At 66.0% G+C, this 54,972-nt stretch carries 56 protein-coding genes, 1 tRNA gene and 3 pseudogenes (2 of these 60 running past the window's edge); 40 read left to right on the top strand and 20 right to left on the bottom strand.

From position 1 onward, the window contains the following. From lptC to EL249_RS00775, 3 genes are all read right to left on the bottom strand, one after another. On the bottom strand, positions 1 to 393 hold the 5' portion of the coding sequence (gene lptC / locus EL249_RS00785) for an LPS export ABC transporter periplasmic protein LptC (protein ID WP_005674978.1). The gene continues 216 nt to the left of window position 1, outside the view; only the first 393 of its 609 coding nucleotides appear in the window; its start codon is at positions 391 to 393; the stop codon falls past the left edge of the window. 94 nt (positions 394 to 487) lie between these two features. Beyond that, complete coding sequence (locus EL249_RS00780) at positions 488 to 1,036, bottom strand: KdsC family phosphatase (RefSeq protein WP_005674979.1); 549 nt, start codon at positions 1,034 to 1,036, stop codon at positions 488 to 490. 27 nt (positions 1,037 to 1,063) lie between these two features. After that, on the bottom strand, positions 1,064 to 2,062 hold the full coding sequence (locus tag EL249_RS00775; RefSeq protein ID WP_005674980.1) for a KpsF/GutQ family sugar-phosphate isomerase: 999 nt from the start codon (positions 2,060 to 2,062) through the stop codon (positions 1,064 to 1,066). A 477-nt stretch (positions 2,063 to 2,539) separates the two neighbouring features. Between EL249_RS00775 and EL249_RS00770 the strand changes: the two genes are divergently transcribed. The 23 genes and pseudogenes from EL249_RS00770 (at position 2,540) to tatC (ending at position 20,510) form a co-directional block, all read left to right on the top strand. Then, positions 2,540 to 3,346 (top strand): ABC transporter ATP-binding protein, encoded by an 807-nt coding sequence (locus EL249_RS00770; RefSeq protein ID WP_040532148.1) that lies wholly within the window; start codon positions 2,540 to 2,542, stop codon positions 3,344 to 3,346. After that, positions 3,343 to 4,125, top strand: coding sequence for a lipid asymmetry maintenance ABC transporter permease subunit MlaE (mlaE, locus tag EL249_RS00765; RefSeq protein WP_005674983.1), 783 nt, complete (start codon positions 3,343 to 3,345; stop codon positions 4,123 to 4,125). The genes EL249_RS00770 and mlaE overlap by 4 nt, the downstream gene beginning before the upstream one ends. Before the next feature lie 25 nt (positions 4,126 to 4,150). Beyond that, a complete protein-coding gene (gene mlaD, locus EL249_RS00760; RefSeq protein ID WP_040530234.1) occupies positions 4,151 to 4,636 on the top strand; it encodes an outer membrane lipid asymmetry maintenance protein MlaD in 486 nt (161 codons plus the stop codon). Further along, entirely contained in the window at positions 4,633 to 5,796 is a 1,164-nt protein-coding gene (locus EL249_RS00755) for an MlaA family lipoprotein (RefSeq protein WP_005674985.1), read from the top strand. The genes mlaD and EL249_RS00755 overlap by 4 nt, the downstream gene beginning before the upstream one ends. Before the next feature lie 162 nt (positions 5,797 to 5,958). Further along, positions 5,959 to 6,573 carry an MlaC/ttg2D family ABC transporter substrate-binding protein gene (locus tag EL249_RS00750; protein ID WP_005674986.1) on the top strand — a complete coding sequence of 205 codons (615 nt, stop codon included), beginning with the start codon at positions 5,959 to 5,961 and terminating at the stop codon, positions 6,571 to 6,573. Positions 6,574 to 6,580: 7 nt separating this feature from the next. Continuing rightward, on the top strand, positions 6,581 to 6,979 hold the full coding sequence (locus EL249_RS00745) for an STAS domain-containing protein (protein WP_005674987.1): 399 nt from the start codon (positions 6,581 to 6,583) through the stop codon (positions 6,977 to 6,979). 83 nt (positions 6,980 to 7,062) lie between these two features. Further along, entirely contained in the window at positions 7,063 to 7,965 is a 903-nt protein-coding gene (locus EL249_RS00740; protein ID WP_040530236.1) for an ABC transporter ATP-binding protein, read from the top strand. Beyond that, positions 7,965 to 8,720: an ABC transporter permease gene (locus tag EL249_RS00735; protein ID WP_005674991.1), complete on the top strand. Its 756-nt coding sequence runs from the start codon at positions 7,965 to 7,967 to the stop codon at positions 8,718 to 8,720. Before EL249_RS00740 ends, EL249_RS00735 begins: the two co-directional genes overlap by 1 nt. A gap of 222 nt (positions 8,721 to 8,942) precedes the next feature. Continuing rightward, positions 8,943 to 9,188 (top strand): BolA family protein, encoded by a 246-nt coding sequence (locus EL249_RS00730; RefSeq protein ID WP_005674993.1) that lies wholly within the window; start codon positions 8,943 to 8,945, stop codon positions 9,186 to 9,188. Positions 9,189 to 9,201: 13 nt separating this feature from the next. Beyond that, positions 9,202 to 10,470: a UDP-N-acetylglucosamine 1-carboxyvinyltransferase gene (gene murA, locus EL249_RS00725; protein ID WP_005674994.1), complete on the top strand. Its 1,269-nt coding sequence runs from the start codon at positions 9,202 to 9,204 to the stop codon at positions 10,468 to 10,470. Between the two features lie 166 nt (positions 10,471 to 10,636). Beyond that, complete coding sequence (gene hisG / locus EL249_RS00720; protein WP_005674995.1) at positions 10,637 to 11,293, top strand: ATP phosphoribosyltransferase; 657 nt, start codon at positions 10,637 to 10,639, stop codon at positions 11,291 to 11,293. After that, positions 11,290 to 12,600: pseudogene (hisD, locus tag EL249_RS13430) on the top strand (histidinol dehydrogenase); the annotation flags it as partial. The gene hisG and the pseudogene hisD, both read left to right, overlap by 4 nt. 9 nt (positions 12,601 to 12,609) lie before the next feature. Continuing rightward, positions 12,610 to 13,941 (top strand): histidinol-phosphate transaminase, encoded by a 1,332-nt coding sequence (gene hisC / locus EL249_RS13425; protein ID WP_269471751.1) that lies wholly within the window; start codon positions 12,610 to 12,612, stop codon positions 13,939 to 13,941. Continuing rightward, entirely contained in the window at positions 13,938 to 14,567 is a 630-nt protein-coding gene (gene hisB, locus EL249_RS00710; RefSeq protein ID WP_005674997.1) for an imidazoleglycerol-phosphate dehydratase HisB, read from the top strand. The genes hisC and hisB overlap by 4 nt, the downstream gene beginning before the upstream one ends. Next, positions 14,567 to 15,235, top strand: a complete 669-nt coding sequence (gene hisH / locus EL249_RS00705; protein ID WP_005674998.1) for an imidazole glycerol phosphate synthase subunit HisH — start codon at positions 14,567 to 14,569, stop codon at positions 15,233 to 15,235. Before hisB ends, hisH begins: the two co-directional genes overlap by 1 nt. Before the next feature lie 20 nt (positions 15,236 to 15,255). Beyond that, positions 15,256 to 15,990: a 1-(5-phosphoribosyl)-5-[(5-phosphoribosylamino)methylideneamino]imidazole-4-carboxamide isomerase gene (gene hisA / locus EL249_RS00700; protein WP_005674999.1), complete on the top strand. Its 735-nt coding sequence runs from the start codon at positions 15,256 to 15,258 to the stop codon at positions 15,988 to 15,990. Next, positions 15,980 to 16,780 (top strand): imidazole glycerol phosphate synthase subunit HisF, encoded by an 801-nt coding sequence (gene hisF, locus EL249_RS00695; protein WP_005675000.1) that lies wholly within the window; start codon positions 15,980 to 15,982, stop codon positions 16,778 to 16,780. The genes hisA and hisF overlap by 11 nt, the downstream gene beginning before the upstream one ends. A 3-nt stretch (positions 16,781 to 16,783) precedes the next feature. Beyond that, a complete protein-coding gene (gene hisI, locus EL249_RS00690) occupies positions 16,784 to 17,353 on the top strand; it encodes a phosphoribosyl-AMP cyclohydrolase (protein WP_005675001.1) in 570 nt (189 codons plus the stop codon). A 255-nt stretch (positions 17,354 to 17,608) separates the two neighbouring features. After that, entirely contained in the window at positions 17,609 to 17,965 is a 357-nt protein-coding gene (locus EL249_RS00685) for a phosphoribosyl-ATP diphosphatase (protein WP_005675003.1), read from the top strand. A gap of 273 nt (positions 17,966 to 18,238) precedes the next feature. Further along, positions 18,239 to 18,592, top strand: coding sequence for a histidine triad nucleotide-binding protein (locus EL249_RS00680; RefSeq protein WP_050781988.1), 354 nt, complete (start codon positions 18,239 to 18,241; stop codon positions 18,590 to 18,592). Positions 18,593 to 18,727: 135 nt separating this feature from the next. Further along, the gene (gene tatA / locus EL249_RS00675) at positions 18,728 to 18,982 is read left to right on the top strand and encodes a Sec-independent protein translocase subunit TatA (protein ID WP_005675006.1); all 255 of its coding nucleotides are present in this window, start codon (positions 18,728 to 18,730) and stop codon (positions 18,980 to 18,982) included. Positions 18,983 to 19,056: 74 nt separating this feature from the next. After that, on the top strand, positions 19,057 to 19,656 hold the full coding sequence (tatB, locus tag EL249_RS00670) for a Sec-independent protein translocase protein TatB (protein ID WP_005675007.1): 600 nt from the start codon (positions 19,057 to 19,059) through the stop codon (positions 19,654 to 19,656). After that, entirely contained in the window at positions 19,656 to 20,510 is an 855-nt protein-coding gene (tatC, locus tag EL249_RS00665; RefSeq protein ID WP_005675008.1) for a twin-arginine translocase subunit TatC, read from the top strand. The genes tatB and tatC overlap by 1 nt, the downstream gene beginning before the upstream one ends. 179 nt (positions 20,511 to 20,689) lie before the next feature. Here tatC and EL249_RS00660 read toward each other — a convergent pair. Further along, positions 20,690 to 21,798: pseudogene (locus EL249_RS00660) on the bottom strand (S1C family serine protease); the annotation flags it as partial. A gap of 539 nt (positions 21,799 to 22,337) precedes the next feature. On the opposite strand from EL249_RS00660, the gene EL249_RS00650 reads away from it, so the two are divergent. Next, positions 22,338 to 23,123: a Nif3-like dinuclear metal center hexameric protein gene (locus tag EL249_RS00650; RefSeq protein WP_005675011.1), complete on the top strand. Its 786-nt coding sequence runs from the start codon at positions 22,338 to 22,340 to the stop codon at positions 23,121 to 23,123. A gap of 263 nt (positions 23,124 to 23,386) precedes the next feature. Here EL249_RS00650 and mscL read toward each other — a convergent pair whose 3' ends face one another. Continuing rightward, positions 23,387 to 23,827, bottom strand: coding sequence for a large conductance mechanosensitive channel protein MscL (mscL, locus tag EL249_RS00645; RefSeq protein WP_005675012.1), 441 nt, complete (start codon positions 23,825 to 23,827; stop codon positions 23,387 to 23,389). Between the two features lie 490 nt (positions 23,828 to 24,317). Here mscL and petA point away from each other — a divergent pair, with 490 nt between their 5' ends. From petA to EL249_RS00605, 8 genes and pseudogenes are all read left to right on the top strand, one after another. Then, complete coding sequence (gene petA, locus EL249_RS00640; protein WP_197721593.1) at positions 24,318 to 24,932, top strand: ubiquinol-cytochrome c reductase iron-sulfur subunit; 615 nt, start codon at positions 24,318 to 24,320, stop codon at positions 24,930 to 24,932. 104 nt (positions 24,933 to 25,036) lie between these two features. Next, positions 25,037 to 26,425, top strand: a complete 1,389-nt coding sequence (locus EL249_RS00635; protein ID WP_005675015.1) for a cytochrome b — start codon at positions 25,037 to 25,039, stop codon at positions 26,423 to 26,425. A gap of 22 nt (positions 26,426 to 26,447) precedes the next feature. Then, positions 26,448 to 27,329 carry a cytochrome c1 gene (locus EL249_RS00630; RefSeq protein WP_005675016.1) on the top strand — a complete coding sequence of 294 codons (882 nt, stop codon included), beginning with the start codon at positions 26,448 to 26,450 and terminating at the stop codon, positions 27,327 to 27,329. Between the two features lie 140 nt (positions 27,330 to 27,469). Next, positions 27,470 to 28,084 carry a glutathione S-transferase N-terminal domain-containing protein gene (locus EL249_RS00625; RefSeq protein ID WP_005675017.1) on the top strand — a complete coding sequence of 205 codons (615 nt, stop codon included), beginning with the start codon at positions 27,470 to 27,472 and terminating at the stop codon, positions 28,082 to 28,084. A gap of 75 nt (positions 28,085 to 28,159) precedes the next feature. Then, positions 28,160 to 28,702, top strand: a pseudogene (locus EL249_RS13820) (ClpXP protease specificity-enhancing factor); the annotation flags it as partial. A 734-nt stretch (positions 28,703 to 29,436) separates the two neighbouring features. Beyond that, positions 29,437 to 29,512 (top strand) — tRNA-Thr (locus tag EL249_RS00615). Between the two features lie 124 nt (positions 29,513 to 29,636). Continuing rightward, entirely contained in the window at positions 29,637 to 31,157 is a 1,521-nt protein-coding gene (locus tag EL249_RS00610) for an amino acid permease (RefSeq protein ID WP_005675019.1), read from the top strand. Between the two features lie 252 nt (positions 31,158 to 31,409). Beyond that, on the top strand, positions 31,410 to 32,201 hold the full coding sequence (locus tag EL249_RS00605) for a CAP domain-containing protein (RefSeq protein ID WP_005675020.1): 792 nt from the start codon (positions 31,410 to 31,412) through the stop codon (positions 32,199 to 32,201). 38 nt (positions 32,202 to 32,239) lie between these two features. On the opposite strand, the gene EL249_RS00600 is transcribed toward EL249_RS00605, so the two are convergent. From EL249_RS00600 to EL249_RS00585, 4 genes are all read right to left on the bottom strand, one after another. Then, the gene (locus tag EL249_RS00600) at positions 32,240 to 32,596 is read right to left on the bottom strand and encodes a phage holin family protein (RefSeq protein ID WP_005675021.1); all 357 of its coding nucleotides are present in this window, start codon (positions 32,594 to 32,596) and stop codon (positions 32,240 to 32,242) included. Positions 32,597 to 32,801: 205 nt separating this feature from the next. Continuing rightward, complete coding sequence (locus EL249_RS00595) at positions 32,802 to 33,428, bottom strand: opacity family porin (protein WP_005675022.1); 627 nt, start codon at positions 33,426 to 33,428, stop codon at positions 32,802 to 32,804. 507 nt (positions 33,429 to 33,935) lie between these two features. Beyond that, entirely contained in the window at positions 33,936 to 34,178 is a 243-nt protein-coding gene (locus tag EL249_RS00590) for a hypothetical protein (protein ID WP_005675023.1), read from the bottom strand. A 78-nt stretch (positions 34,179 to 34,256) separates the two neighbouring features. After that, positions 34,257 to 34,862, bottom strand: a complete 606-nt coding sequence (locus EL249_RS00585) for a UbiX family flavin prenyltransferase (protein WP_005675024.1) — start codon at positions 34,860 to 34,862, stop codon at positions 34,257 to 34,259. Between the two features lie 352 nt (positions 34,863 to 35,214). On the opposite strand from EL249_RS00585, the gene argC reads away from it, so the two are divergent. Then, entirely contained in the window at positions 35,215 to 36,255 is a 1,041-nt protein-coding gene (gene argC, locus EL249_RS00580; RefSeq protein WP_005675025.1) for an N-acetyl-gamma-glutamyl-phosphate reductase, read from the top strand. Positions 36,256 to 36,503: 248 nt separating this feature from the next. Here argC and grxD read toward each other — a convergent pair whose 3' ends face one another. Next, on the bottom strand, positions 36,504 to 36,827 hold the full coding sequence (grxD, locus tag EL249_RS00575) for a Grx4 family monothiol glutaredoxin (protein ID WP_005675026.1): 324 nt from the start codon (positions 36,825 to 36,827) through the stop codon (positions 36,504 to 36,506). A gap of 173 nt (positions 36,828 to 37,000) precedes the next feature. Between grxD and brnQ the strand changes: the two genes are divergently transcribed. After that, positions 37,001 to 38,383, top strand: a complete 1,383-nt coding sequence (brnQ, locus tag EL249_RS00570; RefSeq protein WP_005675027.1) for a branched-chain amino acid transport system II carrier protein — start codon at positions 37,001 to 37,003, stop codon at positions 38,381 to 38,383. Positions 38,384 to 38,424: 41 nt separating this feature from the next. Next, complete coding sequence (locus tag EL249_RS00565; protein ID WP_005675028.1) at positions 38,425 to 38,625, top strand: type II toxin -antitoxin system TacA 1-like antitoxin; 201 nt, start codon at positions 38,425 to 38,427, stop codon at positions 38,623 to 38,625. Between the two features lie 66 nt (positions 38,626 to 38,691). Here EL249_RS00565 and EL249_RS00560 read toward each other — a convergent pair whose 3' ends face one another. The 9 genes from EL249_RS00560 to ilvA form a co-directional block, all read right to left on the bottom strand. Beyond that, complete coding sequence (locus tag EL249_RS00560; RefSeq protein WP_005675029.1) at positions 38,692 to 39,063, bottom strand: DUF6463 family protein; 372 nt, start codon at positions 39,061 to 39,063, stop codon at positions 38,692 to 38,694. 114 nt (positions 39,064 to 39,177) lie between these two features. Then, on the bottom strand, positions 39,178 to 40,245 hold the full coding sequence (locus EL249_RS00555) for a Fic family protein (RefSeq protein WP_005675031.1): 1,068 nt from the start codon (positions 40,243 to 40,245) through the stop codon (positions 39,178 to 39,180). A gap of 424 nt (positions 40,246 to 40,669) precedes the next feature. Beyond that, positions 40,670 to 41,563: a peptide chain release factor N(5)-glutamine methyltransferase gene (gene prmC, locus EL249_RS00550; RefSeq protein ID WP_005675032.1), complete on the bottom strand. Its 894-nt coding sequence runs from the start codon at positions 41,561 to 41,563 to the stop codon at positions 40,670 to 40,672. 134 nt (positions 41,564 to 41,697) lie between these two features. Beyond that, a complete protein-coding gene (gene prfA / locus EL249_RS00545) occupies positions 41,698 to 42,777 on the bottom strand; it encodes a peptide chain release factor 1 (RefSeq protein WP_005675033.1) in 1,080 nt (359 codons plus the stop codon). A 61-nt stretch (positions 42,778 to 42,838) separates the two neighbouring features. Next, positions 42,839 to 44,113 (bottom strand): glutamyl-tRNA reductase, encoded by a 1,275-nt coding sequence (gene hemA, locus EL249_RS00540; RefSeq protein ID WP_005675035.1) that lies wholly within the window; start codon positions 44,111 to 44,113, stop codon positions 42,839 to 42,841. 11 nt (positions 44,114 to 44,124) lie between these two features. Beyond that, positions 44,125 to 46,485 carry a CHASE2 domain-containing protein gene (locus EL249_RS00535; protein ID WP_005675036.1) on the bottom strand — a complete coding sequence of 787 codons (2,361 nt, stop codon included), beginning with the start codon at positions 46,483 to 46,485 and terminating at the stop codon, positions 44,125 to 44,127. Positions 46,486 to 46,494: 9 nt separating this feature from the next. Further along, positions 46,495 to 48,036 (bottom strand): FecR family protein, encoded by a 1,542-nt coding sequence (locus tag EL249_RS00530; RefSeq protein ID WP_040530240.1) that lies wholly within the window; start codon positions 48,034 to 48,036, stop codon positions 46,495 to 46,497. A 35-nt stretch (positions 48,037 to 48,071) separates the two neighbouring features. Next, positions 48,072 to 48,806 (bottom strand): response regulator transcription factor, encoded by a 735-nt coding sequence (locus EL249_RS00525; protein ID WP_005675038.1) that lies wholly within the window; start codon positions 48,804 to 48,806, stop codon positions 48,072 to 48,074. Positions 48,807 to 48,849: 43 nt separating this feature from the next. Further along, positions 48,850 to 50,430, bottom strand: coding sequence for a threonine ammonia-lyase, biosynthetic (ilvA, locus tag EL249_RS00520; protein ID WP_005675039.1), 1,581 nt, complete (start codon positions 50,428 to 50,430; stop codon positions 48,850 to 48,852). A gap of 122 nt (positions 50,431 to 50,552) precedes the next feature. On the opposite strand from ilvA, the gene EL249_RS00515 reads away from it, so the two are divergent. The 4 genes from EL249_RS00515 to EL249_RS00500 all read left to right on the top strand — a co-directional run bounded on the left by EL249_RS00515 (position 50,553) and on the right by EL249_RS00500 (position 53,896). Next, positions 50,553 to 51,041, top strand: a complete 489-nt coding sequence (locus EL249_RS00515) for a YqaA family protein (protein ID WP_040530241.1) — start codon at positions 50,553 to 50,555, stop codon at positions 51,039 to 51,041. A gap of 367 nt (positions 51,042 to 51,408) precedes the next feature. Further along, the gene (locus EL249_RS00510) at positions 51,409 to 51,738 is read left to right on the top strand and encodes a hypothetical protein (protein ID WP_126348022.1); all 330 of its coding nucleotides are present in this window, start codon (positions 51,409 to 51,411) and stop codon (positions 51,736 to 51,738) included. A 340-nt stretch (positions 51,739 to 52,078) separates the two neighbouring features. Continuing rightward, the gene (locus EL249_RS00505; RefSeq protein ID WP_005675043.1) at positions 52,079 to 53,413 is read left to right on the top strand and encodes a WD40 repeat domain-containing protein; all 1,335 of its coding nucleotides are present in this window, start codon (positions 52,079 to 52,081) and stop codon (positions 53,411 to 53,413) included. A gap of 21 nt (positions 53,414 to 53,434) precedes the next feature. Beyond that, complete coding sequence (locus EL249_RS00500) at positions 53,435 to 53,896, top strand: HIT family protein (RefSeq protein ID WP_005675044.1); 462 nt, start codon at positions 53,435 to 53,437, stop codon at positions 53,894 to 53,896. A gap of 43 nt (positions 53,897 to 53,939) precedes the next feature. On the opposite strand, the gene EL249_RS00495 is transcribed toward EL249_RS00500, so the two are convergent. After that, a complete protein-coding gene (locus EL249_RS00495) occupies positions 53,940 to 54,485 on the bottom strand; it encodes an MliC family protein (protein WP_005675045.1) in 546 nt (181 codons plus the stop codon). Between the two features lie 259 nt (positions 54,486 to 54,744). Between EL249_RS00495 and EL249_RS00490 the strand changes: the two genes are divergently transcribed. Beyond that, positions 54,745 to 54,972 carry the 5' portion of a gamma-butyrobetaine hydroxylase family protein gene (locus EL249_RS00490; protein ID WP_005675046.1) on the top strand. The gene runs 225 nt beyond the window's last position, so only the first 228 of its 453 coding nucleotides appear in the window; its start codon is at positions 54,745 to 54,747; its stop codon lies off the right edge, out of view.

Below are 54,972 nucleotides of genomic sequence, written 5' to 3'. Positions count from 1 at the left end.
ATCGGCCGTGGCCGTGCGCAGCACCCGCACGTCCTCCTGCAGGTCGGCGTAGTCGCCGCTGTCCGGGGCCGACCCCTTGCGGGAGGTGATGGTGGTGAGCGGCTGGGTCTCATCCAGCGAGATGATGCGGGGCCGGGTGAAGGCCATCCGCTGGTCCAGCGGGTAGTGCAGCATGTGGTCGGCCTCGACCCGCACCGAGGGGTTGCCGTTGGCGTCGGCGCGCATCAGCGTCATCTGCTCGACGAAGAAGTCGGGGTCGGGCCGTCCTTCGACGGCGGGGGCGCCATGGTTCTGCTCGGCCTTCTTGGCGAAGTAGTAGCTGACCATGCCCAGGCCGATGAGGATCAGCACCGAAGCGGCGGCGGCCAGGCGGTCGAAGAGGCGTGGGCTCATGAAGCGGGCAGTACAGGCGGGACGGTGGATTCATGGGGACGGCCCGGCGGGCCGTCAGGACAGGCGATGCGGCAGGTTCAGGGAAGGAGAAGGATCATGCCGTCGCATCGGGCCGGGCGGGGGCCAGCCGGTAGCGGGCCAGAAGTCCGTCGCGCTCGCCACGGCTGGCCAGCAGGAAATCGGCCAGCTCGCGCAGGGCGCCGTTGCCGGCACGGGACGGGGCCACCCAGCGGGCAACGGCCAGCACCTCGGGCACGGCGTCGGCGGGCGCCGCCGGCAGCACACAGGCCTGCATGGCGGCCAGGTCGGGCCAGTCGTCGCCGATGAAGGCCATTTCCTGCAGGCCGATGCCCAGCCGGGCGCCCAGTTCCTTCAGCACGACCAGCTTGTCGGGCACGTCCTGGAAGACGTGCTGGATACCCAGTTCCTCGGCGCGTCGGGCCACGATCTCGGAGCGGCGGCCGGTGATGATGGCCAGCTCGATGCCGGCCTTCTGCAGCAGCTTGATGCCGAAGCCGTCACGCACCGAGAAGCGCTTGGCGCATTCACCCTGCGGACCGATCCAGATGCTGCCGTCGGTGAGGGTGCCGTCGATGTCCATGGCCAGCAGGCGTACCTGCCGGGCAGCGGCGAGTAGGTCCATAGCGCTCTCCTTCAGAGGGGGATGGGCTCACACCACCTTGGCGGCCAGCAGATCGTGGAAATGCAGCGCGCCCACCAGGTGGCGCTGCCGGTCGGTGACCAGGATCTGGGTGATGCGACGTGATTCCATGATGCGCACGGCCTCCACGGCCAGCGCCTCGGCCCCGATGGTGATCGGGTTGGCGGTCATGACCTCGCCGATGGTGAGGCGGGTCAGGTCAGGCTGGCTGCCGCTGAACACCCGGCGCAGATCGCCGTCGGTGAAGATGCCGGCCACACGGTTCTCGTCATCCAGCACCGCAACCATCCCCATGCGCTTGTGGCTGATCTCCAGCAGCGCGTCGGTGAACAGTGTCTGCGGCCGGCAGGTGGGCAGCTCATCGCCCTGACGCATGATGTCCGAGACGTGGGTGAGCAGCCGGCGGCCCAGCGCGCCACCGGGGTGCGAGCGGGCAAAGTCCTCGCTGCCGAAGCCGCGTGCCTCCAGCAGGGCCACGGCCAGCGCATCGCCCAGGGCCAGGGCGGCGGTGGTGCTGGCGGTGGGGGCCAGGTTCAGCGGACAGGCTTCCTTCTGCGCGCCGGCATACAGGTGGATGTCGGCGTACTGGGCCAGCGGCGATTCGGCATCACCTGTCAGGGCGATGAGGGCTGCCCCCACGCGCTTGACCTGCGGCACGATGGTCATCAGCTCGTCGGTGCGACCGGAATTGGACAGTGCGATGAACACGTCCTGTGCCGTGACCATGCCCAGATCGCCGTGGCTGGCCTCGGCCGGGTGCACGAAGAAGGCCGGTGTGCCGGTGGAGGCCAGCGTGGCGGCGATCTTGCGGGCGATGTGCCCTGACTTGCCCATGCCGCTGACGATGACGCGCCCCTGGCAGGCCAGCACCTGGCGACAGGCACGGCAGAAACCCTCGTCCAGCGTATCGCGCAGGTGCTGCACCGCATCGGCCTCGATGGCCAGCACCTGGCGGGCGCGGTCGAGCAGGGCGTTGTCGTCGATCTGGGCGGGATGCAGGGAAGTCATGCGCGGACAGGGAAATGAAACGGGTGATGGAGCTACCGACAGTTGGCTTTCAGTATAGAGCGAGTGGTGACGTTTGGGGTCTGGCGGCGGCGGTGCGATTCCATGTGCGGCATATGGCAACGTGCAGCGTCAGGGGCGGGCCGCCGATGCTGTGTGGGGCATGTGCCGTCAAGAGCGCCCCGTGCGGCCGCACCGCCGTGACGTTCTTGCGGAGTGTGTGGCAGGAACGGGGGGCTGGAAGGTGGGGAAGGGTGTCGCAGGATGGGGCATCTGGGTTATACTGACCCGCCGTTCATTAAGAGCGACGCAGATGCAGGGGGCGGCCCTGTTGCAGGCGGCGCAAATGAGCGCGGGGCGCTCCCCGACAGAGGGGCGATTCAGCATCAATGAATGGCGAATCGGGCGCCCGAATGTGTGTTTTTGCGGTTGGCGGGGTTTTTTCGTGTTAGCTTGCCAGCTGCCTCTTCCCCTGACAGGATTGACTTGGATAAAGATACCCTTCTGTCCATCGAATCGCTGAGCTTTGGCTATACACGCGATCGACTGATCCTGAACGACATCTCGATGTCGTTCAAGCGCGGGTCGGTGGTGGCCCTGATGGGTGGCTCGGGGTCTGGCAAGACCACGGTGCTGCGCCTCATTGGCGCCCAGGAACGCCCGCAGAAAGGCCGCGTCCTGCTCAATGGCGTGGATGTCCACAGCCTGTCCAAGCGGGAGCTCTACCGGATGCGTCGCAACATGGGCATGCTGTTCCAGTTCGGCGCGCTGTTCACCGATCTCAGCATCTTCGACAACGTGGCCTTCCCGCTGCGCGAGCAGACCGATCTGCCCGAATCGATGATCCGCGACCTGGTGCTGATGAAGCTGCACGCCGTGGGTCTGCGTGGTGCGGCGCACCTGATGCCTTCGGAGATTTCTGGCGGCATGGCGCGCCGGGTGGCGCTGGCCCGCTCGGTGGCGCTGGATCCGCCGCTGCTGATGTATGACGAGCCGTTTGCCGGGCTGGATCCGATCTCGCTGGGCACCATTGCCCACCTGATCCGCACGCTGAACGAGGCGCTCAACGCCACCAGCATCCTGGTCACGCACGACGTGCAGGAAACCTTCGAGATCGTCGACTACGCCTATGTGATGAGCCGCGGCCGGATCATTGCCCAGGGCACGCCCGACGAGCTGCGTGCTTCCACCGATCCGCAGGTGGTGCAGTTCCTGAATGGTCGCCGGGACGGCCCCGTGGCCTTCCACTATCCGGCCGGCCCCATCGAGAAGGAGCTCGGACTATGATCGGCATGCTGGCTCGACTGGGGCGCTGGGCACGCCACGTCATCAACGACCTGGGCTTTGCCGGGCGTTTCCTCATGCAGCTGCTGTGGGCATCGCTGCTCTCGCTCAAGCGGCCCCGCCTCATCAGCGAGCAGGTCTACTTCGTGGGCAACCGCTCGCTGTCCATCATCCTCATCTCGGGCCTGTTCGTGGGCTTCGTGCTGGGGCTGCAGGGCTACTACAACCTGGAGCGCTACGGCGCCGAGTCCTCGCTGGGCCTGCTGGTGGCGCTGTCGCTGCTGCGCGAGCTGGGACCGGTGGTATCGGCGCTGCTGTTTGCCGGCCGCGCCTGCACGTCCATCACGGCGGGTATCGGCCTCATGAAGAGCGGCGAGCAGCTCATCGCCATGGAGATGATGGGCGTGGACCCGATGAAACGGGTGCTGGCGCCGCGCTTCATGGCCGTGATGATCGCGCTGCCGCTGCTGGCGCTGCTCTTTTCGGCCGTGGGCATTGTGGGTGCCTGGGTCGTCGGGGTGCAGATGATCGGGGTTGATCCCGGCTCGTTCTGGTCCCAGATGCAGGGCGGTGTCAGTTTCCGGGCGGATGTGCTGAACGGCGTGATCAAGAGCTTCGTGTTCGCGCTGCTCTGCGGTTTCATTGCGCTGGTTGTCGGCCATGAATCCGACGCGACGCCCGAAGGTGTGGCCCGCGCCACCACCACCACCGTGGTGATTTCCTCGCTGGCCGTGCTGGCCAGTGACGTGCTGATGACCGCGCTGATGTTCGGCGGTCTGTGATCCAAGACAGGTTACTTCGATGGCAATGCAACGCAAATCAATGGACGCGCTGGTGGGCTGCTTCGTGCTGGCGGGCATCCTGGCGCTGGTCTTCCTGGCCGTGCGCGCTTCCGATCCCAACTCCACCAACATCCGCGGTGGCTATGAGCTGGAAGCCAACTTCGACAACATCGGTGGTCTGAAGGCCAAGGCGGCCGTGCGCAGCGCCGGCGTGGTGGTCGGCCGCGTGACCGACATCACACTGGATCCGCAGACCTACCAGGCCAAGGTGATCCTGCGCATGGACCCGCGCTATCACTTCCCCAAGGATTCCTCGCTGAAGATCATGACGGCCGGCCTGCTGGGTGAGCAGTACCTGGGCATGGAACCGGGCGCCGACACCGAGGAGCTGGAAGACGGCGGCAAGATCGAGATGACCCAGTCGGCCATCGTGCTGGAGAACCTGATCAGCCAGTTCCTGTATGGCCAGGCCGGCAAGGGCCAGGAGAAAGGGGAAGGGGGTGCGCAATGACGGGTGAGACGCGGCCGGACGGCATGATGGCACCCGTGCATCTGCGGCTGGCCGGCGTGGCGCTGGCGCTGAGCCAGGCAGGCTGCGCATCGGTCTCGGGTACGAACGGTGGCGATGCCGCCGGTACGGGTGCTGCGGCCGGCAAGGACGCGGCGTCTTCGGCTGCCTCGGCATCTGCAGCCACCTCCGCTGCCACCGACGCGGCCACGTCCGCTGCCGGCGATGCGCTGAAGGCGGCGGGTGTGCCGACCGATCTGTCGGTGGACAACGTGACGGGCGGCGTGAAGCTTTCGCACCTGACCACCTATGATCCGAAGGATCCGCTGCAGGCCTACAACCGGGTGATGTTTGCCTTCAACGAGCGGGCCGACCAGTACGCGCTCAAGCCGGTGGCCAAGGCGTACCGCTTCATCACGCCCAAGCCGGTGCAGTTCGTCGTGGGCAACTTCTTCTCGAACCTGGGCGACCTGTGGACGGGCTTCAACAACCTGTTGCAGGGCAAGGGCAAGGCAGCCGCATCCGATACGGCGCGCTTCTTCGTCAACTCCACGCTGGGCTTCCTGGGCTTTGCGGACGTGGCCACCGAGATGGGGCTGGAGAAGCACAACGAGGACTTCGGCCAGACGCTGGGCTGGTGGGGTGTGCCCTCGGGACCGTATTTCGTGATCCCGCTGCTGGGGCCGTCCACCATTCGTGACGCCGCCAGCCGCCCGGTGGATACCTACGGGCAGCCCTACATGTGGCAGGACGGTCACGATGCATTGAAGTGGTCGCTGTGGACGGTGGACAAGGTCCACACCCGCGCCAGCCTGCTGGATGCCGAGGGAGCGCTCAACGATGCGGCGCTGGACAAGTACACGCTGATGCGTGATGGCTGGCTGGCCCGCCGTCGCAACCAGGTGTATGACGGCGATCCGCCGGATGAGGACGATGCGGCCGATCCCTACGGTGATGACCCGTATGCGGACGACCCCTATGCCGACGATCCGACGCAGGATGAATCGGACAGCGGCGCCGCCGATGACGCATCCGCCCAGAGCGCGGCCGACAAGGCGTCTGATGCGGCTTCCGATGTTTCGGACAAGGCGTCTGATGTGGTCGACAAGGTGAAGGAAGTCACGAAGAAGAAGGCTGGCAAGGCAGCCGGCAGCGGCTCCTGAGTGCACCCGGCAAGGCCGGTGACCGTTGATGGACACTGGCTCCGCTCCGACCGGACGGCCCCTTGCCCGTGAGGCGGGCAGGCCGTCGGGGCCGGGGTTTCGATGAACATTGATTGGCGGGGCCATGCAGGTGCCCCCGATCTTTCCAAGAAAGGATTTCTCATGAAACTGAAACTGATTTCGCTGGTCTCGGGCCTGTTCCTGGCGGGTGCGGTCTGGGCGCAGACGGTGCCGAACGACTTCGTGGAGAAACTCTCCAACGAGGTGCTGACCGAGGTGCGCAATGACGCGCAGATGAAGCAGGGTGACATCGGCCGCATTTCGCAGCTGGTGGACCAGAAGCTGATGCCGCACGTCAACTTCGAGCGCATGACGGCACTGACCGTGGGGCGTCCGTGGCGTCAGGCCACTCCGGCCCAGAAGGAAGCCATCATGAAGGAGTTCCGCACGCTGCTGATCCGCACGTATGCGAACGCTTTCGCCACCGTCAAGGACCAGAAGATCCAGATGCGCCCGTTCCGTGGCGAGGCCGACCAGAAGGACGTGGTGGTGCGCAGCCAGGTGGTGCAGCCCGGTGGCGATCCCATCCAGCTGGACTACCGTCTGGAGAAGCACGGCGACGACTGGCGCATCTATGACGTGAACGTGCTGGGCGTGTGGCTGGTGCAGACCTACCGCAACCAGTTCGGTCAGGAAATCTCGGCCGGCGGTCTGGACGGGCTGATCAAGAACCTGGCGGCCAAGAACGCCCAGGTGGCCAAGGGCGCCAAGAGCTGAGCAGACCATGGCTGAAGCAAGCATCGAGGCCGGCAAAGGGAAGGTGCCCGATGGGCCGATGATGGCGGATGTCGGTGACGGCACCACCGCCATCACGCTGCCCGAACGGGTGGACAACAGCAATGTGCTGGCCGTGCTGAAGTCGCTGGAGGCCGAATGCAAGGCACGCCGGCTGACCAAGGAAAGCCGCGTGCTGGTCGATCTGGTTCGGCTGAAGGAATTCGATTCCACCGTGCTGTCGGCGCTGCTGGAAATGGGGCGCTACGCCGGCAAGCCGCTGGCGGTGCACAACCCGCCCACGAAGCTGGTGTCGCTGGCCGAACTGTACGGCGTGGCGGATTTCCTGCTGGACGACCATCCTGAGCTGCGTCGCATGCGTCAGGAAAGGGAAGCGCAGGCGCAGTGACCGCAGCAGGCAGCAGGGCGGTGTCCGGGGCGGAGGGTGCAGCAGACGCAGCCGCCCGGCACGGGATATCGTCCCCATCGGGTGTGGATCCCATCGTCGTCGAGGGCGTGACCAAGCGCTTCGGTGATTTCCGGGCGCTGGACGGCATTGACCTGCGCATCCGTCAGGGCGATTTCTTCGCCCTGCTGGGCCCCAACGGGGCCGGCAAGACCACGCTCATCTCGATCATCGCCGGGCTGGCACATGCCAGCAGCGGTCGCGTGTCGGTGATGGGACACGACGTGGTGAAGGACTACCGGCGTGCCCGCGCCTCGCTGGGCGTGGTGCCGCAGGAGCTGGTATTCGATCCGTTCTTCACCGTGCGCGAGACGCTGAGAATCACGGCGGGCTACTACGGCGTGCGCGGGGCCGATGCCTGGATCGACGAGGTGCTGGAAGGGCTGGGCCTGACCGACAAGGCAGAGTCCAACATGCGGGCGCTGTCGGGCGGCATGAAGCGGCGGGTGATGGTGGCGCAGGCGCTGATCCACCGTCCGCCGGTGATCGTGCTGGACGAGCCCACGGCCGGGGTGGACATTGAGCTGCGCCAGTCGCTGTGGCGCTTCGTGCGCAAGCTCAACCACGATGGCCACACCATCGTGCTGACCACGCATTATCTGGAAGAGGCGCAGGCGCTGTGCAACCGGGTGGCGGTGATGAAGGCCGGGCGCATCGTGGCGATGGACGATACCGAGGCGCTGCTGAAACGCTTTTCGGCCGGGGCGCTGCTGCTGCGGATCTCGGGCGGAACGCTGCCGGCATCCCTGCAGGCACGTCGGCTGCCGCCGCTGCCGGAGGATGATCGCTACCGGCTGTCGCTGGACGATTACGCCGAGATCGGCCCGATCATGGCGGCCATCCAGGCCGAAGGGGGCGTCATTCAGGACATGGAAGTCACCCAGCCCGACCTGGAAGACGTGTTCCTGCGGCTGATGCAGGAGAACTGATGCAAGGCTTCCTGACGCTCTTTCGCAAGGAGCTGATGCGCTTCTGCAAGGTGGGTCTGCAGACCATTGCGGCGCCGATGCTGTCGGCGCTGCTGTATCTGCTGATCTTCTCGCATGCGCTCAGCGGCCATGTGGCCATCTATCCGGGTGTGGCCTACACCAGCTTTCTGGTGCCGGGGCTGGTGATGATGGCACTGATGCAGAACGCTTTCGGCAATTCGTCGTCCTCGCTCATCCAGAGCAAGGTGAGCGGCAATCTGGTGTTCGTGCTGCTGGCGCCGCTCACGCCGCTGGCGATGTATGGCGGCTACGTGCTGTCGGCCATGGTGCGCGGGATCGTGGTGGGCGCCGGCGTGCTGCTGGTGGCGTGCTGCTTCGTGGATGTGCCGATGCGGCATCCGCTGTGGATACTGGTCTTTGCGCTGGGAGCCAGCGGCATTCTGGGCACGCTGGGGCTGGTGGCGGCCATCTGGGCCGAGAAGTTCGACCAGATCGCGTCGTTCCAGAATTTCCTGGTGGTGCCGCTCACCTTCCTGTCGGGCGTGTTCTATTCGGTGCATTCGCTGCCGCCGTTCTGGCAGGTGGCCTCGCACGCCAATCCGTTCTTCTACATGGTGGACGGCTTCCGCTATGCCTTCTTCGGGCAGGCCGACATCGATCCGTGGCTGTCGCTGGGCATCGTGGCGACGGCGTGGCTGCTGCTGGCGCTGCTGGCCATGCGGCTGCTGCATCGCGGATATCACCTGCGTTACTGAACACTCGGTGAACGGGGCAGGGGATTTCGTCGCCCCGGTACAATACGATGTCCTGCAGGCGTCCGGCCTGCGGCATGCGCAGACGGGCTCCCTCGTGAGGGGCGGCGTTTCTGTCCGGCTCATCCGGCGTGCCGTCAACATCCTTTCCTGGTGTGTGCAGACCCCTGACGGGCACCTGGCCGGACGTCCCGCCTGTCCTCATTCCCCTCTGGAGAACCATCCGTGCAATCACCCGAAGTCGTTCAGTCCTACATTGCCGCAGGCATTGCGTGCAGCTTCCTGCAGGTGGAGGGCGATGGCCGCCATTTCGACGCCATCATCGTTTCGGACGCCTTCGAGGGCAAACGCCCGGTGCAGCGTCACCAGCTGGTGTATGGCGTGCTGGGCGACCGCATGAAGGAAGAGATCCACGCGCTGTCCATCAAGGCACTGACGCCGGCCGAATGGCAGGCCCTGCAGGAACTGTGAGCGGCCTGTCGTCATGGACAAGCTGAAGATCCTGGGGGGGCTGCCCCTGGTGGGCGAGGTTCAGGCCGCCGGCGCCAAGAACGCGGCACTGCCCATCCTGTGCGCCAGCCTGCTGACGGCAGACCCGCTGGAACTGTCCAATGTGCCGCAGCTGCAGGACATTGCCACCACCATCCGGCTGCTGAAGCTGCTGGGGGTGAAGACCGAGCGCGACGAGGAGCGTCTGACGCTGCAGGCTGACAGTCTGGTCAGCACCGAGGCGCCCTATGAGCTGGTCAAGACGATGCGCGCGTCCATCCTGGTGCTGGGGCCGCTCTTGGCGCGCTTCGGTGAGGCCCGCGTGTCGCTGCCCGGGGGCTGTGCCATTGGCCAGCGGCCGGTCGATCAGCACATCAAGGGCCTGCAGGCGATGGGCGCACAGATCGAGATCGAGCAGGGCTTCGTGGTGGCGCGTGCCGCACGGCTGAAGGGCGCTCGCATCGTGACCGACATGGTGACGGTGACGGGCACCGAGAACCTGATGATGGCGGCCTGTCTGGCCGAGGGCGAGACCATCCTGGAGAACGCCGCGCGCGAGCCGGAGGTGGTGGACCTGGCCAAGGTGCTGGTGGCCATGGGCGCGCAGATCGAGGGGGCGGGTACCGACCGCCTGGTGATCCGGGGGGTGGAGCGCCTGCACGGCGCCAGCCACCGCATCATGGCCGATCGCATCGAGACCGGCACCTTCCTGTGCGCGGCAGCCGCCTGCGGCGGCGACGTGACGGTGCGCGCCACCGACCCCTGGTCGATGGACGTGACCATCGACCGGCTGCGCGAGACGGGCGCCACGCTGACGTCCGGACCGGACTGGGTGCGGCTGCAGGCAAACGGCCGGCCGCGTGCGGTCAGCGTGCGCACGGCGCCGTATCCGGGCTTTGCCACCGACATGCAGGCGCAGTTCATGGCGCTGGACGCGGTGGCCGAAGGCACGGCCACGGTGGTGGAAACCATCTTCGAGAACCGCTTCATGCACGTGCAGGAGCTGCGACGGCTGGGCGCGAACATCCGCATCGAGGGCAACACCGCCATCGTGCAGGGCGTGCCGGCACTGTCGGGGGCCACGGTCATGGCAACCGACCTGCGGGCCTCGGCCAGTCTGGTGATCGCCGGCCTGGCTGCACGGGGTGAAACCACGGTCGAGCGCATCTACCACCTGGACCGGGGCTATGCGCGGATGGAAGCGCGGCTGCAGGCCCTGGGGGCTCGGATCGAGCGCGTGAGTTCGCGGCCGGCAGGCCAGTAGGACGGGCGCGGGGCGTGGGCGGCATGACGGTCCTGTGGTCCTGTCGCTGCCGTTGGCCGTCCCATGCGTTTCGTGCCCTCTGCCTGCCCCTTCCCGGGTATGTCCCGATGGCCAGGGGGCGGGCGGCTTGCCACACTACGACGTTGATCAAACAGGAAGGAAGAAGATGTTGACGCTGGCCCTGTCCAAGGGACGGATCCTGGAAGACACGGCCGGACTGCTGGCGCAGTGCGGCATTCGCTTGGATTCTTCGGCGGTGGACAGCCGCCAGCTCATCCTGCCCACCGACGATCCGGGCCTGCGCCTGCTGATCGTGCGGGCCAGCGACGTGCCCACCTACGTGCAGCATGGTGCGGCCGATCTGGGCATCGCCGGGCGCGACGTGATGCTGGAGCACGGCGGCGAGGGCGTCTTCCAGCCGGTGGACCTGGGCATTGCCTGCTGCCGGCTGGCCGTGGCCACGCGCCAGGGCTTCGACTACCCCCGGGCGGCCGTGCCCGGCAAGCGCCTGCGGGTGGCCACCAAGTACGTCAACACCACCCGCCGTCACTTCGCCCGCAAGGGCGTGCACGTCGACATCATCAAGCTCTACGGCTCGATGGAGCTGGCTCCGCTGGTGGGGCTGGCCGATGCCATCGTGGACGTGGTGTCCACCGGCAACACGCTGCGCGCCAATGGCCTTGTCGAGGTCGAGAGCATCATGCCCATCTCGGCGCGGCTGATCGTCAACCAGGCGGCGCTGAAGACACAGCAGCGGACGCTGGCCCCGCTGGTGGCGGCGCTGGAGCGCGCGGCACGGGCGACATCGGGAGGACAGGCATGAGCTCGCAGAACCTGATCAACCGGCTGGATACGGCCGAAGCGGATTTCGAGGCGCGTTTCACGCGGCTGCTGCACTGGAGCCCGGAACAGGATCAGGGCATTGAGCAGGCGGTCTCGGCCATTCTGGCGGACGTGCAGGCGCGTGGCGACGAGGCACTGATGGACTACACCCGGCGCTTTGACCGGCTGGAGGTCCGCGAGGCGGCGGGGCTGCGGCTGTCGCAGGCCGAGCTGCAGGCGGCGCTTGACGGGCTGCCGGCGGCCGAGCGCCAGGCGCTGGAGCGGGCGGCCGAGCGCATCCGCCGCTATCACGAGCATCAGCGGACGTCCTCCTGGATGTACACGGAGGCCGATGGCACCCGGTTGGGGCAGCGCGTGCTGCCGCTGGACCGGGTGGGGCTCTACGTGCCCGGTGGCAAGGCGGCCTATCCGTCGTCGGTGCTGATGAATGCCATTCCCGCCCAGGTGGCGGGCGTGAAGGAACTGGTGATGGTGGTGCCCACGCCCGACGGCGTGCGCAACCCGGCCGTGCTGGCCGCGGCCTGTCTGGCCGGCATCCAGGAGGTCTACACCATCGGCGGTGCGCAGGCGGTGGCGGCGCTGGCCCATGGCACCCGCTCCATCCGTCCGGTGGACAAGATCGTCGGCCCCGGCAATGCCTATGTGGCCGAGGCCAAGCGCCGGGTGTTCGGGACCGTCGGCATCGACATGATTGCCGGCCCGTCCGAGATCCTGGTGGTGTCGGATGGTTCGGTGCCGGCCGACTGGGTGGCGGTGGACCTGTTCTCGCAGGCCGAGCACGACGAGATGGCACAGGCCATCCTCATTTCCTCGGACGCTGCCTTCCTGGACGCGGTGGCCGAGGCCATTGCCCGCCTGCTGCCCGGCCAGCCGCGTCGTGCGGTCATCGGCAAGTCGCTGGCGGATCGGGGCGCGCTCATCCATGTGCGTTCGATGCAGGAGGCGGCCGAGCTGGTGAACCGCGTGGCACCCGAGCACCTGGAGCTGGCAGTGCGCGATGTGGATGGGCTGCTGGCCGACATCCGCCATGCGGGCGCGATCTTCATGGGCCGCTGGGGCTGCGAGGCGCTGGGCGACTACTGCGCCGGACCCAGCCACGTGCTGCCCACCATGCGCACGCCACGCTTCTCGTCGCCGCTGGGGGTCTATGACTTCCAGAAGCGCAGCAGCCTGATCGAGCCGTCGGCCACGGGCGCCGACCACCTGGCGAAGGTGGCGGCCACGCTGGCCCGCGCCGAAGGGCTGGAGGCCCACGCGCAGAGTGCCGAGTATCGCTTGGCCACGCCGGGTGGGAAGGTGCCCGGGACGCAGCCGGCGCAGGGTGCCGCTGGTGCCGAGGGCGGGGCCTCAGCGGCCGCGCAGGTGGCTTCGGGCGGAGATGTGGGCTCGGCAGCGGCCGGTACGGTCTCGTCTGCCCAAATTGCAGCCCGGGTTGAACGCCATGTGCGTCCGGACGTGCAGCGCATGGCTGCCTACCACGTGGCCGATGCCACCGACGCCATCAAGCTGGATGCGATGGAGAACCCCTGGCGGCTGCCCGGGGCGCTGCAGGCCGAGCTGGCCCAGCGTCTGGCGGCGCTGGCCATCAACCGCTATCCGTCCGGCAACACCTATACGGCGCTCAAGCAGGCCATCGCCCGGCATGACGTGCTGGACGGCATTGACGGGCTGGTGCTGGGCAACGGTTCGGATGAGCTGATCAGCCTGCTGTGCCAGCTGGTGGCCCAGCCTGGGGCCACGATCATGGCGCCTGCGCCCTCGTTCGTGATGTACGAGATGGGTGCACGGCTGGCCGGCGTTGGTTTCGTGCCGGTGCCGCTGCGGCCCGATTTCAGTCTGGACCGCGAGGCGATGCTGCAGGCCATCGAGACGCACCGTCCGGCGCTGGTCTTCCTGGCCTATCCGAACAACCCCACGGGCAACCTGTTCGATGCGGACGACGTGCGCGCCATCCTGCAAGCCACCGACGGTCTGGTGGTGCTGGACGAGGCCTATGCGCCTTTTGCCGGCGGTGCCAGCTGGCTGTCCCAGCTGCAGGCCTGGCCGAACCTGGCGGTGATGCGCACCTGCTCCAAGTGGGGGCTGGCGGGCGCCCGCATCGGCTATCTGGCCAGTGCGCCGGCCTGGGCCGCGCAGCTCGACAAGATCCGCCCGCCCTACAACATCAGCGTGCTGGATGCCGAGACGGCGTGCTTTGCGTTCCAGCATCACGCGGATTTCGACCAGCAGACCCAGGCGCTCTGCACCGAGCGCCAGACGCTGGTGCAGCGGCTGCAGGCATTGCTGGGTCCGCAGGGGCTGTCGCATGTGTACCCGACGGCGGCCAACTTCGTGCTGGTGCGGCTGGCCGGGGGGCAGGGCGATGGTGCCGGGCCTTCGCGCGCCACCCGCGTGGCCGCCGCCATGCGGGCTGCCGGTGTGCTGATCAAGGACGCCAGCCGGATGCACCCGGCGCTGGCCGAGTGCCTGCGGCTGACCGTGGGCGCCCCTGAAGAGAACGAAGCGATGTTGCAGGCGCTGGCGGCGGCCCTGGACGCCGTGCCGGCAGCCTCGGCTGGGCAGGTCGACGGGGCGAGCCGGACGGCTGACGCGAACGGCCGGGCAAACGCAGAACGGACATCATCATGAGCGACGCATCTTCCATCCCCGCTACGGGCGCAGCCCGCACGGCTGAAGTCACCCGCAACACGCTGGAGACCCGCATCCGCGTCCGGGTGAATCTGGACGGTACCGGCAAGGCTCGGCTGAAGACGGGTGTGCCTTTCTTCGAGCACATGCTGGACCAGATTGCCCGCCACGGGCTGGTGGATCTGGACATCGAGGCCGAGGGCGATACCCACATCGATGACCACCACACGGTGGAGGACGTGGGCATTGCGCTGGGCCAGGCGCTGGCGCAGGCGCTGGGCGACAAGCGCGGCATCCGCCGCTACGGCCATGCCTACGTGCCGCTGGACGAGGCGCTGTCGCGCGTGGTGATCGATTTCTCGGGCCGCCCCGGGCTGGTCTGGGAGGTTCCGTTCACCCGGGCGCTGATCGGGCGCTTTGACGTGGATCTGGCCCGCGAGTTCTTCCAGGGGCTGGTCAACCACGCCAAGATGACGCTGCATGTCGACAACCTGCGTGGCATCAACGCCCATCACCAGTGCGAGACGGTCTTCAAGGCCTTCGGCCGGGCGCTGCGCATGGCGGCGGAACCCGATCCGCGCACGGCGGGTCAGGTGCCTTCCACCAAGGGGAGCCTGGTCGGCTGATGAACACGCAGTCCACGGCGAGCATCGCCATCGTCGATTTCGGGATGGGCAACCTGCATTCGGTGGCGCGGGCGCTGGCCCATGTCAGCCCGAAGACCCGCATCGAGATCACGGCCGATCCGGCCGTCATCCACCGCGCGGCCCGGGTGGTCTTTCCGGGGCAGGGCGCCATGCCCGATGCCATGCGCAGCCTGGCGGCCCGCCCGGGTCTGGCCGAGGCCGTGCGCGAGGCCTGTGGTACCAAGCCCACGCTGGGCATCTGCCTGGGCGAGCAGATGCTGCTGGATGAAAGTGACGAGGGCGCCGACGTGCACGGCGCGCCCACGCCGGGTCTGGGGCTGGTGCCCGGTCGGGTGGTGCGCTTCGATCCTGCGCGGATGAAGGCGGCCGGCAACCTGAAGGTGCCGCACATGGGCTGGAACCGGGTGCATCCCACCCGGCCGCATCCGCTCTGGGAAGGCATCGAGCCGGGGGCCTTCTTCTACTTCGTGCACAGCTTCCATGCCGAGCCGACCGACCCGGCAAACGTGGCGGCCATCAGTGTCTACGGAGAGCCCTTTACCTGTGCCGTGACACAAAATAATATGTTCGCCACCCAGTTTCACCCCGAAAAGAGTGCGGCAAGCGGCCTGCGTCTCTTTCGGAATTTCATCCACTGGCGGCCCTGAGCCGCTCTGCTGTTGCTGCCATGCTGCTGATTCCTGCGATCGATCTGAAGGACGGCCGTTGCGTCCGTCTCAAACAAGGCAAACTCGACGAGGAGACGATCTTTTCCGAAGACCCGGCCGAAGTGGCCCGACGCTGGCGCGACGAGGGCGCCGAGCGCATCCACCTGGTGGACCTGAATGGCGCCTTTGCCGGCAAGCCGCAGAATGCAAGCGTGGTCCGAGCCATCATTGATGCCGTGGGGGCCGAGGTGCCTGTGCAGCTGGGCGGTGGCATCCGCTCGCTGGACACCATCGAGCGCTACCTGGACGTGGGCGTGAGCTACGTGGTGGTCGGTACCGCCGCCGTGAAGAACCCGGGCTTCCTGCATGATGCCTGCACCGCCTTCCCCGGCCAGGTGCTGGTGGGGCTGGACGCGCGTGACGGCAAAGTGGCCACCGACGGCTGGAGCAAGCTTACCCGTCACGACGTGGTGGATCTGGCCCGCAAGTTCGTCGGCTATGGCGTCGAGGGCATCATCTACACCGACATCGGCCGTGACGGCATGCTGAGCGGCGTCAACATCGAGGCCACCCAGCGGCTGGCGCAGGCTGTCAGCGTGCCGGTCTTTGCCTCTGGCGGCGTGACCGACCTGTCCGACATCGACCGGCTGCTGGAGATCGAGGACGACGGTGTGGGTGGCGTCATCCTGGGTCGCTCCATCTACGAGGGCACGCTGGACTTCGGCGCGGCCCTGGAACGGGCCAATGGCAACTGAGTACCGCAGCGAGCTGACCCGACGCGTCATTCCCTGCCTGGACGTGACCGACGGCCGGGTGGTGAAGGGCGTCAACTTCGTGGACCTGCGCGACGCAGGCGACCCGGTGGAGGTGGCGCGCCGCTATGACGCCGAGGGGGCTGACGAGCTGACCTTTCTCGATATCACCGCCTCGTCCGACCAGCGAGACACCATCCTGCACGTCATCGAGGCGGTGGCGCAGCAGGTCTTCATTCCGCTGACGGTGGGCGGCGGCATCCGCAGCGTGGATGACATCCGCCGACTGCTGAACGTCGGCGCCGACAAGGTGTCGGTCAACACGGCCGCCATCCACAATCCGCAGCTGGTGGCCGATGCCGCCCGCTACTACGGATCGCAGTGTCTGGTGGTGGCCATCGACGCCAAGCGCCAGCCCGAAGGCGGCTGGCATGTCTATACCCACGGCGGTCGCAACGACACCGGGCTGGATGCCCTGGAATGGGCGCGCCGCGTGGCCGACCTGGGGGCGGGCGAGATCCTGCTGACCAGCATGGACCGGGACGGCACCCGCATCGGCTTCGATCTGGAGCTGACCCGTGCCGTCTGCGATGCGGTGCCCATTCCCGTCATCGCATCCGGCGGCGTGGGCAACCTGCAGCATCTGGTCGATGGCGTCACCCTGGGGGGCGCCGATGCCGTGCTGGCGGCCAGCATCTTCCATTTTGGCGAGCACACCATTGCCGAGGCCAAGGCCCTGATGGCCAGCCAGGGTGTGCCGGTGCGGCTGGACGCCACCCTGGCGGAGGCCTGACGGATGAGCCATGACGCTGGTCATGTACATGGCCCAACCTGCGGGGGCACCTCGGACGCTGGCTGGCTCGACCGCATCCGCTGGGACGAGAACGGCCTGGTGCCTGCCATCGCGCAGGATGCCACCAGCCATCGCGTGCTGATGATGGCTTGGATGAACCGCGAGGCGCTGGCCGAGACGCTGCGCACCGGCCATGCCGTCTACTGGTCGCGCTCGCGTCAGCGGCTCTGGCGCAAGGGCGAAGAGTCCGGTAACCAGCAGCGGGTCCACGAGATCCGGACCGACTGCGACGCCGACGTGATCCTGCTGTTCATCGATCAGGTGGGCGGCGTGGCCTGCCATACCGGGCGTGAGTCCTGCTTCTTCCGGCGGCTGGAAGGCGGCCGGCTGGGGCAGGGTGCAGCGGCTGCCGAGGCCGGAGCACGTTCGTCACCTGCAGGTGGCGCGGGCGAGGTCATGACTCCGTCGCAGGCGCAGCCGGCGCCTGAGCCGGTCTGGCGCGACGTGGATCCGGTGAAGGTCGAGCCCGAAAAGCTGTACGGCGCGTCTGGGGTGGTGCATTCGCATTCCTGATGCCTGTTGTTCCCGGACGTTGCCATGGCGGATTCCAGGGGGGCCACCTGCGCAGGCCTCCCGCCATGTGTCACCGGCCAGGGTCACCTTCTGCCAGTAGCCAGGCCACGGTCCGGTTCGGCCGATAGTGGGGCAGGCAGGTTTCCGCGCATCAGGATCCGCTGGAACGACTGAATTCATGATTCATGATGACACCTCGGGCTGTCATCAGCAGATTGCAAGGAGTTTCCCTTGGCAGAGAGAGATCAAGCAGGCATGGCAGTACAGGCATCCGCTGTCCCTACGTCGGGCAGTGCCGACATTCTGGCCCGGCTTGCCGAGGTCATCGAATCCCGTCGGGGCGCTGATCCCAGCCGCAGCTACGTGGCCAAGCTACTGGCCGGCGGTGACGATCGCATCCTGAAGAAGGTGGGTGAGGAAGCCACCGAGGTGGTCATCGCCGCCATGCAGGGCGAGAAGGCGCGCATCGTGTCCGAGACGGCCGACCTGTGGTTCCATACGCTGGTGATGCTCGCGCATCATGAATTACGGCCGCAGGACGTGCTGGCCGAGCTGATGCGGCGTGAGGGCTTGTCCGGCATCGACGAGAAGGCGAGCCGCACGGCAGGCTGAAAGCGTCTGTATTCCGCCAAGGCCATGACGCCCGGTGGGATCGTGCATCCTGTCGGGTCGTGTGTCCTGTCGGATCGCGTGCCCGGCTGTCCTACGCTCAGCCCCTGCACTGGTCAGGATGCCTGTCGCCGCTGTTACACTCGGCGTCGTTGCATGCCGTGTCCGGCCGCCCCTTGAATGTGGCGGATGCGCCGTCATGTGAATGAGGTTGCCCCGGGGATGGACGCATCCAGGGCATCCCGCCTTTCGTCATTCTGAATCATGGAGTCTCTCATGAACGATCAAGCCACCGCACCGGCCAAGGCCGATCACGCCGACTGCATCTTCTGCAAGATTGCCGACGGCCAGATCCCGGCTCGCAAGATCCATGAAGACGACAAGGCCGTGGTCTTCCATGACATCAATCCGTCGGCTCCGGTGCACTTCCTCATCATTCCGAAGCAGCACGTCGTCAATCTTTACGATGGTGCCGAGAACCCCGAGCTGCTGGGGCACCTGATGTCGCTGTGTGGCCCCCTGGCGCGTGAGCAAGGTCTGCAGGACGGCTTCAAGGTGCAGATCAACAACGGGCGGAAGGGTGGACAGGAGGTGTATCATCTGCACATTCATGTCCTGGGCAGCAAGTAAAAGTCACTGAACGGCTGCCCTGGCGGCCTGCCCCTTGCCAGGGGCCGGATGCCCACGGCACGCCTCATCCTCCCGGCGTCGCAGCATCGGGCTTCCGTCCTGCCGCCTCCTTTCCCTCTTCAGGAGTCAAAACCCATGGGTACCATGAGTATCTGGCACTGGCTGATCGTGCTGATCATCGTCATGCTGCTGTTCGGCACCAAGAAGATCAAGAACATCGGCACCGACCTGGGCGCCGCCATCAAGGGTTTCAAGGAAGGCGTGCGTGAAGGCACGGCCGAGACCCCGGCCGCGGGCAACCCGCCTGCTGCCAATCCGCCGGGCGTCACCAACAGCACGGCGCAGGCTGACCCCAATACCATCGATGTCGAGGCAAAGACCAAGAGCTGAGCCGATCGTGCGCATGGCCCTTGTCCGTTCCACACGTTCCTTCTACCGGCTGCCTGATCCGCTGACGACCTCCGATGTTTGACATCAGCTTCATGGAAATGCTGATCGTGGCCATCGCCGCCCTGGTGGTCATCGGTCCGGAGCGCCTGCCCACGGTGGCCCGTCAGGCCGGGCAGTGGATGTCGCGCATGCGTCGCTACATCGAGGACGTGAAGTCCGACTTCAGCCACCAGATCGATCTGGCCGAGCTGAAGGGCATCAAGAGCGAGGTCGAGGACTCGGCCCGCAGTCTGGAGCGCGGTCTGAACGATGCGCGCTCCTCCTTCGACACCCTGCAGTCGTCGTTCGACACCAGCACGGCCGAAAGCCTGCCGGGTGCCGAGGGGCACGGCACGGCCGATGGACACGTCGGATCGCTGGAGCACGGCGGTGCTGGCTCGGCAGGGCAGGGCGCCACGCAGGCCGCCCTGGATCATGACACGGCCGACAGCGAGAGCTGGGCCTACGAGAGCGTGCCCGACGACGCCGTGGCCCCCGCACCCGAGCGCCTGTCGCCCACCGACTGGGACAAGGTGTACGAAGACCGTCGCACACGCCAGCGACTGAAGGATCGCCGCATCGAGCGTGAGCTGGAGCGCGGCTTCAAACGTCCCCGTTTCCGCGTGGAGCGCTGATGGCCTGGTTTGGCAAGAAGAAGGCGCAGACGCCGCCCGAAGAAGAAAACTTCATCTCCCACCTCACCGAGCTGCGCGACCGCGTCATCCGCTCGCTGCTGGTCATCCTCATCCTGTTCGGGGCGTGCTTCTATGTGGCCCCCGAGCTGATGAAGTTCCTGGCCCAGCCGTTGCAGCATGCGCTGCCGCCGGGCTCCCATGCAGTCTTCATCGCGGGTGAAGGTGCCTTCTTCACCCTCACCAAGATGTCGCTGCTGGCGGCCGTGCTGCTGTCGCTGCCGTGGGTGCTGTACCAGGCCTGGGCCTTCGTGGCGCCGGGGCTTTACGCGCATGAACGCCGCTTCGTCGGCCCGCTGATCATCCTGTCGGTGGTCTTCCTGCTGGTGGGCATCGGCTTTGCCTACAGCTTCGTGCTGCCGGTCGCCTACAAGTTCTTCTTCTCGTTTGCCGAGAAGACGGGCGCCGACGTGATGCAGGACCTGCAGCGTTACTGGGACTTCACCCTGTCCATCTTCTTCGGCTTCGGCCTGGCCTTCCAGGTGCCGGTGGTCGAAATGCTGATGATCAAGCTGGGCATGGTGTCGGTCGATGACCTGCGTCAGGCCCGCCGCTACGTGCTGGTGGGGGCCTTCATCGTGGCCGCCGTGCTCACCCCGCCGGACGTGCTGTCGCAGTTCATGCTGGCCATCCCGCTCATGCTGCTGTATGAGCTGGGCATCTTCCTGGGCGGCTTCCTGTCGGCCCATTCGCAGGCCCCCGAAGACCTGCCCGACGATCCTTCCGAAGAGAGCGGCGCCATCGTGCCGGCTGCGGATTCACAGGTCCAGCAGGCCGGGAACGACCCGTCGCGCTGATACGGCGGCCGGGCGTCAGTGGGCGCTTGTTGAGGAGCGCGTCTTCCGGCCTGGCCTGTCCGCTCAGTCCCGATCCAGTCCGTCAGGCATGACTTTTTGGGCGCCATCAGGCGGGCTGATGACTGCGTGCCATTGAGGCTGACATCTCAGGCATGGCCCGATTCCGAGGGCGCCCGCTTTCAGTGCTGCGGGCGCTGCCCGCCCGGTGTCCTTCCTTCCTGCTCCAGGCGTTCCCGCCGCGTTGTCAGGTCCGGGCGCATGCCGATGCTGATCGGCAGCTCGATCTCCTCGCCGTTGCGCAGGAAGTGGAATTGCGCCGTGGAGCCCGGCGCCAGTCGGGCGATGGTGTTCAGTACCTGCGTGGTGTCGTGCACCGGTGTCTCGTCGATGCTCACCAGCACGTCGCCGGTATGCACGCCGGCCTTCTCGGCCGGGCCGTTGCGCATCACGCCGGCAATGATGGCGCCTTTCTGCTGCGTCGGCAGCTGCAGCGCCTCGGTCAGCTCGGGGGTCAGGTCCTGCGGCTCCACGCCGATGTAGCCCCGGATCACCCGTCCCTGGCGGATGATCTGGTTCATGACCTCCTGCACGATGGAGATGGGGATGGCAAAGCCAATGCCCAGTGAACCACCGCTGCGCGAATAGATGGCCGTGTTGATGCCCAGAAGCTGGCCGCGTGCATCCACCAGCGCGCCGCCCGAGTTGCCCGGATTGATGGCTGCGTCGGTCTGGATGAAGTTCTCGAAGGTGTTGATGCCCAGCTGCGTGCGACCCAGCGCCGAGATGATGCCCATCGTCACCGTCTGGCCCACGCCGAACGGGTTGCCGATGGCCAGCACCACGTCGCCGACCGCGATGTCGTTGCGGTGCGCGAACTCGATGGTGGGCAGGTTCTGACGATCCACCTTCAGTACCGCCAGGTCGGTGTCCGGGTCGCTGCCGATCAGGCGTGCCTTCAGGCGTTCGCCGCTGACCAGAATGACCTCGATCTGGGTGCCGTCGCCCAGCACGTGATGATTGGTGAGGATGTAGCCGTCCTGCGTGGCGATCACGCCCGAGCCCATGTTGTCGTCGGGGTTCTCGTCCTCTTCCTCGTCACCATAGGCGCGCGGCGGCTTGCGGCGGCTGGCCGGGGCGCATCGCTGTTGCCGTCATCCACCGTGGCTGCCATGCCGTCGTTATGGGCGGCGATGCTGACCACGGCTGGTGTGGCGCGGCGGGCTGCCTCGGCATAGGACAGGGCGGCCACCGGCATGGTCAGGCCCGACAGTCCGCTGGCGCCCTGGCGCTCGCCCGTGCCCGGACGGTCCCCGTCCTTGCTCCACAGGCTGGCGGATGCACTGTCTGCAAGCGGTCCGGAGACCTGGCTGCCGCCGTTGCTCTGGTCTGGCTGCGCATTGCGATCCTTGTCTTCCGCAGCCGCTGCGCTGCTGCCTGCGGCATGGCCAGCGCTGGCGTCCTGGCGTGCGCCATTGCCGGTTCTGCCTGTTGCGCCGGGTGTCAGGCCTTGTCCCTGTGTGCCGGCGCCTGAGGTGGCCGGGGGCAGGGAGGCGCTTTCCGGGCCAGGTGGCACCAGCCCGTCACCGATAGCCTCCAGGGCGGCACCGAGCTGCGACGGGTGGGTGCCCGCCTGCCGTGCCTGCCCAACGCTCGGCAGCCAGCCCGGCCTGAAGGTGCTGATGGCGAAGATGGCCGCCACGAACACCGTCACGCATTGCGCAAACAGCAGCCAGAGTCGCTTCAGCATGGTGTCTGGCCCGTTCTGTTATGCTGGTGTGGCATACACAAACCGATGTCGAGTCCGTGCGGCTCGTGGGAGAGGAATGAATGGCGCATGTGCCGGGAACAGTTTCCACGCGGGAACTGCTGGGTCATCTGGATGATCTGTTGCGTCCGTCCGTCATCAAGGATTATTCCCCAAACGGGCTGCAGGTGGAAGGCAAGGCCGTGGTTTCCCGCATCATCTGCGCCGTTACTGCAACCCAGAATGTGATCGACGCGGCCGTGGCCGAAGGGGCCGATGCGCTGCTGGTACATCATGGCTACTTCTGGAAGGGCGAGGACCCGCGCGTCATCGGCATCCGTCGCCGTCGCTTGGCAAGCTTGCTTGGTGCCGACATCAACCTGCTGGCCTATCACCTGCCGCTGGACGTGCATCCGGTCTACGGCAACAACGTCCAGCTGGGCGAGCTGCTGGGCTGGCCCGTGCAGGGGTGGGGAGGGGAGATCGTCGGCAGCCAGGGCATCATCGGCTGGCATGATCTGGCAGAAGAGAGTGCGCTGGATGCCGTGGCCGTGGCCGAGCGGCTGACCGAGCGCCTGCACCGCGAACCGTTGCTGGTGGGTGACCTGTCGCGGCCCATCCGTCGCATTGCCTGGTGCAGTGGGGGTGCGCAGGATTTCCTGCAGGATGCCATCGACCTGGGGGCTGACTGCTACATCAGCGGCGAGATTTCCGAGCGTACCACCCATCTGGCCCGGGAGGCTGGCGTGGTCTATGCCGCTGCAGGCCACCACGCCACCGAGCGCTGCGGTGTCCAGGCCCTGGGGCGCCACCTGGCCGAGACCTTTGGCATCGAGGTGACGTTCGTGGATGACCCGAACCCGGTGTGAATTCCGGTGCGACTGCTTTCGGAGAGAGGCCCGCCGCAAGGCGGGTCTTTTTTTGCCGGTTTGCTTTGCGGCCCATTGTCTGTTCGCCGCGCGGCCAAAAAAGAAGCCGACCATGCTGGCCGGATGGACCGGGCAGCGGGGTCGGCTTGCAAAACAGGTGACAGCGGTGCGTTGGGGGCTTCTGCCGCCACCTGCCTGGAAGGGAGGGGCGCTGGCCTGGGGGCTGCGCCGCCGTCCCTTCCCGGGGACAACGGAAAATCGGATCAGTGACCTTTCTTCAGCTCGTCGCGGATCTCGCGCAGCAGCACGACGTCTTCCGGTGGAGCGGCCGGCTTGGAGGCTTCCGCCTTGATGAGCGCAGTCTTGGCCTTGTTGAACACGTTCACCATCTGGAAGATGATGAAGGCCAAGATCAAGAAGTTCAGGAAGATGGTGAGGAAGTTGCCGTAGGCTAGGATGGCCACGCCAGCCTTGGTGTAGGCTTCGTAGGTGTGGGGCAAGCCCTCGGGAATCTTGGTGGTCAGCGGGATGAAGTAGCTGGAGAAATCCAGACCACCGAAGATGGCGCCGACGATCGGCATGATGATGTCCTTGACCATTGAATCGACGATCTTGCCGAAGGCACCACCGATGATCACACCGACAGCGAGGTCGACGACGTTGCCCTTCAGGGCAAAGTCTCTGAATTCAGTCAGCATGGACATGTTCTTTTTTCTCCTGGCGAACGTGGAAGGGTATCTGTTGAAGGGGGAGGAACTGGACGCGACGCCCCTGGGGCGAGGCCCCGGCAGGCACCGCCGCACCGGCGAATTCCTTCCAGGGCGTCGCCGGGCATCCAATGAAGATTATCCCCGTTCGGCCACGGGGGGCGCAAGACGTTCGGCCTGTAGAAACGCCGTAAACGGCCGATCGCGACCCGAATATCTTTAAGGATGGTCAGTTAGTGTTGCGTCGCGTGAACGCGCGACCCGCAACTCGCCGCCCGTTCCCGCCCTTCCTCCGTCCGTCTTCTGGCGGCACGCCTCGTCTGTTTTAGATCAGGGGTATCCGCGGCCTTTCTGATTTTGATCAAAGCAGGGGTGGGCGCGCTGCCTATACTCGGCCGAAACACGCTCCCTGCCTGTCGGCGGGGAGGGCGTGCCCGGCACCCTTGCGTGCCTTATCCGAACGATGCTTCACACGAGGTTCCCCCTGATGGCCGATACGCTGCCCAAGACAAGCATGGATCCCTCCCGGCGCGCTGCGCTGGTTTCCACCTGCGTGGTCGGGTGTGCGGGGGCTGCAGGCGTGGCCATCCCGCTGGTCAGCACCTTCCAGCCTTCCGAGCGGGCCAAGGCGGCCGGCGCTCCGGTCGAGGCCGACATCGCCGGCATGGCGCCGGGCGAACTGCGTCGGGTGGAATGGCGTGGCAAGCCGGTCTGGCTGATTCGCCGCACTCCCAAGATGCTCGAATCCCTCAACGAGACCCAGTCCCAGGTGCTGGATCCGGATTCCGACGGCTACTACCAGATCCCCACGCCTGAGTACGCCAAGAACCAGCATCGTTCCATCAAACCCGAATACCTGGTGGTGGTCGGCATCTGTTCGCACCTGGGGTGTTCCCCCAGCGAACGCTTTGCTCCCGGGGCTCAGCCCTCGCTGCCCGACAACTGGGCCGGCGGCTTCCTGTGCCCCTGCCATGGCTCCACCTTCGACATGGCGGGTCGGGTCTTCAAGAACAAGCCGGCCAACGCCAACCTCGACGTTCCCCCCCACAAGTACACGTCGGACACCACACTGTTGATCGGTGCTGACGACACCACCGGCTGATCGTCGCACGGCGCCCGCCATCCGGCGGGCAAGCAGGCAGGAGGAGGCAGGCCGCGCACGGGCTGCCTTTGTCCAGGATTTCGAATCGAAAGCAGGATAGCTTCATGGCAGCAGAGAAAAAGGTCGACACGACGGGGCTCCTCGGGTGGATAGACCACCGCTTCCCGGCCACCGTCCTCTGGAAGCGCGACGTCGCTGAGTACTACGCGCCCAAGAACTTCAACTTCTGGTACATCTTTGGCTCGCTGGCCATGCTGGTGCTGGTCATCCAGATCGTCACCGGCATCTTCCTGGTCATGCACTACAAGCCGGATGCCGAGAAGGCGTTCGCCTCGGTCGAGTACATCATGCGGGATGTCCCCTGGGGCTGGCTGGTGCGCTACATGCACTCCACCGGCGCCTCGGCGTTCTTCATCGTGGTGTACCTGCACATGTTCCGTGGCCTGCTGTACGGTTCGTACCGCAAGCCGCGCGAGCTGGTCTGGCTGTTCGGCTGCATGATCTTCATGGCGCTGATGGCCGAGGCCTTCTTCGGCTACCTGCTCCCCTGGGGCCAGATGTCGTACTGGGGCGCCCAGGTGATCGTCAACCTGTTCTCCGCCATCCCGGTCATCGGTGAGGATCTCTCCATCTGGATCCGCGGCGACTACGTGGTGGGCGACGCAACGCTGAACCGCTTCTTCTCGTTCCACGTCATTGCCATCCCCCTCGTCCTGCTGGGTCTGGCTGTGGCGCACATCATCGCGCTGCACGAAGTGGGTTCCAACAACCCCGACGGCATCGAGATCAAGGCCAAGAAGGACGCCAATGGCGTGCCGCTCGACGGCATCCCGTTCCACCCGTACTACTCGGTGCATGACGCCTACGGTGTGGCCATCTTCCTGTTCATCTTCTCGGCGGTCATCTTCTTCGCTCCCGAGATGGGCGGCTACTTCCTGGAGTACAACAACTTCATCCCGGCCGACCCGCTGAAGACCCCTCCGCACATTGCGCCGGTCTGGTACTTCACCCCGTTCTATTCCATCCTGCGGGCAACCACCACCGAGTTCCTCACCTACGGCTTGCTGCCCTTCCTGCTGGTGCTGCTGGTCTTCATCCTGAAGTCCGCACGCTACACGGTCTCCAAGCTCATCGGTGCCGTGGTCATCCTGGGCATGTGTGGCGGCTTCTTCCTGCTGGATGCCAAGTTCTGGGGCGTGGTTGCCATGGGCGCCTCCACCCTGATCTTCTTCTCGCTGCCCTGGATCGATCAGAGCCCCGTGAAGTCCATCCGCTACCGTCCGCTGTGGCACAAGGCGTTCTACGCCGTGTTCGTGGTGGCCTTCCTGGTGCTGGGCTACTTCGGCGTGCAGCCGCCGTCGCCCACCGCCGAGCGCCTGTCGCAGCTGTGCACCCTCATCTACTTCGGCTTCTTCCTGTTCATGCCGTGGTGGACGCAGGCGGGCACCTTCAAGCAGCCGCCCGAGCGCGTCAACTTCAAGCCCCACCACTGAACAGACAGGTAGCGAGAAACGTATGAACATTCCCGTCTATATCCGTCGCCGCTTCGGCCTGGTGGCCACCGTCATCGCCTGTGCCGTGTCGGCACCGGTGCTGGCCTCGGAAAGCGTGCACCTGGACAAGTTCCCCACCGAGAAAATGCAGAGCATGCCTGCCCTGCAGGACGGTGCCCGCACCTTCGTCAACTACTGCCTGAACTGTCACTCGGCGTCCATGATGCGGTTCAACCGCCTGCAGGACATCGGTCTGACCGATGAGCAGATCAGCGGCAGTCTGCAGTTCACCGAAGGCCGTGTGGGTGATCTGATGAAGGTCGCCATGCGCCACGAGGACGGCAAGGCCTGGTTTGGCGCTGCGCCCCCGGACCTCTCCGTCGAGGCCCGTGCCCGCGCTTCCGAGTCCGGTTCGGGCGCTGACTGGATCTACACCTATCTGCGCAGCTACTACCGCGATGGCTCGCGTGAGACCGGCTGGAACAACGCGATCTTCCCGAACGTGGGCATGCCCAACCCGCTGTGGCAATGGCAGGGCATGCGCGGTGCCGTGGAAGAGCGCGTCGCGCCCGTGACGGACGAAGCCACCGGCAAGGTGACTGGCTGGACGAAGACCACCATCACCTATGACCGCGAGGGCAACAAGTCCGAGAAGGTCGAGAAAGTCGACGGTGATGGCCTGCATGAGGGTACCCACTTCACGCTGGGCACGCCCGAAGGTGGCACGCTGTCTCAGGCCGAGTTCGACGACAAGGTGGCCAACCTGGTTGCCTTCATGAAGTTCATGTCCGATCCCTCGGCGTCCACCCGCGGCCGCCTGGGCATCTGGGTGCTGCTGTTCATCGCCCTGTTCGTGGGCTGCACCTGGTGGCTCAACCGCGAGTACTGGAAGGACATCAAGTGATGGTCTGAACGACCGAACGCCAACGCCGGTTCTTGCGTTTCACGATGCGCAATTTTCTGGGCTTTTGGCGTTCCACATGATATCTTGCAGGGCCGGGCCTTCATGTCCGGCCCTTTTTGTGTCTTCAGGAGATCCCACCCATGATGGTGCTCTATTCCGGCACGACCTGCCCGTTCAGTCAGCGTTGTCGTTTCGTGCTGTTCGAAAAAGGCATGGATTTCGAGATTCGGGACGTTGACCTCTACAACAAGCCCGAAGACATCTCGATCATGAACCCCTATGGTCAGGTGCCGGTGCTGGTTGAGCGGGACCTGATCCTGTACGAATCGAACATCATCAACGAGTACATCGACGAGCGCTTCCCGCATCCGCAGCTGATGCCGGCCGACCCGGTCATGCGCGCCCGCACGAGGCTCTTCCTGTTCAATTTCGAGCGTGAGCTGTTCGTGCACGTGCAGACGCTGGAGCGGCGTGATCACGACAAGGACACCGCCCGCACGATGGAGCGCGCCCGTACCCAGATCCGCGAGCGCCTCACCCAGCTCACCCCCATCTTCGTGAAGAACCGCTTCATGCTGGGCGACGAGTTCTCGATGCTGGACGTGGCCATGGCCCCGCTGCTGTGGCGCTTGGACCATTACTCTATCGAGATGCCCAAGACGGCGGCACCGCTCATGAAGTATGCCGAACGCATCTTCTCGCGGCCTGCCTACATCGAGGCGCTCACCCCGTCCGAAAAGGTCATGCGGCGCTGATCGACGCCCGTCGATCACCTGCGTCGTGCCGTCCTGATCGGCACACACCATCGTTCACCCACCGACGGACCCCCGATGGCCGAGATTTCCACCAAGCCCTACCTGATCCGCGCTATTTACGAATGGTGCTGCGACAACGGCTATACGCCTCATCTGGTGGTGAAGGCCGGTGGTCGCGCACGGTTGCCCATGGCTTACGTGCGCAATGGCGAGATCGTGCTCAACGTCTCGCCCACAGCCACCAATGGTCTGCAGATGGGCAATGACGTGATCGAGTTTCAGGCACGGTTCAACGGCGTGCCTGAATACGTCGTCGTGCCGGTCGACAATGTCCTGGCCATCTTCGCCCGCGAAACCGGCTTCGTCGTGCCCTTCAACATCGGGCCGGCCGCTGGCGCGGATGCGGACGCCTCCGATGCTGGCTCGGCAAGCGCGGAAGGGGGCGCGGCTGGCGGTCCGGCGGATGCCGGCGCGCAACCTGCACGCCCCGGCCAGGAAGGTCAGGGAACCTCCCAGGGCGGCCAGGCAGGCGGGGGCGCATCCGCACCTGCCGGCGGGGGCGATGTGGTGGATTTTCGGGCGGCGCGTGCAGCCCGTCCTGGTCTGAAGGCTGTGCCCAAGCCGGGCGACAAGGACACTTCCGACGCTTCGCGTCCTGCCGATGAGGAAGGGCCCAAGGGGCATGGCACCCCGGCTGATACCGCGAAAGGGGGCGCCAGGGAGGGCGCTTCGGAGAAGGGCCGTGGCCGTTCTTCCAGTGGATCGTCCGTGTCGTCCGCGGGTGATGCCTCCGCATCGACCGAGGGCGATGTCGCGCCGGAATCAGATGAAGGTGGCAGCACCCCAAGCGGCCGGCGCAAGCCCGCTTCCCGCACGACCAGCCCACGTCGCAAGACGCCGGCGGCCACCGATGGGGGGGCAGCTGATGCGCCCGCCGCTGATGCGCCCGACGCACCCGCCAAGCCCAAGGCCACCCGCAGTCGCAAGTCCACGGCCAGCCCGGTCGAGGCCGATGCCGCCGCACCGACCTCCGCTGGCGCACCCAGCCAGGCTGGAACGTCTACCCCGACTAGCGCGCCAGCTCCATCAGGGGAAGATGGCAAGGGGGCTGGCACCGAGAAAGAGCGCAAGGCCCGTCCTGGCCCGCAACAGGCGCCGGCCGGCACGCGTGCGCCCGTTCCCGGCGCGCCGACCACGGATGGCCCGCCGGATACGCCACCGCCCACGCCGCCTGCGGGTGGTCGTCCCCGGCTGGTACGCATCAAGTAGTACGGGACTCGGCAGCCTTGCACGGCCACGTGCATTGCCTGCTAGAATCGCCCCGCGTGCATTGGCACGCCATGGTTTCCATGGCCGCTTTAGCTCAGTTGGTAGAGCAACCGCCTTGTAAGCGGTAGGTCGTCAGTTCGAATCCGACAAGCGGCACCACCTTTTCTTCTACAGGCAGGCAGTTCCGGGCAGCGCAGCCTGCACACGGTCGGTCGGGCAGCACGCTTCCCTCTGATGTCGCGTCTGCGCGTTCGGGGCAGCCAACCCCCACGAGACAGACCCGATGAGCAGCTCAGCGCCCGCCACCCCGCCGTCACCGCCTGGCCAGTCCACGGCGTCCTCCCCTTCGTCCGGCAACGGGCTGCGCCGCTCGCTCAAGGCGCGTCACCTGTCGATGATCGCCATCGGCGGCTCCATCGGCACGGGCCTGTTCGTGGCCTCGGGAGCCACCATCTCGCAAGCCGGCCCCGGCGGGGCGCTGCTGGCCTACGGCCTCATTGGCCTGATGGTCTACTTCCTGATGACCAGCCTGGGCGAACTGGCTGCCTACATGCCGGTCTCCGGCTCGTTTGCCACCTATGGCGCCCGTTACGTGGACGAAGGCTTCGGCTTCGCGCTGGGCTGGAACTACTGGTACAACTGGGCCATCACCATCGCGGTGGACCTGGTGGCGGCCCAGCTTGTCATGGGCTACTGGATGCCCGAGGTGCCCGGCGTGCTCTGGAGTGCCCTGTTCTTGGGCATCATGTTCCTGCTGAACGTCATTTCGGTGAAGGGCTTCGGGGAGGCCGAGTACTGGTTCGCCGCCATCAAGGTCATCACCGTCGTCATCTTCATCGCCGTGGGCCTGATGATGATCGTCGGCATCCTGCATGGCAGCGAGCGTGCCCATACCTTCTCCGAGCACCTGGCCAACTGGTCCATCGGTGAGGCGCCGTTCGCGGGGGGCTTTGCGGCCCTCATCGGCGTGGCGATGATCGTCGGCTTCTCCTTCCAGGGCACCGAGCTGATCGGTATTGCCGCGGGTGAATCGGCCGATCCGGGCCGCAACATCCCGCGTGCCGTGCGGCAGGTCTTCTGGCGGATCCTGCTCTTCTACATCCTGGCCATCCTCGTCATCAGCCTGCTCATCCCCTACACCGACCCGCGCCTGCTGCGCAATGAAGTGGGTGATGTCAGCGTCAGCCCGTTCACGCTGGTGTTCGAGCGGGCCGGCCTGCTGTCGGCAGCCGCGCTGATGAACGCCGTCGTGCTCACCTCGGTGCTTTCGGCCGGCAACTCTGGCATGTATGCCTCCACCCGCATGCTCTACACGCTGGCCTGCCGGGGCATGGCGCCGCGCATCTTCGCGCGCGTCTCCACCCGCGGCGTGCCGGTCTACGCACTGCTGGCCACCACCGTCGTGGCGGCGCTGTGTTTTGCCACCTATCTGGCCAGCGCCGAGGTCATCTACATCTGGCTGCTGAATCTCTCGGGCATGACGGGCTTCATCGCCTGGCTGGGCATCGCGGTCAGCCACTACCGCTTCCGCAAGGGCTACCTGGCCCAGGGGGGCAAGCTCTCCGATCTGCCCTATCGGGCCTCGTTCTTCCCGTTCGGCCCGCTGTTCGCCTTCGTGCTGTGCCTCATCATCACGCTGGGCCAGAACTATCAGGCGTTCATGGAAGAGCGCATCGATTGGGGCGGCGTGGTGGCCACCTACATCGGCCTGCCGGTCTTCCTGGGCATCTGGCTGGCCTATCGCCTCATCAAGCGCTCGCACTTCATCCGCTATCAGGACATGAAGTTCGATTCGGAAGAGTGACGGGAACCTGCCGTTGACGCGACAACAAGGGGCCAGCGATGGCCCCTTGTGCGTTCATGAGCCCTGCGAGGTCGTCTTTTCCCTTGAAACTCATCCTGATCCGTTGAATACCGCCCGGATGTTGCCGTAAACCACCGGACGTGTCGCCGGAGACACGAAAACGTTGCCTCATGACAATGCTTCCCATTGAAACCTGTACCTGGGGGCTGGATCGTGTTAGGCGGCAAGACATGGGGCCGGGGAACGACGCCCGTGCTCGTATCGGCCCTGCTGGGCCTGACGGTGGGGGCGTGCGGTGGCGCGGGTGATGCTCCCGATGGGGGGCTGGAGCCGTCGCTGGGGCAGGGCAATGCAGCGGCGATCCGCACCGAGTACCTGGCGCTAGGGCTGCCGCTGGCTTCTCAGGATACGGGCTCGCTCGTTGCGTCGGTGTTGCCGCACGGCGCAGCCGTGGCCGGCACGACCGTGTCAGCTGCTCCTGTGGTGGCCGACCGTGTGGTCCGTGCCGAGGTGGGGCGCATCGACTGGACGCGGGCATCCGGTGCCGCGGCAGACAAGGCGGCCCAGGACAAGGCGAATCAGGACAAGGCGGCCCAGGCGCGGGCGGATGCAGCGCGTTATCACGTGCTGGCGCAGCAGGTGGTGCAGGCGGTGAACGAGGCGCGCGCCCAGCCGCGCACCTGCGGGGATGTGGCCCTGCCGGCCGCGCCGCCGCTGCGCTGGAATGCCCAGGTGGCCTATGCGGCGCTGCTGGAATCCGAATGGATGCTGCGCACGAACAAGTTCAGCCACGGTTGGGATGATGGCAAGTACGTCTGGCACCGCTTCGAGATGGTGAAGTACGACTGGGCGCAGGCGGACGAGAACATTGCGGCCGGCTTCCGGACGCTGGCCGAGGCGATGCAGGCCTGGATCGACAGCCCGTCGCACTGCAAGGCGCTGATGCGCGGCGACATCCGGGAAGTGGGGCTGGCGGTGGTGCCTGGCGCGGCCCAGAGCAAGTACGGTTCGTACTGGACGATGGCGCTGGGGACCGCGCGCTGAGGCAGGAGAACGGTCGAGCTTCGGGTGGGAGGCTCGTCTCAGTCGGCGCGCTGCTGCTCACCCAGCAGCACCAGGCTGATGAAGCTGCTGATGACGCTGTAGATGACGGCTGCCAGCACGGCCCACCAGAAACCGGTGATGGTGAAGTTGTCCACCAGGCGGGACGTGACCCAGAACATCAGGCCATTGAGCACCAGCGTGAAGAGCCCCAGCGTGAGCACGTTGACCGGCAGCGTGAGCACGAACAGTACCGGCCGGATGAAGGTGTTGAGCAGGCCGATGACCAGTGCGACCAGCATGGCGGTGCCGAAATCCTTGATGTGCACGGCGGCCAGGATGTAGGGCAGCAGGAAGATGGCGGCAGCATTGATGAGCCACACCAGGATCAGTCTCATAGCGTCGTCCTCTTGAACGGGAAAGCGTCTTGATGCCTGTCATGATAGCGTGGCGGCTTGGTGGCAGCGGGCGCTGCCGCCGGACATGGCGGGGCATTCGCGCACTGTTCGATGTATCCGGTGTCGGCCACGGCGCGCAGGGAGATGTTGCGGCCCGGGCTCCGGCAGTCCGCGTCGGAGACCGACTGCCAGAGCCCGCCATGGATCAGTTGAAGTAGTACCGCAGACCCACCGACACCTCGTGGGCGTTCAGGTCGGAATCCATGTGGTTGTAGCGGTACCCGGCGTCCAGCGTCATCTCGTTGGACAGCTTGTAGCCAAACCCCAGCAGCAGGCCATAGCCGGCCTTGGTCTTGCTCTTGCTGGTCGAGAAGCGCTGGCCGGCGGCGGCGTAGCCTGCCGAGTATTTCAGCTTGTTGGCTGCGAGACGGGCGCCCACGTAGGGAACGAAGTCGCTGCCGTAGTCGAAGTCATAGATGGCCGACACACCGAAGCCATTGGCCTTGACGCCGGCATTCTGCGTGGCGCCGTTGGCTGCATCGTAGCTTTCCTTCATCTCCTTGTAGTGGGTGAAGTCGCCCGCGACACGCAGACCGTTGCCCAGGGCATAGCCGACCGACAGGCGCGGCATGAAGCCCGATTCGTGGTACGAGTCCTTGATCTTCCTGCCGACGTTGCTGACGCGCAGCTTCTCGTTGTCGTCGACCTTCAGGTGACCCAGGCCGATGTCGCCCTGGATGTAGGCCCCTTCCTCGGCCACGGCAGCGGCGGAAAAGGACAGGGCTGCAAAGGCGGACATCGCCAGGAAAACGGATTGGGCACTCTTTCTCATGGTCTTGCTTCCTTCCTTGAGTTTGAACACGCAGACAGCGCCGCGGGTCGGGGGTGTTCCGAAGAGGGCATTCAGCAGGGCTGCGGTGCGTCCCTGTGTGTCGGGCTGCGCAGCCGGGGCCTGTACCGCACGTATCGGGACCCTGTCTCCGGATGGGGGCTACAGAGGCGTGAGCCCGTTCATGAGTTTTGTGAATGACGAGCCACGCCAGCCCGCCCGTTCTCGCGGTGCCTTCGGCAGATTCAGGTTAGCACGCTTGTAGCGCGTTTTGATGCGATATCGTGGATTTTTGGGCGGTTTTGTTAGCGCAATGTTGCGCCATATTATGAATTATAAGAATTCATATCGAATCCTGTCTCGATGTGACCGTATGGACGTATCGTGAATATATTAATTGGGTGAATTGCTGGCGCGTCGCAGTGATCTTGCCCAGTGATGCAGCACGTCCGGGCTGCGCGGGGTGGCCGTCTGCACCCACCCCTGCATCAAGGAGGACGGGCCTTTCCGTCACCCGTTCTCGTCGAAGGCCTTTCTGGCAGCCTCGGTGCATTGCTGGGTCGCGTAGACACCGCATTGGTCGATGACGGCCCGATCGCGCGATGTCCAGTACACGAACGCGTAGGCCATGTAGTACACGGCGGCTGCGATCAACCCGTGAAAGATCCGCACCATCCATGCCTCGCTGGGCACCAGCCGCCAGAGCCAGGCGCGGAAAGCGTATCCCTTGCGATTGTCATGATGCCTTCGCATGGCTGACCTCCTTTCATCGAGAGGGCAGTATCTCCTTGAATGTGCGAAGGAGATGTGCGCGATTGCGCTTTGCGCTGGCTATGGATTCTCTTCGCCCTGTCTGGGCTGTCCTCGCCGGGCAGGAGGATCCCACGGCGGATTGAGCCCCTGCTCGATGTTGAACAGGTCCAGCACCCGTCCCACCATGTGGTCGATCATCGTGGCCAGGTCGGCCGGACGCTGGTAGAAGGCTGGTACCGGTGGGCAGATGATGCCGCCCATTTCCGTCACGGCCGTCATGTTGCGCAGGTGGGCCAGGTTCAGCGGCGTCTCGCGCGTGAGCAGAACCAGACGGCGGCGCTCCTTCAGCACCACGTCGGCGGCGCGGCTGATCAGGTTGTCCGACAGCCCCATGGCGATGGCCGCCAGTGTGCGCATCGAACAGGGGGCCACGACCATTCCCTCGGTGGCGAAGGAGCCCGATGCGATGCTGGCGCCGATGTCCTTGACCGGATGGACATGGTCGGCCAGCGCCTCCACCTCGGCCCGACTGCGGTCCAGCTCCGTCACCACGGTCTGCCAGCCAGCCGACGAGACCAGCAGGTGCGTCTCGATGTCGGGCTGCAGGCGCAGGTATTCCAGCAGGCGCACGCCCAAGATGGCGCCACTGGCACCGGTGATGGCGATGATGAGACGACGGGGCATGACGGAGAGGGAAGAAGGAGGAAGGAGTGAGTGTGCAGCGCCGGGCATCGGGATGCAAATCGGCAGCAGGCGTCCCGGTCATGGATGGGGCGCGCTCAGGTAAAGTCAGGCTCAGGTAAAGCCAGGCCATCGCTCTGGCATGGAGGCCGTTGTCTGGGAAAGGCCATTCCTCACTTGGGAAAGGCCGCTACCGGGAGGGAGCGAAAACCGGGTGGAAACGGCATCCCCCCCGGGTTGTGACACACTATCGGGGCACCCGCCATGGACGTGCGCGAAACCCGTTCGGAATCAGCAAGCTGCCTGCTTCCGGCCGTTGCCAGGCCGCATGGCATGACCCAGGAATGATGAAAAGATGAGTGTTCACAAGGTCTTTGTAGATGGACAGGAAGGAACGACCGGTCTGCAGATCGACGAGTATCTGCGCCGGCGCAGCGATGTCACGGTGCTGCGCATCGACCCGGCGCTGCGCAAGGACCCGGCCGAGCGGGCGCGACTGCTGAACGCGGCCGATGTCGCCTTCCTGTGCCTGCCCGACGCAGCTGCCCGCGAATCGGTGGCGCTGGTCGACAACCCCGCCACCTGCGTCATCGACACCAGCACGGCCCACCGGGTGGACCCGGCCTGGACCTACGGCCTGCCCGAGCTGGACGCGGAGCAGCGCCAGCGCATCCGCGACAGCAAGCGCATTGCCAACCCTGGCTGCCACGCCACGGCCTTCATTCTGGCCGTGCGGCCGCTGATGGATGCCGGGCTGCTGCCAGCCGAGCATCCGCTGTCGGCCACCTCGCATACCGGCTATTCGGGGGGCGGCAAGAAGATGATCGCCCAGTACCGGGCCGCGCTGGCAGCCTTGGGGATGAGCGACGACGGGCGCGGCGCTTCAGTCACCGAAGGCGGCGCGACTGCCGAGGCCGAGGTGTCGGCGGAAGAGGCTCGCAAGCTGCTGGCACCGCGCCCCTATGCGCTGGGGCTCACCCACAAGCACCTGCCCGAGATGATGCGCTATGCCCGCCTGGCGCAGGCGCCCGTGTTCCTGCCGGTGGTAGCACCGTATTACAAGGGGCTGGCGGTGTCCGTGCCGCTGGATCTGGTGCGGATTCGCGCTGCCGGCCAGCGGGACGTGAACCGGGCAGCCATTCATGCCGCACTGGCAGCCCGTTATGCGGGCGAGCGCTTCGTGCAGGTGGCGGCGCTGGATGCGGCACCCGAAGGCGGCTTCTTCGACGTGCAGGGGAGCAACGACACCAATCGCGCCGATCTCTTTGTCTTTGGCAATGACGATCAGTGCATGCTGGTGGCACGCATCGACAACCTGGGCAAGGGCGCCAGTGGCGCGGCCGTGCAGGCCATGAACATCCACCTGGGTCTGGACGAGGCGACCGGGCTGGCCTGATCGAGCACGAAAAAGACGGCGGGTCCGCGGCTGAGCAGGCCTTCGGGTCTGCGTGTCTTCGCCCACGCAAGTCTGCAGGTCTAGCGTGTTTGCAGGTCTGCGGGCCTTCGGGCCGCACCCGGCGGCCCTGCTGCTCTGGTCTTCTGCTGTTTCAGCGCGACGGCAGAGGCGTGGACGCGCAGGAGGGAAGGGGAAACCCGGCCGGTGCCGGGCTCCCTTCGGGCGACTTTTCAGTCGGCCTTGCTGGCTCAGGCGGCCTTGTTGCCTTCCGGAATCAGCTTCTGCAGCTCGCCCGATTCGGCCATCTCGGCCATGATGTCCACGCCGCCGATGAACTCGCCATTGATGTAGAGCTGCGGAATGGTGGGCCAGTTGGAGTAGTCCTTGACGGCCTGGCGGACCTCGGCGTCTTCCAGCACGTTGATGGTGACCAGCTGCTTGATGCCGGCGTTCTTCAGCACCTGAATGGCCTTGCCGGAGAAGCCACATTGGGGAAACTGCGCCGTGCCCTTCATGAACAGGACGACGGGGTGCTCGGTAACGGTCTGGTGAATGAATTCCTTGGCGTCCATGGGGGACCTCCACACGATGGAAAAGGGGGGCCGCCAGAATACTGGTCGGGTAAAGACAGCGGATGTTATCCTGCCTGTGGCCGCGAGGAAACACGGCGGCCCGGTTTTCAATCCGGCACTGGCGTCTGCACGGGTGCCTGGTCGGCTGGCGTGCGGCCGATTGCCTATCCCTCATGACAGTGAACAAGAATACTTTCGTCATCGGCTTCATGCTGTTCGCCATCTTCTTTGGCGCCGGGAACCTCATCTTCCCCTCGGCACTGGGCCTGGAAAGCGGACAGACGTTCTGGCCGGCACTGCTGGGCTTCGTGTCCACGGGCGTGGGCTTGCCGCTGCTGGGCATCATCGTCAGTGCCTATTACCAGGACGGATACCGCACCGCGCTCGACCGCATCCACCCGTGGTTCTCGCTGCTCTTTCTGGCGGTCGTCTATCTCACCATCGGGCCCTTCTTCGCCATCCCGCGCACCGGTGCCACCTCGTATGAAATGGCCGTGGTGCCCTTCCTGGGCGAACCGGGCAGCACCTCGCTGCTGATCTTCAGCCTGGTCTATTACGGCATCACGCTGTGGCTCAGCCTCAATCCCTCCAAGATGGTCGAGCGCATCGGCGCCATCCTCACGCCCGTGCTGCTGGTGTGCATCCTGGCGCTCATCGGCAAGGCGGCCTGGTGGCTCTGGGGCCGTCCGCCGACGCTGACGGATGTCCAGTCCACCGGCGCTGCCGCCTACCTGAACGGCTTCGTCAACGGCTACCTCACCATGGATGTGCTGGCCTCAGTCGCGTTCTCGGTCATCGTCATCACCGCCATCCGGGCCCGCATGCTGACCCGGAGTGCCCAGGGTGACGGCAGCGTGGCCGCCCTGAATGAAGCCGTGCTCACCCCGGCCCAGCGGCGCCAGCTCATCGTGCAGACCTCGCTGGCCGGCATCGTGGCCGCCACCGCGCTGGCCATCATCTACGTGGGTCTGGGCTGGTTCAGCAACCGCCTGCCCGTGGATCCCGCCGTCCTTGCCGATCTGAAGGAGCGGGGCCAGGACCTGGGGACCTACCTGCTCACCACCGCCGCCTACAGCACCTTTGGTGAATTCGGCCGCGTGCTGTTCGGTGTCATCGTCACGCTGGCGTGCCTGACCACCTCGGTGGGCCTCGTGACCGCCGTGTCCGAATTCTTCAACGACATCTTCCCGCGCATCAGCTATGTCACCTATGCCGTGATCTGCTCGCTCATCGGCTTTCTGCTGGCCAACCAGGGCCTGAGTGCCGTCATCGACAAGTCCGTGCCCGTGCTGATGGTGCTGTACCCGGTCGTGATGACGATCCTGATCATCATGCTCATCGAGACCTTCGTCACGCCCCTGCCGCTGCAGGCCCAGCGCTTGGCCGTCGGCTTGGTCATGGTCGTGTCCATCCTGTCGGTGGCCGGCACCGACTTCTCGCAGCACCTGCCGCTGAAGGCCTATTCGCTGGAATGGCTGCCGTTTGCGGCCGTGGCCATCGTGCTGGGCGTGGTGGTGGCGTGGATGCGGCGCGGGGCGGCGCGGGAAGAGGGGTGAGGGGGACGGGCCCCGTTGCCGGAGGGGCTGCACGGCGGGAGATGTCGTGGGCCTGTCGGGCAGAGCAGCGCGTTGTCCTGAACGAAGCCGATCAGGCACCCGCCGCCAGCGCGGCGGTCGTTCTCTCGCCGGAGGAATCGCGCTGCTTTCTGGATGGGCTGGACAAGCCGTTCCAGCCCAATGCCAGGTTGAAGAAGGCGATGGAGGAGGCGGAGAACTTGCTGAAGCCCCTCAAACGTTGAAAACCTACTCCTTGAAATTGCGCACCATGGCCAGGTCGGTGTGGTGGATGATCTGGCTCTTGCTTCTCATGATCCCTGCGCTGTGTTCGGGGAAATCAACTGCGCCACGACAAGCGCACCGGAAATGGCCAGCAGCAGGAAGGGGCCGGGTTTGGGATAAACGATGCAGATGGTAGCCGCCAGCAGGAACAGCCCCAGGATGGGCGGCCAGCCCAGCAGCCCCGCATTGGCCAGCTGCCAGAAGGTGGTACCGATGAGCATCAACGCAAACCCGGCCACCAGGAACCACAGCAGGGCGTAACTCGCATCGTTTATCTGCACGCTGGCGACGAGGCCTTCCCGCCACATCCGGTGCAGGGTGTCGTGCATGGTGGCGATGCCGAGGATGTTGTGCAGAATGCCGGTGAGGATCAAGGCGATGGAGAGGTACTTCTGCATGATGGCCTCCTTGTGCAGGAGATGACATCGACCTTACCGGATTTGCCGAGATCGCAGCCTGGGTAGCCATGCGCCGACAGAAGGAAATCCATGGGCATGGTGGATGCCGGCGATCTACGAAGACGATGAAGAGCCATCCGCCGAATGTCGCCATCTCGCAGCGCGCCCCTTGCCCTCCGGCGTGATGAGTCCCTCATCCTTCATGGTGCGCAACACATGTCGGACCATGTCCCGACTGACGCCAGGACAGGCCTCCTCGATATCCGAGATGGCGAAGGGGTGCTGGCGTCTTAGAACTTCTGCACGGACACGCTCGCCCTTGGCGCCATGGCCATGTTCCAGCGTCCCGACGCGTGTCTCGAATTCTCGGTAGGCGCGCAGCAGGACGCCCCAGAAGTAGTTGAGCCAGGGCATGCTGTCGTGCTGGCCGTCGTGCCAGCCCTGGGAGCTGGCTTCCAGGGTCTCGTAGTAGGTTTCCTTGGATTCCTCGAAGAGCCGTTCAAGGCTGATGAAGCGCCCGACAGCGTAGTCGAAGTGGTAGAGCAGCTGCAGGGTCAGCAGGCGTGCCATGCGGCCATTGCCGTCGGGGAAGGGGTGGATGCAGAGAAAGTCCAGGATGGCCAGGGGCACCAGCACGAGGGGATCGGCCAGGTGCTGATCCAGGGCAGATCGGTAGTGGGCGATCAGGTCCGCCATGGCCATCGGGGTGAGGTGGGCGGACACGGGGGCGAAGCGGACGCGGGAACGTCCGTCCGGCTGACGCTCGATGATGTCGTTGTTGGTGGCTTTCCACTGTCCGCCGGGCTGGGGCATGTAGCGGTACATGATGCCGTGCAGCTGCCGGATGGTGCCTTCCGAGAAAGGCATCTCCTTGCCGCTTTCATGGATCAGGTTCAGGGCGTCGCGGTAGCCGGCGATCTCCTGTTCGGAACGGCTTCGGGGCGTGGCGTCCTTCAGCATCAGGGCGTGCAGGCGCTGGGTGGAGATGATGACGCCTTCCAGACGGTTGGAGGACTCGGTGGATTCGATGGTGGCCGCTTTCTGCAGTCCCTTCAGCACTTCGGGCAGCTGGACACGGTAGAGCTGCTGCTTGCCCTGGAACTCACCGAGTGCGCGCAGGGTGGCCAGCTGCGAGTGGGTGAAGCGGAGCCTGTCCAGATAGTCGGCGGTGAGGGATCGCATCGGAAGGGGGCAGTGAGGAGAATAGGGGTAATGATAGTCCTCTAAATGGGTAATTTCGGCCTAAATTACCCATTTATGCGATCCATTACCCCATTGTTCTGCCATTCAGAGCCTGTTTTGGCGTGAATTTCAGCCAAAATGAGGCGAAATGGAGGCAAGAAAGGGGGTAAAGCAGTCCGTAAATGGGTAATTTCAGCGTGAAATTACCTCTATTTGAGGATCCATTACCTCTATTGGCGCTAGGCACCCGTCATGGCGCCTATCCTCGCCGCACAGCCAGATTACGGCGAGGGGACTGTCGTCTGGCCCTGTTCGGCCCGGGCGCGATCGGACCCGATGTCTGCCCTGTTTGGGGCCGATTGGCTTGGCGTGGCCCGGCCTGCTTGGTAGCGCCTACTTGGCCAGGCCTGACGGTTGGATGGGCCTACCTGCGCCCGTCCCCCAGCCACCGCCCCCCGCTCACGCGCGGCTGCCCGGCCAGGTCGCGTCGGGTGAACACCTCGGCAAAGCCTGCGTCGCGCAGCAGGGCCTGCACAGGGGCCTCCTGGTCGTAGCCGTGTTCCAGCAGCAGCCAGCCGCCGGGGCTCAGGTGGGCGGGGGCGCCGCCGATGATGATGCGCAGGTCATCCAGCCCGTCGGGACCGGCCGCCAGGGCCTGAGGCGGCTCGAAGCGCAGGTCGCCCTGCTGCAGGTGGTGGTCACCGGCGGCGATGTAGGGGGGATTGGAGACGATCAGGTCGAAGTGTCGGGGGCTGGCCAGCGCCTGCCACCAGCTGCCCGCGTGCCAGTGGATGCGGTCGGCGCCCAGGGCCTTTGCATTCTGCTGCGCCATGGCCAGGGCCTCGGGGGAACGCTCGACGGCATGCACCTCGGTGTCCGGAGCCTCCAGCGCCAGGGTGATGGCGATGATGCCGCTGCCGGTGCCCAGTTCCAGCAGGGACAGAGGGACGGCGCGCCGTTGCTGGCGCAGCAGCGTGAGCTGCTCCAGCGCGGTTTCCACCAGGGTTTCGGTGTCGGCCCGGGGAATGAGCACGGCGGGCGAGACGGCAAAGGGGCGGCCGTAGAACTCCTGCTGGCCCAGCAGATAGGCCAGGGGTTCGCCGGCGCGGCGGCGTTCGGCCAGGGCTTGGAAGCGGGCGGCGATGTCCGGGTCGGCGGGATCGTCACCGTGGGCCATGAACCAGGTCAGCGGCTGGCCGGTGAGGCAGGCCAGCAGGCGGCGTGCCTCGGCCCGGGGCAGCTGGCTGTGGCGGATGAGGTCGTCGATGGAGGGGGCGGTATCGACAGCGGGCTCGCCTGGAAGCAGGGGGGAAGTCATCGCGTGATCAGGGGGTCATCTTTGGGCGCGCCCGCTGCGTGATTGAACATGAGGGCAGAGACGGGAAGACGGCATGAGCCGCCAGGGAACGCCGGTAGATCGCTCGCACAGCCCGACCGGGGCCGTGCGAGGTCTCACCCCTCAGCCCGCTCCGCTGCCAGTTCGGCCAGCCGGGCCTTCATCAGGGCGTCGGTCAGTTCGTCCAGGTCGCCGTCGATGATGGTCTGCAGCTTGTAGAGGGTGAGGTTGATGCGGTGGTCGGTGAGCCGCCCTTGGGGGAAGTTGTAGGTGCGGATGCGCTCGGAGCGGTCGCCCGAGCCCACGAGACTCTTGCGGTGGGCGGAGGTCTCGGCGGCGCGCTCGCGCTCGCGGGCGTCGCGCAGGCGGGTGAGCAGCACGGTCATGGCCTTGTCGCGGTTGCGGTGCTGCGAGCGGTCGTCCTGGCATTCCGCCACGATGCCGGTGGGCAGGTGGGTGATGCGCACGGCGGATTCGGTCTTGTTGACGTGCTGGCCGCCGGCGCCGGAGGCACGGAACACGTCGATGCGCAGGTCGTCGGGGCTGATCTCGATGTCGCCGGTGGGCTCGGCTTCAGCCATGACGGCCACGGTGCAGGCGGAGGTGTGGATGCGCCCCTGGGATTCGGTGACGGGCACGCGCTGCACGCGGTGCGCACCGGATTCGTAGCGCAGCCGTCCGTAGACCTGCTGGCCGCTGACCTGCACGATGACTTCGCGGTAGCCGCCCAGTTCGGATTCGCTGGCCGACAGGATCTCGGTCTGCCAGCCGCGATGTTCGGCGTAGCGCAGGTACATGCGCAGCAGGTCGCCGGCAAAGAGGGCGCTTTCGTCACCGCCGGTGCCGGCCCGGATCTCCAGGATGGCGTTGCGGGCATCGTCGGGGTCGCGTGGCAGCAGCAGGTACTCGATGCGCTCCTGGGTAGCCTGCAGGCGGGTCTCGGCGTCGGCGATCTCCTCGTCGGCGAACTCGCGCATGTCGGGCTCTTCGCGCATCTGGCGGGCGGCCTCCAGGTCGGCGCCGGCCTGTTTCCACAGGGCGTAGGTGTCCAGCACCTCGCTGGTCTCGGCGTGCTCCTGGTTGAGCTTTTTCAGCAGGCTGATGTCCTTGCCGATGTCTTCGCTGGCCAGCTGGGCGTTGAGTTCTTCCAGCCGGTTCTGCATGCGGTCCAGCTGCGCCCGCAGGGATTCTTTCATGGCGATGCGTGAAGGGGTTCGGCGGGCATTCTAACCAACGCGCCGCCGATCTCCCTTCCCGTTACCGTCCGCCCCGGGGAACCGGCAGCAGGCCGGACAGCATGTTGGCCAGTTCGGGATCCTTGCCGGCGTGATGGGACAGCAGGGTGGTGGGGCCGTGCATGAACTTGGCGGTAAGCGCCCTGGAAAGCGCTTCCAGCACGACGGCAGGGTCTTCGCCCTTGGCCAGCATCTTGCGAGCGCGCTCCACTTCCTGCTGGCGCACGGCGTCGCCGCGGGCGTGCAGTTCCTGGATGAGGGGCACGCTCTGGCGCTGCACCATCCAGTTCATGAAGGCGTTGACCTGGGTGTCGATGATGCTCTCGGCCTCGGCCACGGCCAGGCGACGGCCTTCCAGGCCGGCATCGACCACTTCGCGCAGGTCGTCGACGGTGTAGAGGAACACATCGTCCAGGCGCGAGACTTCGTCCTCGATGTCGCGCGGGACCGCCAGGTCGATCATCAGCACCGGGCGGTGACGGCGCTGGCGCACGCTGCGCTCCACCATGCCCAGCCCGATGATGGGCAGGCTGCTGGCGGTGCAGGAGATCACCACATCGAAGTTCTCGAGCTGCTGGGGCAGGTCGGACAGCGCCATGGTGGTGGCGCCAAAGCGCTCGGCCAGGGGGCGGGCGCGCTCCAGCGTGCGGTTGGCAATGACCATCCGCCGGGGGTGGGGCGCCCAGTGCGCGGCGCACAGTTCGATCATCTCGCCGGCGCCGATGAGCAGCACCGAGCAGTCGGCCAGGTTCTCGAAGATCTGCTCGCCCAGGCGCACGCTGGCGGCCGACATCGAGACTGACTGGGCGCCGATGGCCGTCTGGGTGCGCACTTCCTTGGCCACCGAGAACGAGCGCTGGAACAGCTGGTGCAGGTGGCTGCCCAGCATGTTGGAATCCTGTGCCACGCGCGCAGCCGTCTTCATCTGGCCCAGGATCTGGGGTTCGCCCAGCACCATGGAGTCCAGCCCGCTGGCCACGCGGAAGGCGTGGCGCACGGCGCCCTGGTTGGGCAGCAGGTACAGGTGCTCGGCCAGGTTGCCTTCACCGTCCACGCCCTTGTGGCGGCCGATCCACTCGGTCAGTGCCTGACCGGCCTCGTCGGGGGCGTCGGTCTTGCAGTAGATCTCGGTGCGGTTGCAGGTGGACAGGATGGCGGCTTCCGGGGCCAGCGACTTCAGGTGGCCACGCAGATCGGACAGGGCCGTGCCGATCGCCTCCTTGGTGGGGAAGGCGAGCTTCTCACGCAGCGCCACGGGCGCCGTGTTGTGGTTGAGTCCGAGCGTCAGCAACGCCATGTCGAATGCATCTATACGTCCTGCATGCTTTGCGGCAGGCAGATTTCAAAACATGCGCCCCCGGTGGGGTGATTGAATACACGGATGGTACCGCCGTGGCGCGCAATGGCTTTGTGAACCATGGCAAGGCCCAGCCCGGCACTGCCCTGGGACGACTTCTTGCCGGTGGTCTCGGAACCTGCCGACTGCCAGAAGGGCTTGAAGATGAGCGCCTGCTTGTCGGGCGGCACGCCGGGGCCGTGGTCTCGGATGGTAATGCGGAAATGCGGTGCCTGATTGATCAATGTCACTTCGATGCTGCTGTCGATGGGACTGTGGCGGATTCCGTTCTCCACCAGATTGGAGAAGGCGCGGCGCAGCAGGTCGGCGTCGCAGCGCAGGATGGCCGCGTCCACCGGGTTGAAGGTCAGGCGGACCTTCTTGGCGTTGGCCGAGAACCAGGCCAGGTCGATCACTTCGGTGAGCAGGTCGTTGAGGTCGTGCTCCTCGGGCTGGATGGGCTTGATCTCGGCGCGGGTGTAGGCCAGGAAGCCGTCGGTGAGTTCCAGCGCGCGGCGCGACTGGCGGGCCAGCTCGTCCAGACCGGCGCCACGCTCGGTGCTGTCGGTGGTGGTGCGCAGTTTCTCGATGATGGCCAGGATGGTGGCCTGGGGCGAGCGCAGGTCATGCGACAGGAAGGAGAGGGTCTCCTCGCGCTCGCGGTCGGCCAGGCGGCGGGCCGTCAGGTCCACGAACTGGATCATCCAGCGGCGCTCGTCGGCGCTGGCACCGGTGGCCGCCACGTCCACCCGCCAGTGGCGGCCCTGCGTGTCCTGGTATTCACCGGCCAGCTGGCAGGGCTCGTCCTGGAAATTGCGTGGCAGCTTGCCGAAGATGGTCCGGAAGCAGTCCGACAGGGTGGTGCAGCATTCGCCCACGTTGCCGAAGGCGTTGAGAAAGCGCTGGTTGCGCAGCAGCGGCCGCTGTTCGTGGTCGGCCACCAGGACCGGGTGGGGCAGGCTCTGCAGGCTGTCCGACAGGAAGCGGTTGAGCTTGGCCACCTGCTGGGCGGCCATTTGCACGCGGTTGAGCTGGGCCGAGATGGGCTCGTGCGAGACAGGTTCTGCACTGCGGGCGCCGAAGACGCCGCCAAACAGCTCCAGGGAGCGGGCCTGGCGCAGCAGGCCTGTCGAGGCAACCGACAGCCGTCGCCAGCTCCAGAGCGGGTAGCCCAGGCAGATGGAGATGAGCATGTCGCCCGGGGCCAGCCACCAGCCGGCGCGGAAGGCCAGCCAGCTGGCCAGCAGGATCAGGCAGCTGGCCACCACCACGATGATGAGGCCCAGGAACGGGCTGGTGCGGTAGAGCAGCAGCATGGTGAGCAGCACCACCAGGACTTCGATGCTGCCCTGCAGGGGGGCCGACAGCGGCTGCTTGAAGTGATGGATGATCTGCGCTTCGGCGGCGACGGCATGCAGCTCCAGCCCCGAGATGCGCCGGGGCCGGGCATCTTCCAGAGGGCTCACAAAGAAGTCGCCCGAGCCGATGGCCGTGCTGCCCAGCAGGACCTTGCGCCCCTTCAGCTGGTCGGGCGAGATGTCACCGCGCAGCAGGGCGGCGGCCGAGAGGGTCGGCGGCAGCTGCTTCAGCGCGCCGGGCAGCATGGGATCCTGCACGTCCCAGCGCCGCTCGAGCAGCATGTTCAGCGTCTCGTTGCGGTTGCTCTGGGCCGTGCGGTCCACCAGGGCCCAGGACAGCGCCGGCAGGTGGCCTTCTTCCATGTACAGGCCGCGCACCAGGCCGTCGCGGCCGGAATGGAAGGTGATGTGTCCCAGCGTGTTGCCCGCCGCGATGAGGTCCAGCGGGTAGAGCGGCAGGTAGTTGTTGGTGCCTTCTTCCTTGCCCACGGCCAGAATGATGCGGGTTCCCTGGCGTGCGGCATTCTGCAGCGCGGTGCGCAGCAGCTGGTCGTCGTTTGGGCGGGACGAGACCTCGGCAAACAGGATGTCGATGGCCAGCGCTTCAGGGCGGCCTTCGGCGATGCGGTTGATCAGCGCGGCCAGTACCGGACGCGGCCAGGGCCAGCGTCCCACCTGCAGCATGCTGATGTCGTCGATGTCCACGATCACCACCTGACCGGAGGGGGGCCGGGCATCGTAGCCCAGCGCCAGGTCGTACAGGCGCAGGCTCAGGTAGTCGGGCGGCGAGGCATGGTCCGTGCCGTTGGTGGGGTCGGGAATGCGCTGGTCGCTGGTCAGGTACTGCGGCCAGGGCCCGAACCAGATGGTGCCCGCCAGCAGCAGGGTCGTCAGCAGGCTCCATTCCAGCAGGGGCCGGTCGCGCGGGGCAGAGCGGGCCATCCTGCCCAGCAGGCGCCGAAGGAAGCGGATCATCGGCGCGGGTCAGCGAGGAGAGAGCAGGAGGAAGTCACCGTGGCCGGTACGCACGGGCTCATCGCTGCCCGTACGCACGGCCGGCAGAGGGCGGGCCTCGATGATGGGCGCCCCCACACGCAGCCGGAATTTCTGGGGTTCGCTCCATGGGCCCTGTCGCCCCTTCTCGACGCAGGCCACCCGCCACCAGCGCTCCAGCGGTTTGCGGGTGTCCAGACGGATGAGATCCTCGGGGTGGATGGCCACCTCGTCGTGCAGCACCTGGGCAAACTCGGCGTCGCCAGCGACCTGGATGCGGTAGGTGCGGTCTGCCGCGCTGGACGTCTTGCCGCCCGCCTCGGTCGTGCCGCCCGCAGCAGACGTGTCGGGCGTGTCCAGCCACCGGAATCGGACAGGCCGGTCGTCGACCTGCACCTCGTCAGGCTGCGGCTGCAGCCGGGGCGGGAGCGGACGGGCCAGGACCTGCACCTCGGTGGTGCCGACATAGCCCTCGATGCCCGTGCGCGAGATGGCGCTGACGCGCACATAGTGGGGGCCGTCCTGCCGCGACGGCAGCACGAAGCCGGGTTCCCGGGTGCGGGTGTCCAGCAGCACGGCGCTGAAGTCGGGCCGGGTGGAGACTTCCACGTGGTAGGCCGCGGCATCGCCCGCGAGAGCGGGCAGTGGCAGGTGCGGGGCGGTCTGCGTCCAGGTGCGGCCCTGGATGCCGCCCAGATCGGGGGCGGGCAGCAGCTGGGCCACCACGGGCTTGCTCTTGGCCGTGAACCAGGCGCCCTTGCCCGCGTCCACGTCGGCCGTGGACTTGCGGTTGCCGGCGGCCACCCGGCCGCGCAGCACTTCCACCGTGCTGCGCTGGCCTTCGGCATGCACGCGGAAGTGCGTGCCGCGCACGGCGGCGTTGCCCGAAGGCGTCCTGATGTTGAGTGGGCGGCTGCGCTTACCCGGAGAGTCGGGCTCGATGCTGCCGTGCCGGAGCAGGAAGCCGGCGTCCAGATGGCGTTCGCCGTGGTAGGCGCGCAGCCGCTCCAGCCGCACCTCGGTGGCCGACGGAATGCGCAGCCGCGTGCCGTCGGGCAGGGTGATGACGGCGGCGCTGTCCGGGCCGGTCTGTACCGTGGTGCCTTCGGGAATGGCGGCGCCATCATGCGCCGGCTTTCCGTTCAGCTTCACCTGGTTGGAGGCTGATTCCAGCAGGGCCTGGGCCACCTTGGGCTTGAGCCAGCCGGGCAGCATCCTGAGCGTGGTGCCTGGCTGCAGATGGCGCGGGTTGCCGATGTGGTTGAGCTTCTGCACGTCGCGCCAGCGCTCGGGGGTGTCGAGCTTTTCGCGCGACAGGCCCAGCAGCGTGTCGCCGGGCTGGACGTGGTAGAGGAGGATTTCGTTGTCGGCGGGCTTGGCCGTTGCCGACGGGGCGGCCGGCGTGCCGCCCGTTGATGTGGATGTGCCTTCTGCCAGGGTGAGGCCCGCCGGCAGGGTAGTCAGCAGGGCAAGCAGCCACACGCCGCCATGACGTGCCGGACAGCAAAGGCGGCCGGCGTCGGGCCGTTCCATGGGGGTCACGCCATTTCCTTCAGGTTGGGCTTCTTTCAGCTGTTTTCCGCGGGCGCAGGGGCGCCGCCATCGGCATCCTCGCCCTCGTCGCGCAGCCGCTCAAGCCGATAGCCGTAGCTGTAGACCGGCGCCAGCAGGTAGCCGCTTTCCGGCCGCAGCGTGAGCTTGCTGCGCACGCGCGAGACGTGGGTGTCCATGGTACGCGAAGGCACCTCGGAATCACGCCCCCAGACGGCCTCGCGGATGTGCCCGCGCGACAGCGGCTTGCCGATGTTGTTCAGGAACAGCAGCGCCAGCTGGAATTCCTTTTGTGTCAGTTCGACGATACGGCCGCTGTCCTGCGCGGTCTGGCGCTGCAGGTCGAAACGGAAACGATCGTATTCGAAGATGGTGCCGTGGATGTCGCCCAGGCCGGCGCGGCGCACCAAGGCCTTCAGGCGGGCACGCAGCTCGCCGGCGCGGGCAGGCTTGACCACGAAGTCGTCGGCACCGGCATCCAGCGCGCTGATGACCTCGCTCTCGGCGTCCTGCGAGGTGAGCACCATGACCGGCAGCGGGTTCTTGCGTTCGCGCAGCAGTCGCACCAGCGCCTTGCCGTCCATGCCCGGCAGCATGAGGTCGACGATGCAGGCATCGAAGCTCTCACGCGGCAGGGCCGCCAGGAAGGACGCGGCCTCGTTGAAAAGATGGCAAGTGTCCCCTTCCACGCTGAGCGAATGGACCAGCTGCGAAGCCACTGCCTTGTCGTCTTCAATGATCGCTATTCTCATCGCCGTATTCTATCGCACGTCCCCGGGCGATATGTGCATCGTTTCATTCTGGGGACGAAATTTGTGTAAAAGGTTGTCCTGACAGTCCGGCAGTGTCGGACAGGTTGTTTTCCGCTGTCAAGAACAGGCGGTAGGCGGGATGTTCCGATTCGTTCCGGTACGGGTACCCCAGAGCAGCCAGCACCTGTTCATAGCGGGGCCGGTCCTCCAACGGTACCTGAATACCGGCCAGGGCGCGCCCAAAGTCCGACCCGTGATTGCGATAATGGAACAGCGAGATGTTCCAGTCGGCGGGCAGGGCCTCCAGGAAGCGCAGCAGCGCCCCGGGGCGCTCGGGGAACTCGAAGCGGTACAGCACCTCGTCGCGGGCCAGCAGCGAGCGTCCGCCCACCAGGTGGCGCAGGTGCGACTTGGCCAGATCGTCGTCGGTCAGGTCCAGGGTCTCGAAGCCGGCCGTGCGCAGCCGGTTGGCGATCCGCCCGGCTTCCTCGCGGCCGCTGACCTGGATGCCCACGTAGATATGGGCCTTGTCGGAATCGGCAATGCGATAGTTGAACTCGGTGACGGAATGACGGCCCACCAGTCGGCAGAACTGCAGGAAGCTGCCGCGCCGCTCGGGGATGGTCACGGCAAACACCGCCTCGCGGGATTCACCGATCTCGGCGCGTTCGGACACGAAGCGCAGGCGGTCGAAGTTCATGTTGGCGCCGCTGGCCACGGCCACCAGGGTGCGGTCCTGCACCTGCTCGCGCTTGGCCCAGGCCTTCAGGCCGGCCAGTGCCAGCGCACCTGATGGCTCCAGAATGGCCCGGGTGTCCTCGAAGGCGTCCTTGAGCGCCGCGCAGATCTGGTCGGTATCCACCAGGATGATGTCGTCGACGTACTCCCTGCACAGCGCGAAGGTCTCGTCGCCCACGCGCTTGACCGCCGTGCCGTCGGCAAACAGTCCCACGTCGTCCAGCGTCACCGGCTGGCCGGCTGCCAGCGACTGGCGCATCGCGTCGGCATCGTAGGTCTCCACCCCGATGATCCTGATGCCGGGGCGGATGGCCTTCACGTAGGCGGCGATGCCCGCGATCAGCCCGCCGCCCCCGATGGCCACGAAGATGGCGTCCACGGGCGCCCGGTGCTGGCGCAGGATCTCCATGGCGATGGTGCCCTGGCCGGCGATCACGTCCGGGTCATCGAACGGATGCACGAAGGTGAGGCCCTGTTCGGCCTGCAGTTTCAGGGCGTGCTGGTAGGCGTCGCTGAAGGATTCGCCCTGCAGCACCACCTCGCCACCGCGGGCGCGAACCGCATCCACCTTCAGGGTGGGGGTGGTGACGGGCATGACGATGACCGCCCGACAGCCCAGCTTGCGTGCCGACAGTGCCACACCCTGGGCATGGTTGCCGGCCGAGGCGCAGATCACGCCCCGGGCACGTTCCTCGGCGCTGAGGTTGGCCATCTTGTTGTAGGCGCCGCGCAGCTTGAACGAGAAAACGGGCTGCATGTCCTCACGCTTGAGCAGTACCCGGTTGCCCAGACGGGCCGACAGTGCCGGTGCGGGATCCAGCGGCGTTTCTTCCGCCACTTCGTAGACGCGGGCGTTCAGGATCCGTTTCAGGTACTCGATGGACATGGGCAGAGGAACAGGCTGGGATAAAGGAATGCGGTCCCTATAATACGGCGCTTTTGCTGCACTCCTTTCGGGCGGCGTGAGACCCTGCCATGGTCCCGCTGCCCGGCCGCCGGGCCATTTCAATGCTCCAGACACTTCTCGACCAGGCGCTGACCTGGTTTGCGCTGCCCAAGAACGGGCTGGCCACCGTCTTCGTGGTGGCGCTCGTCTCGGCCACCTTGCTGCCGCTGGGTTCCGAACCCGCCGTTTTTGCTTACGTCAGCATGCGGCCCGACCTCTTCTGGCTGGCCATGGTGGTGGCTACCGCCGGCAACACGCTGGGGGGCGTCATCAACTACTGGATGGGGCGTGGTGCCAAGCATGTCATGGCGCCCGACCGTCAGACCCATTACCTGAAGTGGTTCGAGCGCCTGGGCCCGCGTGCGCTGCTGTTTTCCTTCCTGCCCGCGGTGGGTGATCCGCTGTGTGCCGTGGCCGGCTGGCTGCGCCTGCCGCTGGCTCCTTCCATCCTGTGGATGGCACTGGGCAAGTTCCTGCGCTACGTGTTCATGACCGGCATGCTGATGTGGGTGCCCGACAGCTGGTGGGCCTCGCTGAAGGGACTTTTCTGAGACTGAATCATGAATGCCCGGTGTTCATGTGATGAATGAAGGCCGTTTTTGCGGTGCACCCCGTTCGGGTGTCTCTTTCATCCGACAGACGGGGGCTGGCAGGGGATCGGTGCAGCCCCGGGCTTGCTGCATTGCAGGGACGACAAACGGCTTCATTCGGGGAAGAAGCGGCGTCTGACGCACGGTCTGCGGGCCTTTTTCACGGATTTTCCGGGGCCGACTTCAGGGCTTTGCTGCGTTGCAGCATGTTATTTGATTCGTGAATATGGGTTATTGATAGGCGGGGGTTGTCGTTGTCGGGGCGATACAGCATTCTCTGCGCTGAGCCCCTTTCTTGCACGTCCTTTCCGTTTCGGAGCTTCCGGAAATGCCCCCCCACACGTCGGCCACGCTGCCCGCAGATGCAGCTGTGGTTCAATCCGCCCCGACAACCCCGTCTGCATCGTACAACGCAGAGCGCTTGGCCATCGTCAAGCTCATGGCGGTGATGACTGCCCTGGCCGTTGCCCTCATCGTCGTGGTCACCACCTGGTTCACCGAGCTGAATGCCATCTCGGGCATGATGGATGACTTCTGGGCCCATGCCCGCACCAAGGTCATCGGCGGTGGCATCGGCATCGGCGTATTGGCCATTGCCATGGTCTCCACCTGGGTGAAGCTCGTCAAGCGTCTGGCGCGCGTCGACTGGATCGACTGATCGACGGTCGGCGCGCCTGCCGCCTGTTTCCTGAGGGACGGCGTGCCTGTCGTTCCCGTCCGACCTGACACAACCTGCCATCTCTGTCACGCTTCTTGCGTTTTGTGTTGGGCTGTGCGGCATGGGCGCAACGTTTCCATGAAAGAATGCTGCAGCAAGCCTTTCCATTGCGCGCAGCATCATGACTGAATTTCGCTCGTTCCTCGCCCGCCGCGTTCGCGTCGGGCAGTCTGCTGCCACGTCCGTGGTGGCCCATCCCGCAAGAATCCCTGTTTCCAGTCACCCTGGCTTCGCCCGGCCCGGTCCACGGCGCGCCGGCTGGCTGGTGCTGTCTGCCGCCATGCTAATGCTGGGCTGTTCGGCCGCCGGCAGTGGTGACGCCGGCACGGTTGGCGCTGCTGGCGGAGGCGGAGCAGGGAGCAGTGGTGGAGACTCTTCCATCTCCGCCGTCACCGGTACCAAGGGTTGCACCACGCTCCTGGCCAAGCACAAGCAGCGTCGGCTCAAGTCCATCGACACCCAGGCGGGCGCGGGGCAGGGCGTGCCCGATCTGCCCCGGCCGAAGAAAGGCCTGCCGGAGGCCGATCCGGCCTACGGCAACTGCGTGGTGCGCGTCACCGATCATGCCGAGGAGAAGCTGGCGCGCTTTGCCCGGCACGACTACTCCCGCCGCCAGGCCTTCAATGCCGATGGCAGCCGCATCCTCATCGGTGCCAACGACGGCACCTGGCACCTGTACGACGGCAACACGCTGGAGTATGTGGAAAGGCTCTCCAAGCCGGCTGGCGATGCTGAGTTGCAGTGGCACCCCACCGATCCCGACCTGCTGTACTTCATGCCCGCCAACGGCCTGGGCATGATGCTCTACGAGCTGAACGTGAAAAACGGCTCGGTACGCGAGGTGGCAGACTTCGGCGACCGCCTGAAGAAGATCTGGCCCGGCGCGGCCGCGGCCTGGACCAAGGCCGAAGGGGCGCCTTCGGCCGACGGTCGCTACTGGTGCTTCATGGTGGACGATGCCGAGTGGCACTCGCTGGGTGTCTTTGCCTGGGACCTGAAGGAAGACCGCATTCTGGGCAAGATGGACACCAAGGGTGACCGGCCTGACCACGTGAGCATGAGCCCCGGCGGCAAGCGCTGCGTGGTCTCGGGCGACACCGAGGGCGTGGGCACTCGCGCCTGGACGCTGGACTTCAAGAACTATACCCAGCTGCACCACAAGTCCGAGCACTCCGACATTGCCGTGGACGGGAAAGGGCGCGATGTCTATGTCTCCATCGACTATCAGAGCCCCGACGGTGACGTCTTCATGACCGACCTGGAAACCGGCAAGCGCACGACGCTCTTCAAGACCTACCTGGATCACAGCGCCACCGCGCTGCACTTCTCGGGGCGGGCCTTCAAGAAACCGGGCTGGGTGCTGGTCTCCACCTACGCGGCCGATGGCAAGCGTCAGTGGCTGCACGAGAAGCTGATGGCTGTGAGCCTGACGCCCAATCCGCAGGTGAAGGGGCTGGCCTACCACCATGGCGCCTACAATGGCTACTGGACCGAGCCGCAGGCCACCGTCAATCCCGATTTCACTCGTGTGCTGTTCAACTCCAACTGGGGCTCGCGCAGCGACACCGACATCGACAACTACATGGTGGTGCTGCCCAAGGACGCCCTGGACTGACCTGCCTTTGCCGGATCAAGCATGACTGACACTCGCCCCCTGGAAGCCCCCGATTGCCCGCTCTGCCATCCGGCGGGGGAAGACGTTCTCTGGCAGGACGAGCGGTTGCGCGTCATTCACGTGGGAACCGAAGCGGGGCAGCCTGCCTATTTCCGGGTCATCTGGCAGCAGCATCTGCCCGAGATGACGGATCTGTCCGATGCCGACAGGCTGTATCTGTGGCGCGTGCTGTCGGTGCTTGAAGACGGCGTGCGCCTTCATTTCCGGCCCGCCAAGGTGAATCTGGCCAGCTTTGGCAACCAGGTGCCGCATCTGCACTGGCACATCATCGGTCGCTGGCCGTCCGACCCACAGTTTCCGGGATCGGTCTGGTCGCCGGTCTTGCGCCCGGCTGATAGTGAAGAGCACCGTGCCGTGGCGGAACGGGTCTCGGCAGCGCTGCCGGCCTTCCGAAGCTGGCTGGCCGGCGCGCTTTCTGCGTGAAGATCTTCATCCGGGCCCGGCCTTCGGCGCGGGCCCTTCAGGATCAGTTGGCTTCCAGGCAGCGATAGAGCAGCGGGCCGTCCACCACTTCGTTCACGCCGCTGGCGGGCACCAGGCCGGCAATGATGGCCTCATTGCGCTTGCTGTGCCACGAGAAACCCTGGTGACGCGGCGACAGGGCGTCGGACGTGACATAGCGCGAGCCCGAGGCGGCGGGGCCTTCGTGCAGCGTGTATTCCTTGTTGCCGAACTTCAGCTCCACCACGGCATCGCCGGGCTGGTTGTCGGCCGGCATCTTGTAGACGGCCTGCACTTCCTCGGTGCGCACCAGACCCAGTGCCTGGGCTTCCTTGGTCGGCACGCAGCTCATCGTCATCGTGGCGGTCACTTCCAGGTTGCTGGCCGGGGCCGGGGCGGTCTGGGCAGCAGCCGGTGCGGCAGCCTCTTTCGTGGTGGTCGAGGCGCTGTCCTTCGACGAGGGCAGGTGGCTGCAGGCAGCCAGCGCCAGGCCGGCCAGCAGGGCAGCAGCCTGCAGCGGCAGGCGGGACAAGGCCGGCTGGCTGCCGGCGGCGGAAACGTGTTTCGACATGGAATGCAACTCCTGGTGAGTGCTGGCGAAGGAAGGAACCCTGGCGGCTGCGTGACGCGCCACTGGGCACACAATATCGAGGCCGCCGCAAAACAGCAACGGCCGACGGTCTGCCGCCGATGACCGACGGGCGAGAACGTATCGGCCCGCGCCAATCGGGTACCATCACAGGATCGGCGTGGGCCTGGCCCCGTCTGAAGATTATCAGAGTCTGCCCGGCAGGCACTGTTCAACAACCCGGTGTTGCAATCCCGTCATCATGGCTGGCCTGGCCCAGAATACCCCGCTTCCCACCAACATCGTTGTCCACCAGCGCTCGCGCGAGCTGGGTGTGGACTTCAGTGACGGCTCCGCCTTCCGCTTCAGCTTCGAGTTCCTGCGCGTCAATTCGCCCTCGGCCGAGGTGCAGGGCCATTCGCCCGACCAGGCCGTGCTGCAGTACGGCAAGCGTGAAGTCCTGATCACCGAGATCGAGCAGGTGGGCAAT

Origin of the sequence: Lautropia mirabilis, assembly GCF_900637555.1 — a bacterium.
Taxonomy (GTDB): Bacteria; Pseudomonadota; Gammaproteobacteria; order Burkholderiales; family Burkholderiaceae_E; genus Lautropia; species Lautropia mirabilis.
The sequence above is the reverse complement of the archived record's forward strand: the minus strand, read 5'-3'. Positions and strand labels throughout refer to the sequence as shown.

Bases quoted from the DNA above. Each gene is read 5' to 3' on its own strand.
- EL249_RS00780 (WP_005674979.1), bottom strand. From the start codon at position 1,036: ATGGACCTACTCGCCGCTGCCCGGCAGGTACGCCTGCTGGCCATGGAC.
- EL249_RS00775 (WP_005674980.1), bottom strand. From the start codon at position 2,062: ATGACTTCCCTGCATCCCGCCCAGATCGACGACAACGCCCTGCTCGAC.
- mlaE (WP_005674983.1), top strand. From the start codon at position 3,343: ATGATCGGCATGCTGGCTCGACTGGGGCGCTGGGCACGCCACGTCATC.
- mlaD (WP_040530234.1), top strand. From the start codon at position 4,151: ATGCAACGCAAATCAATGGACGCGCTGGTGGGCTGCTTCGTGCTGGCG.
- EL249_RS00755 (WP_005674985.1), top strand. From the start codon at position 4,633: ATGACGGGTGAGACGCGGCCGGACGGCATGATGGCACCCGTGCATCTG.
- EL249_RS00750 (WP_005674986.1), top strand. From the start codon at position 5,959: ATGAAACTGAAACTGATTTCGCTGGTCTCGGGCCTGTTCCTGGCGGGT.
- EL249_RS00745 (WP_005674987.1), top strand. From the start codon at position 6,581: ATGGCTGAAGCAAGCATCGAGGCCGGCAAAGGGAAGGTGCCCGATGGG.
- EL249_RS00735 (WP_005674991.1), top strand. From the start codon at position 7,965: ATGCAAGGCTTCCTGACGCTCTTTCGCAAGGAGCTGATGCGCTTCTGC.
- murA (WP_005674994.1), top strand. From the start codon at position 9,202: ATGGACAAGCTGAAGATCCTGGGGGGGCTGCCCCTGGTGGGCGAGGTT.
- hisG (WP_005674995.1), top strand. From the start codon at position 10,637: ATGTTGACGCTGGCCCTGTCCAAGGGACGGATCCTGGAAGACACGGCC.
- hisB (WP_005674997.1), top strand. From the start codon at position 13,938: ATGAGCGACGCATCTTCCATCCCCGCTACGGGCGCAGCCCGCACGGCT.
- hisH (WP_005674998.1), top strand. From the start codon at position 14,567: ATGAACACGCAGTCCACGGCGAGCATCGCCATCGTCGATTTCGGGATG.
- hisA (WP_005674999.1), top strand. From the start codon at position 15,256: ATGCTGCTGATTCCTGCGATCGATCTGAAGGACGGCCGTTGCGTCCGT.
- hisF (WP_005675000.1), top strand. From the start codon at position 15,980: ATGGCAACTGAGTACCGCAGCGAGCTGACCCGACGCGTCATTCCCTGC.
- hisI (WP_005675001.1), top strand. From the start codon at position 16,784: ATGAGCCATGACGCTGGTCATGTACATGGCCCAACCTGCGGGGGCACC.
- EL249_RS00685 (WP_005675003.1), top strand. From the start codon at position 17,609: ATGGCAGTACAGGCATCCGCTGTCCCTACGTCGGGCAGTGCCGACATT.
- EL249_RS00680 (WP_050781988.1), top strand. From the start codon at position 18,239: ATGAACGATCAAGCCACCGCACCGGCCAAGGCCGATCACGCCGACTGC.
- tatA (WP_005675006.1), top strand. From the start codon at position 18,728: ATGGGTACCATGAGTATCTGGCACTGGCTGATCGTGCTGATCATCGTC.
- tatB (WP_005675007.1), top strand. From the start codon at position 19,057: ATGTTTGACATCAGCTTCATGGAAATGCTGATCGTGGCCATCGCCGCC.
- tatC (WP_005675008.1), top strand. From the start codon at position 19,656: ATGGCCTGGTTTGGCAAGAAGAAGGCGCAGACGCCGCCCGAAGAAGAA.
- EL249_RS00650 (WP_005675011.1), top strand. From the start codon at position 22,338: ATGGCGCATGTGCCGGGAACAGTTTCCACGCGGGAACTGCTGGGTCAT.
- mscL (WP_005675012.1), bottom strand. From the start codon at position 23,827: ATGTCCATGCTGACTGAATTCAGAGACTTTGCCCTGAAGGGCAACGTC.
- petA (WP_197721593.1), top strand. From the start codon at position 24,318: ATGGCCGATACGCTGCCCAAGACAAGCATGGATCCCTCCCGGCGCGCT.
- EL249_RS00635 (WP_005675015.1), top strand. From the start codon at position 25,037: ATGGCAGCAGAGAAAAAGGTCGACACGACGGGGCTCCTCGGGTGGATA.
- EL249_RS00630 (WP_005675016.1), top strand. From the start codon at position 26,448: ATGAACATTCCCGTCTATATCCGTCGCCGCTTCGGCCTGGTGGCCACC.
- EL249_RS00625 (WP_005675017.1), top strand. From the start codon at position 27,470: ATGATGGTGCTCTATTCCGGCACGACCTGCCCGTTCAGTCAGCGTTGT.
- EL249_RS00610 (WP_005675019.1), top strand. From the start codon at position 29,637: ATGAGCAGCTCAGCGCCCGCCACCCCGCCGTCACCGCCTGGCCAGTCC.
- EL249_RS00600 (WP_005675021.1), bottom strand. From the start codon at position 32,596: ATGAGACTGATCCTGGTGTGGCTCATCAATGCTGCCGCCATCTTCCTG.
- EL249_RS00595 (WP_005675022.1), bottom strand. From the start codon at position 33,428: ATGAGAAAGAGTGCCCAATCCGTTTTCCTGGCGATGTCCGCCTTTGCA.
- EL249_RS00590 (WP_005675023.1), bottom strand. From the start codon at position 34,178: ATGCGAAGGCATCATGACAATCGCAAGGGATACGCTTTCCGCGCCTGG.
- EL249_RS00585 (WP_005675024.1), bottom strand. From the start codon at position 34,862: ATGCCCCGTCGTCTCATCATCGCCATCACCGGTGCCAGTGGCGCCATC.
- argC (WP_005675025.1), top strand. From the start codon at position 35,215: ATGAGTGTTCACAAGGTCTTTGTAGATGGACAGGAAGGAACGACCGGT.
- grxD (WP_005675026.1), bottom strand. From the start codon at position 36,827: ATGGACGCCAAGGAATTCATTCACCAGACCGTTACCGAGCACCCCGTC.
- brnQ (WP_005675027.1), top strand. From the start codon at position 37,001: ATGACAGTGAACAAGAATACTTTCGTCATCGGCTTCATGCTGTTCGCC.
- EL249_RS00565 (WP_005675028.1), top strand. From the start codon at position 38,425: ATGTCGTGGGCCTGTCGGGCAGAGCAGCGCGTTGTCCTGAACGAAGCC.
- EL249_RS00560 (WP_005675029.1), bottom strand. From the start codon at position 39,063: ATGCAGAAGTACCTCTCCATCGCCTTGATCCTCACCGGCATTCTGCAC.
- EL249_RS00555 (WP_005675031.1), bottom strand. From the start codon at position 40,245: ATGCGATCCCTCACCGCCGACTATCTGGACAGGCTCCGCTTCACCCAC.
- prmC (WP_005675032.1), bottom strand. From the start codon at position 41,563: ATGACTTCCCCCCTGCTTCCAGGCGAGCCCGCTGTCGATACCGCCCCC.
- prfA (WP_005675033.1), bottom strand. From the start codon at position 42,777: ATGAAAGAATCCCTGCGGGCGCAGCTGGACCGCATGCAGAACCGGCTG.
- hemA (WP_005675035.1), bottom strand. From the start codon at position 44,113: ATGGCGTTGCTGACGCTCGGACTCAACCACAACACGGCGCCCGTGGCG.
- EL249_RS00535 (WP_005675036.1), bottom strand. From the start codon at position 46,485: ATGATCCGCTTCCTTCGGCGCCTGCTGGGCAGGATGGCCCGCTCTGCC.
- EL249_RS00530 (WP_040530240.1), bottom strand. From the start codon at position 48,036: ATGGAACGGCCCGACGCCGGCCGCCTTTGCTGTCCGGCACGTCATGGC.
- EL249_RS00525 (WP_005675038.1), bottom strand. From the start codon at position 48,806: ATGAGAATAGCGATCATTGAAGACGACAAGGCAGTGGCTTCGCAGCTG.
- ilvA (WP_005675039.1), bottom strand. From the start codon at position 50,430: ATGTCCATCGAGTACCTGAAACGGATCCTGAACGCCCGCGTCTACGAA.
- EL249_RS00515 (WP_040530241.1), top strand. From the start codon at position 50,553: ATGCTCCAGACACTTCTCGACCAGGCGCTGACCTGGTTTGCGCTGCCC.
- EL249_RS00510 (WP_126348022.1), top strand. From the start codon at position 51,409: ATGCCCCCCCACACGTCGGCCACGCTGCCCGCAGATGCAGCTGTGGTT.
- EL249_RS00505 (WP_005675043.1), top strand. From the start codon at position 52,079: ATGCTAATGCTGGGCTGTTCGGCCGCCGGCAGTGGTGACGCCGGCACG.
- EL249_RS00500 (WP_005675044.1), top strand. From the start codon at position 53,435: ATGACTGACACTCGCCCCCTGGAAGCCCCCGATTGCCCGCTCTGCCAT.
- EL249_RS00495 (WP_005675045.1), bottom strand. From the start codon at position 54,485: ATGTCGAAACACGTTTCCGCCGCCGGCAGCCAGCCGGCCTTGTCCCGC.